This window comes from Streptomyces sp. NPDC052910 (assembly GCF_055585605.1).
The window spans coordinates 285040-341847 of record NZ_JBVJJR010000008.1 but is presented as its reverse complement, the minus strand read 5'-3'; the positions used below and the strand labels follow the sequence as shown (position 1 = coordinate 341847).

The following is a 56808-nucleotide window of genomic DNA, read 5'->3' as shown; positions in this document are numbered from 1 at the left end:
CGTCGTCGTCGCCAACGGCGGCATCACGGCCGACGGCTTCCTCGCCACCATGAGCCTCGACAAGTGGCAGCGGGTCATCGACACCAACCTCACCGGCGCCTTCCTCACCTGCCGCGAGTCGGTCAAGATGATGCACCGCACCGGCGGTTCGATCGTCCTGATGGGCTCCACCAGCGGCGTCACCGGCCAGCCCGGCCAGGCCAACTACAGCGCCAGCAAGGGCGGTCTGATCAGCCTCGGCAAGGGCCTCGCCCGTGAGGTCGCCGAGCGCGGCATCCGCGTCAACATCGTCGCCCCGGGGTTCACGGACACCGACATGGTGCGCGACATGCCCCCCGCGGTGCGCGAGCGGCTGATCGGCACGGTGCCCATGAAGCGCGCCGGCACCCCCGAGGAGGTGGCCTCGGCGGTCACCTTCCTGGCCTCGCCGGCCGCGAGCTACATCACGGGGAAGGTCCTCGTCGTCGACGGCGGACTCGTCCCGTAACCCCGAGGGCCCGTACCCCCGAGGGCCTGTCGCCCTCGAGGCCCGCAAGCCACCCACCACAGACAGGAGTACTGCCATGACCGCCACCTACGAGGAACTGCTGGCCACCGCCGAGGCGCGCACCGCCCTCAACAACCACGTCAAGACGCAGCTCGTGGAGAGCCTCGGCCTGGAGATCCGCCCCGAGCTGATCGGCGACGACCAGCCGCTGTTCGGCCGCGGCCTGGAGCTGGACTCGCTCGACACCCTGGAGATCGTCGTCATGGTCGAGGAGCAGCTCGACGTCACGATCAGCGACGACGACCGCTCCGCGTTCGGTTCGATCAACCGCCTCATCGACTTCGTCGTCGCCGACCGCGGCGAGATCCCCCAGGTGGAGGCGGCGTGACCACCCCGGCCCCCACCACCCCCCTCAGCTTCGACGCCAACGCGATCCGGGCGCTGCTGCCGCACCGCTGGCCGATGCTGCTCGTCGACCGCGCGTACGACGTCATCCCCGGCAAGTCCGGCTACGGCATCAAGAACGTCACCATCTCGGAGCCGTACTTCGCCGGTCACTACCCGGACCAGTCGATCATGCCGGGCGTCCTCATCGTCGAGGCGATGGCCCAGTTGACGGCCGTCGTCTACGCCTCCGCCTGGCTCGCCGAGGGCGGGCAGGGCGGCGAGGCCGGGGTCGCGGCCCGGGTCGGCTACCTCGGGGCGATCCGGCAGATGAAGTTCAGCCGGCTCGTCGTCCCCGGCGACCGGCTCACCATGAAGGTCGAGCTCGGCCGCCCGTTCGACCGGCTGACGCCCGTCACCGTGCAGGCGAGCGTCGACGGCGAGCTCGCCGCCAAGGGCTCGCTGACCGTCAGCGAGCGCACCGCGGGGGACCCGAGTGGACTCCAGTAGTGAGCTGGTGATCCGGCCCTACGAGGAGTCGGACGCGGCGGCGATCGCCGAGCTCTACAACCGGTACGTCGACGTCCCCAACCCGGTGGACCGGAAACTCGACGCGGAGCTCGTCCGCGGCGAGCTGGCCGAGCGCGGTACGCGACTGTTCCTCGTGGTCGAGGCGGACGGCGAGATCCACGGCACCATCGGCTTCTTCCAGGGCAGCGTCCGCCGGGCGTACGCCCCGGGCGAGGTGTTCGGGGACATGTTCTTCCTGAGCCCCGCGCTGCGCGGCGGCTCGGTGGCCGGCCGGATCTTCTCGCAGGCCATCCGCACCCTGCGGCTGTCCGGCGTCGAGGTCATCCGGCTCACCGCCAACCCCGGCAACAAACTGGCCTTCCCGCTCTACCGGCAGGTCGGCTGCAGTGTCACCGGACCGGTGGAGGCCACCGAGGACGGCAACATCGAGCTGGTCAGCTACATGCCGCGGGTCATGGCCCGGCTGCGCCGCGACCACGCCCACCTCATCCCGCAGTCCCTTCAGTTGAACGCCAGTTGGCGGTACATGGTGGGCGGCGGGGACCGGGCACTCGGCGACGACACCGAGGAGCTGGGCGGGCGGACCGTCCTGCGTACGGAACTGGCCATCGACGGCACGGTGTTCACCGTCCTGCTCGATCCGGAGGACGGCGAGGTGCTGCACGTCGGCACGGACGCGGAGGAAGCGCCAGCCCTGGCGCCCAAGCCCGTGCCCGGGCCGCCGGCCGTGAGCACCGTCGAGGCGGACGGCCTCCGCCTCGAACTGCACCACGGCGACGGCCGGATCGAGCTGCACGGCGCGGGCCACCTCGGCCCGTTGCTGCGGGAGACCTGGCCGGTCTTCGGCCCGCCCTTCGTCACGGGCTTCCGCCGCGCGCTGCGGCGGGAGGACGACCTCACGGTCACCCCGCTCGCCGACGGCTGGCTGGTCGCCGAGCGGCACCCGGACGGCGTGCTGTACCGCGAGACCACGCTTGCCGGCGGCGTCCTGGAGAATCGTTTCCGCTGGGAGGGCGGCGAGCCGCCCGCCGGCATCCTGCGGACCATCGTCGAAGGCGGCCTGCGCAAGGGGCTGCTGCTGACGGAGGACGGCCACGTACCGGCCGGCCGCGGGCTGCACCCGGTGGACGCCACCGAGTTCGCCACCGCCGGTGCCGACCTCGGCCCGGACGCGCGGATCGGCTGGTGGGACGAGGCGGCCTCCGTCGGCCTCGACGTCCGGGGCGGCGACGCCCGGGCCCGGCTGGTCACCGACGCGCTGCTGCTGCTGGACTTCGCCCCCGGGCACGGTCACGCGGTCGCCGTGCGCACCGAGTGGCCGGGCGGTGCCCCCATGACCGTCGACGGCCTGGAACCGGTCGCACCGGTCGCACCGGTCGCACCGGCCGCCACGGAGACCGTTCCGGCCCCCGCCCCCACGGGGGGCCGGGCGGAGTGGACGGCCGCCACCGTGGCCCGCCGCCCGGTCCACCGGGCCGCCGTGGGCGAGGACACACTGCTGGTCAGCGCCGAGGCCGGCGGGATCGCCGCCTGGCGCTCGGCGGGAAAGTCCGTGCTGGCCACCCCGTTCCCCAAGGAACGGGTCCTCGGCAGCAACCCGCACTGGCGGGCCGGCCTCTGGGCCGTCCGGCAGGGACCGCGCGAGGATCCCGACCGCGGCCTCGGCTGGGGCGCCGAGCGGCACGAGTGGCGCTTCGACGAGCCGACGGGCCGGCTGTGCGCGGCCGGCCTGGACTGGTCCGTCGCGGCACCCGCGGCCGGCCCGGCCGACCGGCTGGACCTCGACCTGCGGGCCGAGGCGCGCGACGACGACGGCGAGGTCGTCGTCTGGCTGACCCCGGCCGCGCCCCGGCAGCCCGAGGTCCTGGTGCCCGGCAGGCCCGGCGACCTCTGGCGGATCGGCAAGTCCGGCGCCTGGCAGCGCTGGACCGACCGGCTCGCCCTGCGGCTCGCCGACGGCCGCTGGCTCGCCGTCACCCCGCGGGACGGACTCGGCACCGAGATCCTGCACCGCAACACCAAGGCGGGACCGTTGCTCGGCCTGGTCGCCCGGCAGCCGCGCGGCACGGCCCTCGCGGCCGGCTGGTCGCTCGCCGTCCTGCCCGGTCCCGACGCCGCCGACGCGCTGCTCCGCACCCGCGCCGCCGGCCACTGAGACCGCCGCCCCGGGCCGAACCCCCGGGCCCGGGGCGGCCCCCGACTTCGCACCACCCGTCGACCCACACCACCCGACCCACCCCAAGGAGACGACATGACCAGCGCCACCCCGGAAACCGTCGCCGAGCAGTACGCGTACCTGCGCACCACCGTCGGCGTCTACACCCCGGGCGCCGCCCTGGTGACCCTCGGCGGTCTGGAGCGCGGCGAGGTCCTCTCCCGCGCCCTGGCCCGCGACAGCGAGTACGTCGAGCCCGACACCGCCCGCGAGAGCCTGATCCTCGACGAGGACGCCTCCGTCTGGGACGCCGTCACCCACATCGAGCTGGACGACACCAGCCGGCTGCTCGCCCACTCCCGCGACGACCTGGCCGCCCTGCTGGAGAAGGCCGCCGCCGACGCCGGCGTCCAGGACGTCGAGATCACCGACGCCGCCGACCACGTCGCCATCGCCTTCGAGGGCCCCAAGTCCTGGCGGATCGCCGCCGACCTGCTGGACTTCGAGATCTCCAGCCTGGTGCTGCACGGCGCCACCACCGTCACCCTGCCCGGTGACAGCGGCGCCGAGGGCGTCCTCGCCCGCATCGGCACCACCGGCGAGTACGGCTACCTGCTGCTCGCCCCGGCCGACTCCGGCGCCGCCGAGTGGGTCGCCGCCCGCGCCGCCGAGCTGGACGGCGGACCGGCCGGCGCCGAGGCCCTGCTGCGGGCCCGCACCGAGGTCCGCCACCCGCAGATCCCCGCCCAGTCCGAGGGCCTGACCGTCCGCGAGGCCGGCCTGGAGTGGCTGGTGAGCTGGGGCCGCGAGGACGAGTTCCGCGGCGGCGAGGCGCTGGCCGCCGCCGAGGAGGCCGGGCGCGGCCTGATCACCGTCCTCGCCGAGGCCGGCCAGGCGCCCGCCGCCGGCAGCCCCGTCGAGGCCGGCGACCGCGCGGTCGGCACCGTCCACCTGGTCGCCCCGCTCGCCGGCACCGACCAGGAGATCGCCCTGGCCCTGCTGGACAAGCCGTTCGACGTCCCCGGCCTGGAGCTCACCGGCCGCACCGCCGACGGCACCGCCGTCACGCTGCGCACCGCCGCCTCCCCGGTCGTCATCCCGCAGTCCTGGAACGAGCGGCTCGGAGCCTGACCATGCGCATCGTCATCACCGGCCTGGGCATGATCTCGGCCGTCGGCTCCACCGCCGACGAGTGCTGGACCGCCATCCGGGCCGCCCGCAGCGGCATCGGCACGGTCACCGAGGTCGACACCACGGGCCTGATCACCACCCAGGGCGGACAGTCGCCCGTCAAGGAGGTGCCCGGCGTCGACCGCTGTCTGACGCTAGCCCTCACCGCCGCCACCGAGGCCGTCGAGCACGGCCGCCTCGCCGAGGCCGGCTACGACCCCGAGCGGGTCGGCGTCGTCATCGGCAGCAGCCTCGGCACCAGCCGCAGCGTCGGCACGTTCCACCAGCAGTGGATCCGCGACGGCCTGCGCAAGGCCGACGTCCGGCTGCTCAAGGGCTACGCGCTGCACAGCGTCGCCGACGCCGTCGCCGAGAAGCTCGGCCTGGGCGGCCCCCGTTCGCTGCTCTCCAACGCCTGCGCCGCCGGCGCCGTGGCCATCGGCTACGCGCTGGAGCTCATGTGGAGCGGCGAGGCCGACGCCGTGCTCGTGGGCGGCGTCGACCCGCTGGCCGAGCTGTCCTTCAACGGCTTCAACTCGCTGGGCGCGCTCGACTCCGGCGGCTGCTCGCCGTACACCCGCTCCGAGGGCCTCAACCTCGGCGAGGGCGCGGGCTTCCTGCTCCTGGAGAAGGCGGACGCCGCCGCGGCCCGCGGCCTGTCCGCCATCGCCGAGGTGGCCGGCTACGGCCTGTCCGCCGACGCCTACCACCAGACCGCGCCGGACCCCGGCGGCGAGGGCGCCCAGCGCGCCATGGCCGCCGCCCTGCACAGCGCCGGGCACACCGTCGAGGACGTCGACTACATCAACGGCCACGGCACCGGCACCCCGACCAACGACAAGGTCGAGCCCAAGGCGATCAAGACGCTGTTCAAGACGCCGCCGCCGGTCAGCTCCACCAAGTCGATGATCGGCCACACCCTGGGCGCGGCCGGCGCGGTCGAGGCCGTGGTCTGCGCCCTGGCCGTCCGCGACGGCGTGCTCCCGCCCACCGCCAACACCGGCGGCGCCGAGGCCCCCAGCGGCCTCGACATCGTCCCGGAGGCCGCGCGCGAGCAGGACGTGGACGTCGTCGTCTCCAACTCCTTCGCCTTCGGCGGCAACAACGCCGCCCTGGTGATCCGGCACCCCGAGCGCGTCACCACCGAGCCGCCCGCCGCCGCGGCGGCCGCGGCCGGCCGGGACGTCGTCATCACCGGCGTCGCCGGCATCGCGGGCACGGCCACCGGCAACGACGAGCTGTTCGCCGCGCTCACCGACGGCACGCCCGTCTACCAGGGCGAGGTCGAACTCGACGGCTACGGCACCCGCCGGGCCGGCACGGTCGACTTCAAGGCCATCGCCGCCGGCATCAACCCGGCCGTGCTCCGCCGGATGGACCCCACCAGCCGGCTGGCCGCGGCCGTCGTCGCCGAGCTGCACCGGGCGTACGGCAAGCCCAGCCGCCAGGAGGCCGCCCAGACCGGGTTGATCTTCGCCACCGGCCTGGCCCCGATCACCCCGGTCCAGGAGTTCGACAGCGGTGTGGTGCTCGCGGGCGGACCCGCCGGCGCCAACCCGAAGTTCTTCCCGAACACCGTGGTGAACGCCGCCGCCGGGCACGTCGCCATCCTGCACCGGTTCAAGGGCATCACCGCCACCGTCTGCAGCGGCGGCACCAGCGCCCTGAGCGCCCTGCACTACGCCTACCGGCTGATCGCGCGCGGTGCCGCCGAGCGCATCGTCGTGGTCGTCGCGGACGAGTGCCCCGACGCCCTGGTCGCCGGGCACGTCAAGGTCCCGGGTTTCCTGGGGAGTTCGGATGTGCGTCCGTTCGCGGGCGGCGGCACGGTGCTGTCCGCCGGCGCGGTCGCCATCGCGCTGGAGTCCACCGACGCCGCCCAGGCGTCCGGCCGCCCGGTCCTGGGCCGCATCGCCGGCTTCGGGCTCACCGGCGACGACAGCGGCATCGCCGGGCTGCGCCCGGACGGCGCCGCCTGGGCCCGTTCGATGACCGAGGCGGTCCGCGCCGCGGGCCTCACGCCCGAGGACATCGGCCTGGTCGCCTCGGCGGCCATGGGCCGCGAGGCCGTGGACGCCGTCGAGATCGCCGCGCTCCGCGCCGGCGGCCTGGCGGAACGTCCCGTCACCGCCACCAAGTCGGTGTTCGGCGAGACCTACGGCTCCGCCCCGGGCCTGGCCCTCGCCGCCGCGCTGCGCGCGATGGGCGACGGCGTGCTCCCGGGCACCGCGGGTGTCCCGGAGGCGCCGGCCGAGCTGCCCGGGCTCGTCCCGCAGGGCGGACGTCAGGGCAGCGTCGACCACGCCCTGATCTCCAGCTTCGCCTACGGCGGCAGCTATGTGTCGCTGGTCGTCTCGAAGGGGGAGAACCGATGACCGCCACCGTGACGGCCCCGGCGGCCGGCGTCCGTACGGAGGACGTCCTCACCGCCACCGGCCTCGTCAAGAAGTTCGGTGACCGCGCCGTCGTGGACGGTGTCTCGCTGCGCGTCGGCACCGGTGAGATCCTCGGCTTCCTCGGCCCCAACGGCGCCGGCAAGTCGACGACCATCGCCATGCTGACCGGCGCCCTCAAGCCCGACGGCGGCACCATCCAGGTGGACGGCGCGGACTTCGCGTCCGGCCCGATGCGGGCCAAGGCCCTCATCGGCGTCGTCCCGCAGGAGATCGCGCTCTACCCGACGCTCAGCGCCCGGCAGAACCTGACCTTCTTCGCGGGCGCCTACAAGCTCTCCCGCGCCGAGCGCCGCGAGCGGATCGACTGGGCGCTCGACGTGGTCGGGCTCACCGACCGCGCCGGCGACAAGGTCGCGTCCTACTCCGGCGGCATGCAGCGCCGCGTCAACATCGCGGCGGCGCTGCTGCACATGCCGCGGCTGCTCTTCCTGGACGAGCCCACCGTGGGCGTGGACGCGCAGAGCCGCAACCAGATCTTCGAGACGGTGCTGCGGCTGCGCGCCGAGTTCGGCATGTCGGTGGTCTACACGAGCCACTACATGCCCGAGGTCGAGCAGCTCTGCGACCGCATCGTCATCGTCGACCACGGCAAGGTCCTCGCCGAGGGCACCCAGGAGGAGCTGCTCCGCCCGCTCGGCGCGGGTCTCCTCGAATGGGCGCCCACCCGTGAGGAACTCGACCGGCTCCAGGGCGGCATGGTCTGGCTGGAGAAGCGGTTCGCGGGCCACGGGCAGATCTCCGTGGCCGCGGCCGGGGACGGCACACCCGTCCTGCGGATCCGGGTCAAGGACATGCCGGCCACCCTGCGCGAGGTCTCCGACATCGCGGCCGGAACCGGCCTGGGCCTGGGCGGCATCCGTCTCGGCCGCCCCGACCTCGAATCCCTCTTCCTCGACCTGACCGGCCGCCAGATCAGGGACGGTGCCTGATGTTTGCCATGATCCGTAAGGAGCTGCTGGTCCTGCTCCGGGACCGCGCCTCCCTGATCACCCTGTTCGTCTCGCCGATGCTCTTCATCACGGTGATGAGCCTCGCCCTGTCGAACTCCTTCGACACGCTCGGCTCCGCGCCGAAGATGAACATCTCGATCGTCGACCAGGACGGCGGCACCGCCGCCAGGAACGTCGTCAAGGCGCTCGGGAGCAGCGACGAACTGAAGGTCACCACCGGTCTGTCCGGCGACGCCGCGGACAAGCGGGTGCGCTCCGGCAAGGACTCGTTCGCCGTCGTCATCCCGGCCGGCTTCGAGAAGGAGGTGGAGAGCGGCCGGAAGCCGCACTTCTCCTTCGTGGTGGACCCCTCGTCGTCCCGCCAGGCCGTCGACCCGCTCCAGGCCGCCGTCCGCAGCGCGGTGCTGACCGTCACCTCCAGCACCCGCACGGCGGTCTCCCTGGAGAAGCAGCGCGCCGCCGAGCACGACCCGGTGCGCAAGGCGCAACTGAAGAAGCAGATCGACAAGATCGACGAGACGTGGAGCGGGGTGACGTCGACCAGCACCTTCCCCAAGGGCATGGCCGGCGTGAAGTACCCCTCGGTGTACCAGCAGAACGTCCCCGGCTACACCGTGATGTACGTCTTCTTCATCGTCACCGTCATGGCGGGCTCGATCATGGTCGAGCGCCGTGAGGGAACCTTCCGCCGGCTGCTGTCGGCACCCGTGCCGCGCTGGCAGTTGCTGCTCGGCAAGGTGGTGCCCTACCTGCTGGTCGCGATGGTGCAGGTGGGCCTGCTGATGGCGTTCGGCAAGGTCGTCTTCGGCATGGACCTCGGCGTCCACCCGGTCGCCCTGATACCGGTCACCGTGGCGCTGGGCTGCTGCGCGGTGGCGCTCGGCCTGCTGCTGGCCTCGTTCGCCAAGAGCGAGTCCCAGGTCAACGGCATGGGCACGATCGTCATCCTGGTGCTGGCCGCGCTCGGCGGCTGCATGGTGCCCGGCATCTTCATGCCGGAATTCATGCGGAACATCGCCGAGTTCACGCCGCACGGCAAGGCGCTCAACGCCTTCCAGGAGGTCATGGTCAAGGGCGCCGACCTCCAGTCGGTGCTGCCGGCCAGTGGCTTCCTGCTGGGCCTGGCCGCGCTGTTCTTCGTCCTGGCCGTGCCGCGGTTCCGGTTCGTCAAGTGATCCCCGCCGAGGAGCGGACCGGGACGCTGTACGTCCGCCTCACCGCCGCCCCTCGGCTCCCACGCGACACCTTCGGCCGCCGCTCCAGCCCGCCCGGGCGGGTGCTGCTCCGGGCGGCGGCCGCGGAGGTGGCCGAGGCGGTGGCCGAGACGGTGGTCGGCCGCTGCGGGTCCCGCGGGTCGCATGAGGTCCAAGCACCTCAAGCGCACCAAGCACCTCAAGTACACCAAGCACCTCCGGCACCTCTAGGGCCTCAAGGGCCGCCGGAGCAACTGCCGGACGGCCGCTGGCACTGGCCGGACTCCGACTGGCGCGGCTCCGTCTCGCACACCGGGGCGCTCGGCCTCACGGCCCTCGCCCGCGGTGTCTGGATCGGGGCCGACGTCCAGGAACACCGGGAACGGCCGGCCGCCCTGCGCTGGCTCGCCCGGGTCCTGGGCCGGCCCGCCGGGTCGACGGCCACGGTCCGCGAGTGGACCGAGGTCGAGGCCCTGCTCAAGGCCCGGGGAACGGCGGGCACCCGCCCCGGGCGGCTGGACCCGCTGCCCGACTGGCGGCCGGGCTGGCGGGACGCCGGAGACGGGTGGTGGCTGTGGAGCGACACCCTGGCCGGCGCCGGTCCCTCGCGGCCCGAGACGTACGTCGCGCTGGCGGCGCGAGTCCCGCTCGGCATCAGCCCGCTGCCACCGGACGGGCCGGGGGAGCCGTGGCCCCGCGTCGAGCACGCCCCCGAGTACCCCGCCCCGGCCCCCGCCCCCGAAAGCCCCAGCAGAACGAAAGGAACGCAGCGATGACCGCCGTCAGCCGCGCACGCCGCACCGACGCCGGCTACAGCCGGCCGATCTCGCCCACCGAACGGGGGTACCTCGCCGGCGCGCTGGTGACACCCCCGATGGCCATCCAGATCTTCGTCGAGGGCCGGGGCGGCGTCACCGCCGACGCGCTCCGCCGGGCCGTCGCCGTGGCGTCCGAGGCCTGCCCCGGCGCCCGTCTGGTCAAGCGGGGCAACCGCTGGGCGGACAGCGGGATCACCCCGCCCGTCCTCGAGGTGGACGGTTCCACGCTCGACCGCCGGACCTTCGACACGGCCGGCAGCGAGGTGCTGCACCGGCCGTTCAGCCCGGTCAAGGGCCCCAACTGCGAGGTGCTGCTGCTCTCCGGCGACCCCGCCACGATCGTCTTCCGCGCGTTCCACGCCGTCATGGACGGCAAGGGCGTGATGACCTGGGCGCAGGAGGTCTTCCGAGCCCTGCGCGGCGAGGAGCCCGTGGGCGCGCCCTCGACGGAGACCGAGTCGGGCGTCGTCAAGCGCTTCGGCACCGGAGCGCCCGCTCCGGGCCCGGCCCCCGAGTGCCGCAACCCCTTCGACCGGCTGCCGGCCGGCCCGGACGCCGGGACCGGGCCCGCCGTGCCCTGGCTGTGGCGCCGCAGGACCGTCGAGGGCAACCACAACGCCGTGGTGGCCAGGACGGCCGCCGCGCTGTGCGCGCTCCTGCCGGACGAGGACTGCCGCTTCATGGTGCCGGTCAACATCCGCCGCCACGATCCGTCGCTCGCCTCCACGGCCAACCTCAGCCTGCCGCTGTTCGTGGACGTCCCGGCCGGCGCGGACCGGGCGCAGATCCAGGGGCGCCTGCTGCGGGCCATGTTCGAGCGGCAGGAACTGTCCTCGATCGGCGCGTTCCCCGTCACCTCGTCCGGCATGGCGCCCACCCTGGGCGCGGCCCGGGCGACCCGGGAGCACCGCGAGACCTACCCCTGCACGCTGGTCGTCTCCGACCTCGGAAAGGTCGACCCGGACACGCTCTCCGGCGGCGGCTTCACGGCCTCGACCGCGTACTCGCTGCCCATGCACGTGCCGTACGCCCCGGCCTTCCTCACCGTCTACCAGCCGCCGGGCCGCACCGAGATCGGCATGTCCTGCCGCGCCGAACCCGGCATGGCGGCCCGTGCGGACGCGCTGCTCGACCTGATCGCAGATGAACTGACCGGTCTGCCGGCCCGGACCGGCTGACGAAGGAGTGACCACCATGGGGGACAACGGGCACCTGCCCGGGGAACGGCCCGGGGAGCAGTGGGACGCGATCGTCGTCGGCAGCGGCTTCGGCGGCCTGGTCTGCGCCGGCTACCTGGCGGCCTGCGGACGCCGGGTGCTCGTGCTGGAACAGCACGACGTGGCCGGCGGCAACGCCCACGCTTTCCGGCGCCGCCGGGCCTACGAGTTCGACGTCGGCCTGCACTACGTCGGCGACTGCGGGCCCGGCGGCATCCTGCCCGCCATCCTCTCCGGCCTCGGCCTCGCCGGCCGCGTGGCGTTCCGCGCCCTGGACCCGGACGGCTTCGACGTACTCGCCCTGCCCGGCCTCGGCGTCCGCGTCCCGGCGGGCTGGGACCGCTACCGGGACCGGCTGAAGGAGGCCCTGCCCGGGGACGCCGAGGCCATCGACGCGTTCGCGGCGATCTGCGAGGCCATCGGCAAGGAGAAGCACGAGGCGCTCCTCGCCGACATGGACCTCGACGACCCGCGGATGCTCAAGCTGATGCCGCTGACCGGCCGTTGGGGGCGCCGTACGCTGCACGACCTGTTCGAGCACTGCGGCCTGTCGGTCCGCGCCCGTACGGTCCTGGCCGCGCAGTCGGCCAACTACGGCTCGCCGCCCAGCACCACCTCCGTCTTCACCCACGTCTCGGTGCTCGACCACTACCTGCGCGGCGCCTACTACCCGGTGGGCGGCGCCCAGGGGCTGGTGGCGGCGCTCGTCGAGGCGCTGGAGGCGCGCGGCGGCGAACTGCGCACCCGCAGTGGGGTGGAGCGCATCCTGATCGAGCGCGGCACCGCGCGCGGCGTCCGGCTCGCGGACGGTACGGAGATCGAGGCGCCGCTGATCGTCTCCAACGCCGACTACCCGCGGACCATCCTGGAACTGGCCGGCGCCGAGCACTTCCCGCCCGCCCTCGTCAAGCGCACCCGGAACGCGACCATGCGGCTGCCGGTCGCGGTGCTGTACGCGGGCCTCGACCGCGACTTCTCCGACCGCCCCAACGCCAACCTGTGGTGGCACAACGGCTGGGACGTCGAGGCCGCCTACCGCGAGGTGGCCGAGGGCTGCCCGTCCGGCGAACTCCCCTTCGCCTTCCTCTCCTTCGCGTCCCTGAAGGACCCCGAGTCGCCCCACGTCTGCCCGCCCGGACACACCAACCTCCAGGTCATGGCACCCCTGGCGCTGCGCTACGGTGGTCCGGAGCAGGGCGGCTACCGGCGCGACCCCGCCTACGCGGCGGAGAAGGAACGCGTCACCGAGCTGCTGCTCACCGCCGCCGAACGGGCGCTCGGGCCGATCCGCGACAGCGCCGTGCACCTGGAGACGGCCACCGCGCTGACCCACCAGCGGTACATCTCCTCGACCGGCGGCACCCCGTACGGGCTCGCCACCTGGGGGCCGTTCGGCATGCGTCCGGAGGCCCGCACCAGCGTCAAGGGCCTGTACGTGGTCGGCCAGAGCAGCCGCTATGGCAGCGGCATCGCGGGCGTCGCGATCAGCGGCATCCTGTGCGCGGCCCGCGTCACCGGCCGCCGGCTGCTCGCCGAGGCCCACGCGGGCGCGGTGCTCACCGACCCCGCGCTGCTGCCCGACCGCCCGGCCGACTGGGACCCGCTGGCGGTGTCCCGGGGCGCCGCCCGCCGGGACCGCTCCGTGGCGCGCACGGGACGGGCGGCTCGTACCTCCGCCGACTCCCGCGTCTCCGCCGAATCCCGTACCGCTACCGGCTCTCGTACCGCTGCCGACTCCCGCGCCTCCGCCGACTCCCGCGCCTCCGCCGAGTCCCGTCCCGCTACCGACCCCCGTACCGCTACCGATTCCCGTACCTCCGCCGCCTCCCAGACCACCCGACCGGCCACCGTGGGGGACCAGCCGACATGAGCGACACACCCGTCTACGACCTCCTGGCCCGCGCGGCCGGCGAGCACCCCGACCGCCCGGCCGTCCGCGACGCCGCCGGCCGCTGGAGCTACGCCCAGCTCGCCGCGCACAGTCGCAGGACCGCCGCCTGGCTCGCCGCGCGCGGTGTGGGCCACGGCGACCGCGTCATGGTGCGCCTGGCGAGCGGCCGGGAGTACCTGGCGCTGCTGTACGGCACGGTGGCGCTCGGCGCCGTCCTCGTCCCCGTCAACCCGGCGATGAAGGACTTCCAGCTCCGCGGCGTCATCGAGGACTCCGAGCCCGCACTGATCGTCACCGACCCCGCGCACACGGCCGGAGTCCGCGCCCTCACGGGCCGACCCGTGCTCGGCCTCGACGAGGCGTGGGAGGGGATCTCCGCGCGGGAGCCGGCCCCCGTCCGCACCACGGCCATCTCGCGTGACGTGGCGCTCCTGATGTACACCTCCGGCACCACCTCCCGGCCGAAGGCCGTCGTCTCCGAGCACGCCCAGGTGCTGGCCGCGACCCGGGCCGTCGCCGCCCGGCTGCGCTACCGCGCCGACGACGTGGTGTACTGCCGGCTGCCGCTCTCCTTCGACTACGGGCTCTACCAGGTCTTCCTCGCCGCCCTGGCCGGCGCGGAGATCGTGGTGCCGGGCGAGGTCCCGGACGTGATGCTGCTGCGCGGCATCCGGGAGACGGCGGCGACCGTGGTCCCCCTCGTGCCGTCCCTCTCCGAGATGCTCGTGCGGCTGGCCGCCCGGGATCCGGAGCCCACGTCCGTCCGTTTGTTCACCAACACCGGCGCCGCCCTCCCGCCGCCCTCGGTGGCGGCGCTCCGCGCGGCCTTCCCGGGCGCGGCGGTGTCGCTGATGTACGGCATCACCGAGTGCAAGCGGGTCTCCGTCCTGGAGCCCGACGAGGACCTGGCCCGCCCGGGTTCCGTCGGCCGCCCGCTGCCGGACACCCAGGTGCTGGTGGTGGACGACGAGGGGCGCCCGTTGCCGCCCGGCGAGACCGGCGAGTTCGTCGTCCGGGGACCTCATGTGATGTCGGGCTACTGGCGGGCCCCCGAGCAGACGGCCCAGCGCTTCCGGCGCTGCGAACGCACCGGTGAGGTGCGGCTGTTCACCGGCGACTACGGGCACCAGGACGCCGACGGGCACCTCTACTTCTCCGGCCGGCGCGACGACATCTTCAAGCGCCTCGGCATGCGGGTGAGCACGCTGGAGATCGAGGCCGCCGCGCTGGACGTCCCGGGTGTCCGGGAGGCCGTGGCCCTCGCGCCCGACGGCGCACGGGACCTCACCCTCTTCGTCGTCGGGGAGCTTGAACCGGCCGAAGTCCGGCGTGAGTTGCGCGCGCGCCTGGAGGCCGCCAAGGTCCCGGCCGCCGTCCTGGCCGTGCCCGCCATCCCGCTCACGGGGAACGGCAAGCCGGACCGGAAGGCGCTGGCCGCGAGCCTCACCTGACGGTGCCTTGGCACACCACGCAAAAAGCAGTCACCGAATCAGCCACTGAACGACAGGAGCCGTACATGAGCACCCAGTGGGACGACCGTTTCGAGCAGGTCCTGCGCCGCAACCTCCCCGACCTCCCCGCCGCGGAGCCCCTCCGCCCGGAGGCCAACCTGATGGACCTCGGTCTTGACTCCATGGGCATGATCAGCCTGCTGATGGACCTGGAGACCGAGTACGGGGTGCGCATCCCCGAGTCGGAGCTGACCTTCGAGGCGTTCGCCTCGGTCGCCGGCCTGTGGGCCGTCGTCGGCGCCGTCACCTCGGCCGCGTAGGGGAACCCGGATGACGACGACCACCCCGCCGCGGCCCGGCGACCGGCACCTCGCCCGGATGGCCCGCGGCGCCGAGGGCATCAAGCCCTCGGAGATCCCCACCCTCTTCGCCGTGCGCGGCCGCGCCGACGTGGTGTCGCTCGCCGGCGGCATGCCCAACCTGGAGGGCCTCCCGCAGCGGGCCATCGCCGACGAGACCGCCGGTCTGGTCTCCCTCGGCGGCAAGGTCGTGCTCCAGTACGGCTCCGCCCAGGGCCTGCCCAAGCTGCGCGAGCAGATCTGCGAGGTGATGAGCCTGGAGGGCATCACCGCCGACCCGGACGACGTCGTCGTCACGGTCGGCTCGCAGATGGCCCTGGACATGGTCACCCGGATCTTCTGCGACCCCGGCGACCTCGTCCTCACCGAGGCCCCCAGCTACATCGGCGCCCTCGGCGTCTTCGCCTCGTACCGGGCCGACGTCGTCCAGGTGCCGGTCGACGACCAGGGGCTGGTCCCGGACGCGCTGCGCGCCGCGCTGCGGGACGCCGAACGCGCCGGGCGGCGGCCCAAGTTCCTCTACACCGTGCCGAACTTCCACAACCCCGCGGGCGTCACCCTCGCCGTGGAGCGCCGCGCCGAGGTGCTGGCGATCTGCGCCGAGCGCGACGTCCTCGTCGTCGAGGACAACCCGTACGGCATGCTCGCGCTCGACGGACGGACGTTCCCGGCGCTCCGCTCGCTCGACGCCGAGAACGTCGTCTACCTGGGCTCGTTCTCCAAGACCATCGCCCCCGGCCTGCGCATCGGCTGGGTCACCGCCCCGGCCGCCGTCCGGGAGAAGCTGGTGCAGGCTGCGGAGTCCACGACCCTCTGCCCGCCCGCCTTCACCCAGGCCGTGCTCTCGCGCTACCTGGCCCGGCACGACTGGCGGGCGCAGATCGAGACCTACCGGGACAGCTACCGCGTCCGCCGCGACGCCATGCTCGCCGCGCTCGCCGAGCACCTGCCCGAGGGCAGCCGCTGGACCCGGCCCGAAGGCGGCTTCTTCGTCTGGGTCACCGTCCCGGACGGCGTCGACACCGACGCGCTGACGCCCTACGCCGAGCGGCACAAGGTCGCGTACGTCCCCGGCAGCGCCTTCTACGCGGAAGGGAGCGGACGCGGCCGGAACGAACTGCGGCTCTCCTTCAGCTACCCCACACCGGAACGCATCGCCGAAGGGGTCCGCCGGCTGGGCCTCGCGATCACCGAGTACCAGAACCGGTAAACAGCCGGCCCCCGGCCGAACGACCACTTCACAACCCCAGGATTGGGTGAACAACCACCATGTGCGGAATTGCAGGCTGGCTCTCCTACGGCCGCGACCTCGAGCGCGAGCGCCCCACCGTCGAGGCGATGACCGCCACCATGGCGCTGCGCGGCCCCGACGCGTTCGGCGTCTGGACCGACCGCCACATCGCGCTCGGCCACCGCCGGCTGTCCATCATCGACCTCGAGGGCGGCAAGCAGCCCATGGTCGAGGAGACGCCCGCCGGCACCGTCGCCCTCACCTACAGCGGCGAGGCGTACAACTTCACCGAGCTGCGCGACGAACTGGCCCGCCGCGGCCACCGGTTCCGCACCACCAGCGACACCGAGGTCGTGCTCCACGCCTACCTGGAGTGGGGCGAGAAGGTCGCCGAGCACCTCAACGGCATGTATGCCTTCGCGGTGTGGGACGGCCGCACCGAGAAGCTGGTCCTCGTCCGCGACCGCCTCGGCATCAAGCCGCTCTACTTCTACCCGACCGCCGACGGCGTGCTGTTCGGCTCCGAGCCCAAGGCGATCCTCGCCAACCCGCTCGCCGAGCGCGCGGTCGACGTGGCGGGCCTGCGCGAACTGCTGACCTTCACCAAGGACCCGGGCCAGGCCGTGTGGGCCGGCATGTCCGAGGTCAAGCCGGGCACGATCGTCACGGTCGACCGCAACGGCCACCGGGAGCACACGTACTGGCGCCTGGAGGCCAACCGCCACACCGACGACACCGACAAGACCGTCGCCCGCGTCGGCGAGCTGCTGGAGGACGCCGTCGCCCGCCAGTTGGTGGCCGACGTCCCGCGTTGCGTCCTGCTCTCCGGCGGCCTGGACTCCAGCAGCATCACCGCCCTCGCGGCCGGACACCTGAGCGCCAAGGGCGAGCGACTGCGCAGCTTCGCCGTGGACTTCACCAGCCACGACGAGAGCTTCACCCCCGACCAACTGCGCGTCGCCCGTGACACCCCCTTCGCCCACGACGTGGCCGGACACGTGAACTCCGACCACACCGACATCCTCATCGACCACCGCCAGCTCGCCGACCCCGAGCTGCGCCGCGCCGTCGTCGCCGCCCGCGACCTGCCCGCCGGCATGGGCGACATCGACATGTCCCTGCTGCTGCTCTTCCGCGCGGTGCGCGAGCGCTCGACGGTCGCCCTGTCCGGGGAGTCGGCCGACGAACTCTTCGGCGGCTACCGCTGGTTCCACGACCCGGCGGCCCAGCAGGCGGACTTCTTCCCCTGGCTGATCAACCTCGGCGAGAACGGCGACTACAGCCCCCTCGGCGTCGTCCGCCCCGAGGTCCTCGGCGCCATCGACCTGGGCGGCCACCTGCACGAGAGCTTCGCCCGGGTGAGCGCCGAGGTCGGCACCGTCGAGGGCGAGAGCGACTTCGAGTACCGGATGCGCCGCAGCTCGTACGTCCACCTCACCCGCTTCGTCCGCACCATGCTCGACCGCAAGGACCGCATGAGCATGGCGGCCGGCCTGGAGGTCCGGGTGCCGTTCTGCGACCACCGCCTGGTCGAGTACGTCTACAACACCCCCTGGTCGATGAAGACCTTCGACGGCCGCGAGAAGAGCCTCCTGCGCGCCGCCACCCGCGACCGCCTGCCCCGGTCGGTGGTCGAGCGGGCGAAGAACTTCTACCCCTCCACCCAGGACCCGGACTACGTCAAGGCCCTCCAGACGCAGGCCCGCGACCTCCTCGCCGACCCCGGCCACCCGGCCTTCCAGCTCGTCAACGAGGGCTGGCTGCGCCAGGTGCTGACGATCGACGCCACGGAGATGCCGCTGGGCGCCCGCAACGGCATCGAGCGGGCGCTGGACGTCGCGGTCTGGTTCGACCTCTACAACCCCGAACTGCGCCTCGCCTGACGGAACGGGGGCGCGCCGCATCCGCGGCGCGCCCCTCCTGTCAACCCTTCCCCTCCTCCCGGCCCTTCCCTTCCTGTCAACTCTTCCCTCCGTCCGGCCATCCGGATCCCCCCATTCCGCCTGACGATAGGATCAAGCGCGTGACCAAGCTCGACAGAACCCAGCTCCGCATCGGCGACGACGAGCGCGAGGAAGCCCTCGATGCTTTGACCACGCACAGTCGCCAGGGCCGGCTGACCATCGACGAGTACGGCGAGCGCGCCGAAGCCCTCAACGAGGCCCGCACCCAGGCCGACATCCTGGCCCTCTTCAAGGACCTCCCCGAGCCCCGCCCCTCCCTCGCCGCCACCACCCCGGCCCCCACCCGCACCCCGGCCCCCACCCGCCCCACCACCCCGGAACCCCACCGCGGCCCCCTCGGCCTCCCCACCCGCACCGACCGCCCGACCCGCGCCACCGACCGCTTCACCGGCACCCTCCTCGGCGTCCCCGTCGGCGCCGTCGCCGCCGCGGGCATCAGCTACGCCACGGGCAGTTGGCTCTTCATGTTCCTGGCCCCCCCGATCGCCTTCGCGGCGGACCGACTGTCACGACGGGGACGGAAGGGCTGAGGAAGCGCCGGCGGAGCGGGAGCGCGATCTCGCTTCATGCGGCGTCCCGTGTCGAGACGCCGTGGCCCGACCCCGCCCGGGCTCTCCTTTTCGCGCAGCCGAGGGAGTCGTCGGCCGACGGGAAGCGGGCGGGTGCGCGCGTCGCTTTGCCGGCCGTGCACACGGCCGGCCTGGGACAGGTCGGCTGTGGGTACACCGCCCAGGGCCTGAGCGGGACTGGTGCGGGGCCACCATGGGCGACGACATGGTCATCCCGGGACGTGCGTTGGGTGTTCCGAAGGGCACGCAGCGCGAGGACACCGCATCCGGAGTGTTTTGTGTCGCCGTTCCGGCTCACTCGATCCCGAGGCGCGGAAGAAGAACCTGGACGATGACGAACTCGCACGCTGCGTGCGTCATGCCTATCACTGCTGCTGACCCGCGCGAGTTGTGCCAGGGTGATTTACTCGACGGACGCGGAAACGCGGGACCACCTCAAGCGAATGGTCGGCGGGACCCAGGTCCACGAACTGCGCACTACCCGGGACAGTCGCCCGCCGGAGTGGCAAGTGCCCCACCGGATACGCCCCGGACGTGGCAGGGGTCGGCGGGGGCGGGGCCCGCGGCATAAGCCCCGGCCGGCGGAGAACAGCCGCCTGCGGCTCGTCGCCTTTGAAGGACCCGGCTGCGATGCCAGCCGTCGCGATGGTTTTCGGCCGTCGGCCTTCTGCCGCCGACGTGAGCCAAGCGTGGTCACCGTTCCGCAGGCGGACCCGTCGGTGTGGTGAAGGTGATTTCGGAGAAGTCGCGCCCCTGCAGAACCGGCCCGTTCTGTGTGCCCCCGCTGATGTGATTGTGCACATCGGCACTGATCGAGCGGACGCGCTGCCACCAGTCGTCGAGGTCGCGCCGGAACTGCGCGTCCAGGGCCGCGCGCACGCCCAAGGCCGTCACCAGAGCCTGAGCGCGGTCGGGGTCTGCGGGAGCGTTCTGCAAAGCCGTGAGTTCGGGCTGGGCCGTGCTCACTTGGAGGGACGGATCCGGAACGGGGGAGTCGTCGTCGCCGTGCCGGAACGGGCGGCGGACCAGGGAGGCGAGGCCCTGCCACGCCTGGCGGCCGGCCTCCCCGCCGGCGCCTCCGACGAGGGCCACGAGAACGCTCGCAGAGATCGGATCCATGAGTGCGCTCCCGGGGTCGGCTGCGGTGGTTGCACATCCTAGGGCGTTCCGCGCGGCCTGGGCAGGGAGGACTTGCGCCGTTGGCCCGTCAGATCGTCGGCTCGATCGTAGAGTTTGCCGTGTGGCCGACGATACGTACAACAGCGTGGACGGACAGGCTCGGATGGGCGCGGTTTTCCAGGCCCGCGACATCGGAGCGGTGCATCATCATGTGCACACCGCGGCGCCACCCGCGACGATTCCCTTCCAGGTGCCGCCCGCGGTGGCGCACTTCGAGGATCGGCGGGACGAGCAGGAGCGCATCCTGTGTGCGCTGGACGAGTGTTCGGCAAGTGATGGAGCTCCGCTGGTCGTCGCGCTGACCGGTATCGGTGGGATCGGCAAGACCGCCTTGGGGTTCCATGTCGCCCGGCGGATCAGTGACCGGTTCCCGGACGGGGTGCTCTACGTCGACCTGGACGATCTGCGCCGGGACGGGGTCGTCGAGTCCACGGACACGCTCGACGAGTTGCTGTCCGGTCTCGGGGTCGCCGCTGACTGGATGCGGCGGTCGTCGGCCGGGCGGAAGAAGCAGTACTGGTCGTTGACGCGGGACAGGCGTCTCCTCGTGGTGGTGGACAACGCCCGGTTCGGCACCGAGGTGCTGCCGCTGCTCCCGTCGTCCGGCGGAAGTCTGGTGATCGCGACCAGCCAGGGGCGGCTGCCCGACCTGGACGGCATGGCGGTGCTGGAGGTGCCGATGAGGCCGCTGGCGACGGAGGACGCCGTGCGGCTGTTGCGGCACATCGTCGACGACGCGCGGCTCGCGGACGAACCGGATGCCGTGGCCGAGCTCGCCCGGGGTTGCGACGGGCTGCCCGCGGCGCTCCACGTGGCCGGTCGCTGGATCCGCAAACACCGGCGGCGCAGCCTGACGCGGCTGGTCGCCGAGCTCTCGGCGGACCTGCGAGAGAAGGGAATCCCGATGGTCGAGGCGGTGTGGGACGCCGCCTACGCCGGGCTCGGGGCGGAGGCGGCGCGGTTGTACCGGCTGTTGCCGGAGTTCCCGGCACCGGTGGTCTCGGTTCCGGCCGCCGCGGCCCTGCTGGGCGGTGGCTTCTCGCCGGCCGAGGACGCGCTGGAGGAACTGGAGGGCGCGGGTCTGCTGGAGAGCCGGACCGAAGGGCTCCGGTTCCACGCCCTGTTGCGCGGACACGCCGAGCGCAGATCCCGCGAGGCGGATCCCGCTGGGCGCGCGCGGCGGGAAGCCCGGACGCGGCTGATCCGCTGGTACCGGCGCCAGGCGATCCGCGCCGATCTCCTGGCGGCCGGCCCGCGCATGACGTTCGCGACGCCCGGCCCGGCCGTTCCCGGCGTCCCGGACGTCGACTTCGCCGGCAAGCCGGAGGCGCTGCGATGGATGGAAACGCACCGGCTCGCCCTTTACGGCTGCGTCCGGCTCGCCTATGAGTGCGGCCTCGACGAGGACGCGTGGGCCCTCTGCGAGCCGCTCTGGACGCACTTCCTCGACCACCCGCACTACGCGGACGTCACCGACGCCTTCGGCCGGGGACTGGCCGCGGCGCAACGCTTGGAACACCTGCCCGTGGTGATCCGTATGCGCTGCCAGTTGGCCCGTCCGTTGTGGGAGCAGGGACGGTACGAGGAGGCGGCCGAGCAGTTGCGGCACGCGATGAGCGCCGCCGGAACCCTGGGCGACTCGGCCAAGGAACGGAAGCTCAAGGCATCCGTCGTGGAGTTCCGGGGCAAGCTCAAGTCCGTCCGGGGCGATTGGGCTTCCGCCGCCGTCGACTTCGAGAGCGCCAGGCGGACGCACGCGGAGATCGGGAACGCGTACGGCGTGCTGCTCCAGACACATCTCCTCGGGTGCGCCGCCCTCGGCGCGGGCGCGTACGGGCGCGCGGTCGAACTGCTCACGGACGCGCACCGCATGGCCGTCGAGCAGGACCGCGAAAGGATGACCGCCCGCACCGGTTTCGAGCTCGCCCGCGCCCTGCGCCGCGCGGGTCGTCCGGCGGACGCGGTCGCGCCGGCCCGGGCCGCCTTGCACAACGCCAGGGAACGCGGGTCGACCAGCGATGAAGCGCGTGTCCTGGAGGAGCTCGCCCGGCTCGCCGACGAGACGGGGGAAGCGGAGGAGGCCGAAGAGCACCGGGCGGCGGCGCGCCTGCTGGCCGAACGCTGCGGCGGTCTCCCGGGCACCGCTCGCGACGCCTAGTCCACCAGTCGGCGGGGCGTCGTACGAGAGCGCCGCCCGCACGTCACAGCTCCTCGTCGAGGTCCGCTTCTTCGGCGGGCTCCAGGACCGCCCGGACGGCGAACGGGCCGACGTCGCACACCAGCGTGGCCGGAAGCGGCGGTACGGGTCGGGTGCCCAGCCATGAGTGGATCGCCGACACCACCGCCGCCGGATCCGCACGCAGTATCCGGCCGCCCGTCCGGTGCGGCTCGACGTGGACGCGGAACGTTCCGGCGGAGCGGTGTCGCAGCAGGCACCGCTCCGGTGTGACGATCGCGGCCGCGGTACGGCAGTACGGTGCCTCGTTCAGCATCCGGGCCGTCCAGCCGCCCGCCGTCCAGGTACTCGAATGCGGGGCGTCGGAGGCGGGCCGGGCGCGGCGCCACAACACCGCCGCGCTCTGCGTCTCCCGGACTCCGGCGTGCGGGAACTCGGCGGCCAGATGGTGCGTGGGCAGAGTGGTGTCGGCGGGGAAGCGTTCGATGACGACGTGGTGGCCGGTCACCTGGGCGCGCACCGCGCAGGCCGTGGGGCCGGCCGGTACCGCGCGCCCCTTCGGAGCCGGGAGGGCGCGCGGCCGGGCGGGGGCGGACGGCGGTCGCAACCCGAGGAGCCGGTAGAGCTCGTCACGGAGGCGGGGCAGCGACTCGCCCGGCAGGTCGAACGCGGCGTCGGCGCACTTGCGCACGTCCTGTTCCGCGGCCGCCCGCAGAGCCTCCGCCAGGCCGGCGGGGTCCGTCAGCCGGGGCGCTTGGGCGAGCAGCGCGGCCATCGGGGTGCCCGGTATGAGCTCGGTGCCACCGTCGTAGGCGCCGACGACGGGCCGTCCGAGGGCGGCGGCGTAGAGGGCCGTGGAGCCGTGGTCGGTGATCACGGCGTCGCAGGCGACGAGAAGGGCGGCCCATTCCTCGTACGGTTCCGCCAGGACGACGCCCGCGCGCAGGGCGGGCGCCAGGTGCCGGGAGAGGTCGTACGCGCCCAGCCTGCTGTGCTCGTTGGGGTGCAGGACGAGCGCGAGCTGGTACGCGTCGTGGGGCAGGACGCGCGCGAGCGCGGCGGGCAGCTCGGGCCGCCGGGCCAGCAGCGACTCGTCACCCCAGGTGGAGGTGAGGGCGATGAGGCGGCGTTCTCCGGTGCCGAGGGCGGCGCGGTAGTCGTCCCGGTGGGGGAGTGAAGCGAGGAGGCGGTCCAGGGTCGGGTCGCCCACGACCGTGGCCCGGGCGGCGGCCGGTGGACAGTGCTCGGCGAGGCGGTCGAGCTGGTCGCCGTGTGCGAGTGCGTGCAGGGCGGCCCAGGGCCTGCCGTCGGCGAGCAGGAAGTGCGGGTCGAGGCCGGACGGCAGCCGCGGTGAACCCTCCGACGCTATCGCCTTGTTGAACCCGGCGCCGTGCGGGAGCAGCACGCGCGGGCCGGACAGGACGCGGATCGGGCCCTTGGGGCTCGCGGTCAGGACCAGGCCGTGGGCGCGGGAGCGGGCGTCATCCCAGGTGACGAGACGGGCGTCGGAACGATCCAGGGCGGCGAGGGCATCCACGTCGAAGTCCGAACCGGGGACGAGGGTGCAACGGACGGTGATGCGCCTGTCACCGTCGAAGACCGGCAGGACGTCCAGAAGCCGGTGCAACGCGCCGGCCGAGCGGACGGCGAACAGCACACACGCCTCCGACCCCGGACCTCCGGCCTCCCGCTGCCCGCTGCCCGCTGCCCGCTGCCCGCTGCCCGCTGCCCGCTGCCCGCTGCCCGCTGCCCGCTGCCCGCTGCCCGCTGCCCGCTGCCCGCTGCCTAAAGCTTGTCATCGTACTGCGCGCCCCCAAAGGGGGCAAATCGCCTGTATCGATGCCGAAAAGCCAGTCAGTGGTCCGGTGTGCATGACCGCGATCGTACTGGCGGGTGGGCTCCTCCTTCCGGTTTCCCCGTCGCGGCGGTCGTCGCGACGGGGAAACCGGGGGAGGCGAGCCACGGGTTGCCCAGGTGGCCACGGGTTGCCCAGGTGAAGGAACGGTTCTTCTATCGGGCGTACCGCGACGGCTCCCGCTGCGGCGGTCCGCAGGGTGGTGAACCGGAAGCGGTGGCGGGGATGACCGGTGCGGAGTCCGAAGCGGTGCGCAGCCGGCGCAGGAAGGCGAGGGCGCGGGCGAACGGCCGGGCCGGGAGTCGATCCGGACGCCCTGTTGTCAACTCGGCGAACGAAAGCGCCGGTTCCGGGTGGGGAGCGCGTGTCTCCGCGGCGAGCTCCGGCGCGTGCCGCGCGGTGACCGGATGCCGGGACGGAACCTGAGGCCCGGAACCCGCACGCGGAGCCTCGGCATCCGCGCGGGAAGCGGAACGGGAGGGAGGGCAGGGAGCCGTGGAACTGTCGGACACGGAAGGGGAGTCGGCGGAATGTGGGCGGATCTGATCGCGGTACGCCTGGGCGCGCATGTAGGCGCTCACGGCCCGCGCGGGGTCGAGCGGCATGACGTCTCTGCTCTCTTGCCGATGGTGGAGGGACGCGGCGGCGCCGCCCTACGGCGGGCGGGGCGGCGCGGGTCACCTCAGCAGCGCAGGACGGCGTTCCGCGCGGGCCGGGCCGGGAGCGAGGACGGGGGGTGGGGCCGGGCGGCCGGACCGTCGGGCGTGGTGGTGGCAGGCGCGGTGAGGGCGGGCCGCCCGGCGCGGTGCCGGTGTTGCACGCTGGTCACTGCGTCCTCCGGGGCGACCGCGTCCGCCGTGCGGTCGTCGGACAGGTCGAACTCCGTGGAGGCGGAGCTCTCCTCCCGTCCCCGGTCGCCCGCCGCGAGGGCGGGATCCCCGCCGGACAGCACCAGCAGCAGCGAGACCAGCACGGCGGTCACGGCCTGCAGGACAGGCCGTGTGCGTGCGGGACCCCACCGAGACATGAACGCATCGTAATCGCTCAACTACTCTATGCGCATTCCCTCCTTAGGGTGAGGCGGCCTCTCTGTCCCGCGATGGCGCCGCGCCGGCAGCTCTGTACCGACGTGCCCGCCCTCGCCGGAAGGTGCCAGGAGGCGGGCGCCTCGCGCGGGGCGGGTCGCGCCTCAGACGTGTTCCATGGCCACGACGATGGTCGTGCCGGCTTCCAGCGCCTGGCAGATGTGCGGGACGTCCCCCGGATAGCTGATGTAGTCGCCGGGGCCGAGTTCCAGCGGCTCGTCGCTGAGTCCGATCAGGGCCCTCCCCGACGCGACCACGGCGTGCTCCATCGTCCCGGGCGAGTGGGGGTCGGACGCCTTGGGGGCGCCCGGCTCCACTTGGAGGAGGTAGAGGTCCCGGCGGGCGTGGGGCGGGCAGGAGGCCAGGAGGGTCACGGTGTAGTCGGCGTGCTCCGACGGGACGGCGGCACCCTCGCCGAGGCGGAGCACGGTCACGCGGGGCCGGGGCGGGTCGACGAGTCTGCTGAACGGAACGTCCAGGGCCACGCTGAGCGCCCACAGCGTCTCGACGCTCGGATTGCCCGTGCCCGACTCCAGTTGCGACAGCGTGGACTTGGCGATCCCGGCACGCTTGGCCAGTTCCGACAGCGACATGTCGAGATGCTCGCGTTCGGTCCGGATCGAAGCGGCGATGCGGGCCAGCGGCGGACGGGCGGTGCGATCCGATCGGCTCCCCGAGGGGCGTTCGCTGTAACGGTCCACTTGTTCTCCTTGACGAACGCTGCTTCCGCGTTCACTCTAGCGACCATGCGTTCGCTCTGGAGAACACTTGATCGCTCCGTGGTGCGGAACACAGGGGCGGTAGGTGCGGCGTTGGGTGTGGTGGGCGCCTCGTTCGGTGCCATCGCCGTCGCGGCCGGACAGCCTGCCTGGGTGCCGGTGCTCATGTCCCTGACGGTGTTCGCCGGCGGGGCGCAGTTCGCCACCCTCGACATTGTGCTGGGCGGGGGAGGGGCCGTCGCCGCGGTGACCGCCGGACTCGTGCTCAACGCGCGCCTGCTGGTGTACGGCCTGACGATCGCCGACGTGCTGGCGCTGCGCCGGCCGGCCCGACTGCTGGGCAGTCACCTGATGGTCGACCAGACGGTCGCGTTCGCCCGGGCCGAACGGGACCCCGCACGGCGCCGGGCCGCCTACTTCGCCGGCGGGTGCGTCCTGTTCGTCACCTGGAACGCGGGTACCCTCCTCGGCGCTCTGGCCGGCCGGGCGGTGGGTGACGCGCGTGCTCTGGGGCTCGACGCTGCCGAACCCATGGTCCTGCTGGCCCTGGTGCTGCCCGCGTTGCGCCAACCGGGTCCGCGGCGTGCCGCGGTGGCCGGGGTGGCGGTGGCGCTGGTCGCCGCCCCCTTCCTGCCGAGCGGGGTGCCGGTCCTGCTTGCTCTTCTCGGGCTGCCGGCGGCATGGTGGAAAGCCCCCGCGCCGGCCCGGAGCGCCGTAGCGTCCCCCTTTGAGCGAGACCCTGGTGCCACCTCCGACCGCCCGGCAGGCGGCGGCCCGGTGAGAGGCACCGAGCCGAACGCCTCCGACTCGGCGTCGGGTGAGCGGCGATGACGATCCTCTGGACCATTTTGGCCCTCGCCGTCGGCACGTACCTCCTCCGCGTCGCCGGTCCCCTCCTGCACAGCCGGTTCGAGCCGTCGGGGCGCGTTCGCGCCGCGCTGTCGGCCTCGGCGACGGTTCTGCTGTGTGCCATGGCGGCTGTGTCGGCCCTGACGGCCGGTCACGGTTTCGCGGGCTGGGCGCGTCCCGCGGGCGTCCTCGTGGGCGCCGCGCTGGCGCTTCGGAAGGTTTCGTTCCTGATCGTGGTGGTGGCAGCAGCGGCCACGACCGCGTCACTCCGGTTGCTCGGGGTGAGTTGAGGGACGGAAGATGCCTGCCTGGGCACGGGGGAGGGGGCTCCAGGGGGCCTCTCGCGACGTCGGACGACGTGCCGCGCGTGTCATTGGGCCGAATGGAGGCGCCCTTTTCCCTAGAATCGCCGGATGTACATAACCAGCGCGTTCCCCGGAGGGGTGATCCGGTGAACAGGTCAGAGGCCACCGACGAGCAGTGGGAGGGGCTGGCCGAGGTCGTGCCCTTGCGCGGTCATCACACCTGGCCGTCCTGGTCCAACCACCGGTCGCTCCCCGAGGAGGAGCCGGAGACGGAACCGAACCAGCGGAAACTCGTGGTCCTCCGGGTGCAGATCTTCGCGGACGCCCGTGACGTGGCGGAGCACCTGATCAACGGAACGCCCGTGCTCCTCGACCTCACCAGCGCCGACACCGACGTCGCCAAGCGCATCCTCGACTTCTCGAGCGGCGTCGTGTTCGGGCTGAGCAGTGGCATGCACCGCGTCGACACCAATGTGTTCCTGCTGGCACCCGAGGGGACGGAGGTCGCCTCGACGTACTCCGATCGTAGGAAGAACGACAGGCTGAAACGGTTTGGCTGATCATCGCACCATACGGTCCGGGCATGTCCGTCACATCCCACGGCCCGGTCGCACAGGCGCGTGACGCACCCGCCGTCCGGCCCGTCGCCACACCTCCGCCCCGGCGTCCCGCCGTCACCGAACTGAGACTTTCCGCTTTCAAGTCGCACCGCAACGCCACCTTCACGCTGGCCCCGCTGACCCTTTTCCGGGGTGCCAGCGGCAGCGGAAAGTCGAGTGTGCTCCAGGCGTACGAGGTGCTGGCCCGGCTCGCGGGCGGTGACGGGCTCACCGAGGCGCTCGCGCCGGTGGCGGGCGGCGCCCCGGCGTGCGTCCCGGACCGGGCGCGCCCGGACACGCAGGGGCGCCGCGGCTTCCGCATCGGCTGCACGGTCGACGGGCCCGTCGGGCCGGTGCGGCTGGACCTGGCCGTCCAGGCGGAACCGGAGGTGCGGGTGGTCGGCGAACGGCTGACCGGCGCCGGACGGACGCTGCTGTCCACGGCGCTGCGCGATCCGGGACTGCCTTCGGTGGAGGCGGCCTGGCACACCGCCGGGGCGGTCCCGGTCACCCGGGCGCCCCTGCCGGACGACCGGCTGGGCACCGCGCTGCTGCCGCTGCGGGTGGCGGGGAAGACGGCCGGCCAGCGGCTGGTCCTCGACGCGGCGGAGCAGGTGGTCGTCGCCCTGCGGTCGGTTTTTCCCTGTGATCCCCGGCCGGAGCTGATGCGGATGCCCGTGGCGGCCCGGGACGGCCGGCTGCGCGGTGCGTGTGACAACGTTGCCGCCGTGCTCGGCCGCACGGCGAGCGAATGCTCGATCCGGCACGCGGTCCTGGTGAAGGCGGCGGACGCGGGGTGCCGCGGCCCGGTCGAAGGGGTGGAGGCGCGGGGGCTGGACGGCGGGTTCGTGCGGGCGGTCCTGGCGCGGGGCGCGGGAGCCGCGACGCCGCTGGAACGGCTCGGGGACGGCGAACTGCGCTACCTGGCCCTGTGCTTGGTACTGCTGACAGGACCGGACGTGCTCGCGGTGGAGCCCGCCGCCGAGGTGCTGCCCGCCCTGCAGACGCTCACGGTGCTGGCGGACGGCTTCGACCGGTGTCTCGACCCGTGCCAGGCAAGGGAGTTGCTGGAGCTCGCGGCTCGCATGTGCGAGCGGGGGCACATCAGGCTGGTGGGCACGGTGCGACGAGAGGTAGCGGAGGTGGCATCGGAGGTGCCTGGGGTCTCGATGGTAGACCTGGAGGCATGACCACCGAGCACCACGCGTCCTCCCCTGACCTCGACACCCTGCGGCGCCGACTGGCGGACTTCGCCGCCGCGCGCGACTGGCAGCCCTTCCACACGCCCAAGAACCTCGCCGCGGCGCTCAGCGTCGAGGCGTCCGAACTGCTGGAGATCTTCCAGTGGCTGACGCCCGAGGAGTCCGTGCGCGTGATGACGGACGCCGGGACGGCGGAGCGGGTGAAGGACGAGGTCGCGGACGTGCTCGCCTATCTCCTCCAGTTCTGCGACGTGTTGGGGGTGGACGCGGCGGCCGCGTTGGCCGCCAAGATCGAGAGGAACGAGCGACGGTTTCCGGTAGCGGGGGAGGGGTCGAACACGCGTCAGGGTTCGCCGAATCGTCACTCTCCGGAGTGATTGAGTTGTCCACAGCCGATTTGGTATCCACAGATTTCTGAATTCCCCTGGCTTTTCCGGCGGTTAGTCATCACTCTGGGTAGTGAGAGCGCACAGGCGGAAACTGGGGGACCGGCAATGGACGCACTGCGGTTGATCGAGGCCACCCGGCTCGCCCTGGCCGAAGCCAGGTCGATGCAGGACATCGTCGCCGAGGCATGGCAGACCCAAGCCTTGGCCCAGGCTGTGGGTGGTCATCTGGCCGCACACGGTCCCTTCGAGGCGCGGGCCGCGGCGTGCGGGCTGAGCGAGGCCGGCGGCCGGGCCTCCGGGGCGCTGCGGCAGGTCGCGCTGCGCTCCGGAGGCTTACGCGCGGCGCGTCTCTCGGCCGTCCGCGACCCCTGGGGGGTGCTGACGGAGCTCGCCGCGCTCCTCGGTGACGTGGGGATCGCCTTGGTAGGCGTGGCCTGTGCCTGCGAAGAGGACGGCCTCTACTGGCAGTGCATCGAGGCCATCGACGCGGCCGACGAGACCGGGGACCGGGTGGGCGGGCTGCTGAGACGGCTCGCCCTCCGGGAGAGAGGGGGCGCCGCGTGAAGTACGGCGCGGGATACGGCGAAGGGTGTGACAAGGGGTACGGCAAGAGGCGCGGCCGACGATCCGGCCCGGGGGCCGGTCGGGGATTCGGTCCGGGCCTCGTCACGGTGTCCGGTCCGGTTGCCGCTCCGGTGGTCGTTTCGGTGCCCGGAGGCTCAGCCGCCGGCGGCTTCCTCGTCGGAGTGCCGGGAGTCGTGGGACTCCAGCGAATCCCGGGAGCCCTGGCAGCCATGCGAAGACGCGGGCTTCTCGGCCGAGGACTGCAGGTCGGCGTCGAGCCGCGACAGGTCGGCGTCCAGCGCCGCCATCAGCTCCTCCATCTGTTGCAGCAGGCCCTTGGGTGGGTCCTGGCGTGGGGAATCGGCCTGGGGGTGGGGCACCGCCTCGGCGGGCACGGCTTCCTGGTGCATATGGCCTCCTCGGCCCTGGGCTCCTCCCGGGCGGAGGAGCGGTATCGCGGTCGTCGTCTCCGGCGGGTGAAACCGGTGCGCGAGCCGGGTGGTCCGGCTCCGCCGAAGCCAACGATCACCGTGCGGGACGGACACTGGCCGGTGCCCGGACGGTCGGCGCGAGCCGGGGAGATTCACCCGACAGGGGCCGGTGCGGCGGTGCGGGGGCCGTGCGTTGACCTGTGTTCGAAGGTGCAGGATGGGGCGTATGGACCTGCGCATCTTCACCGAGCCCCAGCAAGGGGCGAGCTACGACACCCTCCTCACCGTCGCCAAGGCCACCGAAGACCTCGGCTTCGACGCCTTCTTCCGCTCCGACCACTACCTGGCCATGGGCTCCTCCGACGGACTCCCCGGGCCCACCGACGCCTGGATCACCCTGGCCGGGCTGGCCCGGGAGACCCGGCGGATCCGGCTCGGGACGCTGATGACCGCGGGCACTTTCCGGCTTCCGGGCGTGCTGGCCATCCAGGTGGCGCAGGTCGACGCGATGTCGGGCGGTCGCGTCGAGCTGGGGCTGGGCGCCGGCTGGTACGAGGCGGAGCACACGGCGTACGGCATCCCCTTTCCCAAGGAGAAGTTCGCACGCCTGGAGGAACAGCTCGCGATCGTCACGGGACTGTGGGAAACGGAGGTGGGCGCGACGTTCGACTTCGAGGGGAAGCACTACCGGCTGACCGATTCCCCGGCGCTGCCCAAGCCGGCGCAGGCCAGGGTCCCGGTGCTGATCGGTGGTCTGGGGGCGTCCCGGACGCCGCGGCTCGCGGCCCGCTACGCGGACGAGTTCAACGTCCCCTTCGCGTCCGTGGCGGACAGCGAGCGGCAGTTCGGCCGGGTGCGGGCGGCGGCGGAGGAAGCGGGCCGGAAGCCGGACGACCTGGTGTACTCCAACGCCCTGGTGGTGTGCGTGGGCAAGAACGACGCCGAGGTGGCGCGGCGCGCCGCGGCCATCGGACGGGAGGTCGACGAGCTGAAGGCCAACGGCCTGGCGGGGTCCCCCGCCGAGGTGATCGACAAGATCGGGCGGTACGCGGAGATCGGCGCTTCCCGGGTCTACCTCCAGATCCTGGACCTGGACGACCTCGACCATCTGGAGCTCATCTCCGCCGAGGTACAGGCACAGTTGGGCTGAGGACCATCCGCCATGACCCCACCCCGCACATCGTTCACCGCCGCGCTCGCGCGCGGACCGCTCGTCCTTGACGGCGGCCTGTCCAACCAGTTGGAGGCGCAGGGCTGCGACCTGTCCGACGCGCTCTGGTCGGCCCGGTTGCTGGCGGACGATCCGGCACAGATCGAGCGGGCACACGCGGCGTATGTGCGGGCGGGGGCCCAGGTGCTGATCACCGCCGGCTACCAGGCCACCTTCGAGGGGTTCGCCCGGCGGGGTGTCGGCCGGGAGGAGACGGCCGGGCTGTTGCGGCGCGGCGTCGAACTGGCGCGGCGGGCGGCGGCCGAGGGGGAGCGGGAAGTGTGGGTCGCCGCCTCCGTCGGCCCGTACGGGGCGATGCTCGCTGACGGCAGCGAGTACCGGGGTCGGTACGGGCTGGGGGTGGCGGAGCTGGAGCGCTTCCACCGGCCGCGGATCGAGGTGCTGGCCGCGGCCGGGCCGGACGTCCTGGCACTGGAGACGGTGCCGGACGCCGACGAGGGGCGGGCCCTGCTGCGGGCCGTGCGTGGATGCGGGGTGCCGGTCTGGCTGTCGTACGGCTGCGCCGGCGGGCGGACCCGGGCCGGGCAGCCGCTGGCGGAGGCGTTCGCGCTCGCCGCCGGGAGCGACCAGGTCGTCGCCGTGGGCGTCAACTGCTGCGAGCCGGGCGAGGTGGAGGACGCCGTGCGGGTCGCGGCGCGGGTGACCGGGAAGCCGGTCGTGGTGTATCCGAACAGTGGGGAGGGGTGGGACGACGAGGCGCGGCGGTGGCGGGGGCGGTCCGCCTTCGATCCCGGCCTGGCGGAGGCCTGGGTGGCCGCGGGGGCGCGGCTGGTCGGCGGCTGCTGCCGCGTCGGGCCGGACCGCATCGCGGAGCTGGCCGCCCGGATGGAAGGGCGGGGGAGGGAAGAAGGGGGTGGGGCCCCCGCCGTTCGGTAAGAACGCCGCCACGGTATGCACCCCGCCGTTCGGTACGGACCCCGTTGTTCGGTACGGACCCCGCCACAGCACGGACCCCGCCGCAGCACGGAACCCGGCGCGGCGTGGCCTCCGCCGCGATACCGGTCCCGCCGCGGGAGCGGTACGGGCTACTGCGTTTCCGTCGGCGCGATCAGGCTGCGTACGACCGGGGTGGCGATGCGCAGCACGTCCTCCAGGTCGGCCTCGGCGACGTCCGGCAGGCAGAGGACGTAGCGCTGGGTGGCGATGCCCATCATGATCGCCGCGAAGAGGCCCGCCCGCAGCCGCGCGTCGGGCGCGTCCATGTTCGCGGCCACCTGGTCCACGGCCTCGGCGGTGACGTGGCGGCGCAGGAGATCGGCCGCCTCGTCGCTGGTCATGCTGGCGCGCATGAGGACCGCCATGGGGCTGTCGGGGTCGGCCGCCCAGGTGCCCAGCATGCCCCGCAGGTAGTTCTCCACGGTGCGGCTGGGGTCGTCCGTGGTCAGTTCGTCGATGGGGATGGAGAAGTGGACGGCCTCGCGGAACAGCGCCTGCTTGGTGCCGAAGTAGTTGATGACCGACGACTTGTCCACGTCGGCGGCGGCCGCGATGCCGCGGATGGTGGCGCGCTCGTAGCCGAACCGGGCGAACTGGCCGCGGGCGGCCTGGAGGATGCGCCGACGGGTGCGTTCACCCTTGCGTTCGGGCCGGCCGGTGCCCTCGGGGCCGTCGTCCGGCCGCTCTTCCCCGGACGTCGTGAACGCCGTATCGGCGCTGGTCATCTCGGTCTCCTTCCGCTTTCCGCTCTGCATCGTACTGGCGTGCCGCACCGCCCCGGGGCGGTGCGGCGGCGCACGGCAGGCGGCGGCCCCGGCCGGCGGGGTGTCCGTCAGACCACGGGCGGGTGGATCTCGCCGGGCTCCGGCTTCTTGGCGTTGACCGCCAGGACCACGATCAGCGCGGCGCCGACGAGCACCATGGCGCCCGCCGTGAAGGACGCCGTGTAGCCGTCGGTCAGGGCCTCCTTGGCGCGCTCGACGAGTCCGAAGTCGTGACTGGCGACGCCCCGGAAGAACGCGGCGCCGGCGTGCGGCAGCTTGTCGTCGGAGACCGTGGTCGCGACGGTGGACAGCGCCGCGAGGCCGAGGGCGCCGCCGACCTGCTGGGAGGCGTCCAGGAGTCCGGAGGCGATGCCCGCGTCGTGTTCGCCGACGCCGCGGACCGCGCCCAGCGTCAGCGGCACCAGGCACAGTCCGAGTCCCAGCGAGGTGACGAACATGGCCGGCATCAGGTGGGTGGTGTACGAGGACGACGCGTCCAGGGTGCTGAACCAGAGCAGCCCGCCCGCCCCGATCAGGGCGCCGGGCGCCACGACGGCCCGCGGCGGGACGAAGGCGACGAGCTTGGCGCCGAGGAAGCCGGCGGAGACGCCCATGCCGAAGGTGAAGGGCAGGTACGCGAACCCGGTCTTGACCGGGCTGTAGTCGAGGATCTGCTGCATGTACAGCGTGAGGAAGTAGAAGGTGGAGAACATGCCGACGCCGACGAGCAGCATGGTGGCGTACGAGCCCGCGCGGTTGCGGTCCCGCAGCAGGCGCAGCGGCATCATCGGCTGGGCGACCCGCGCCTGGGTGAAGAGGAACACGCTGAGCAGGACGGCGGCGGCGACGAAGAACGCGATGGTGACGCCGTCGGTCCAGCCGTCCTCGCCACCGCGGGTGATGGCGTAGACGAGGGAGACCATGCCGGCGGTGGCGGTGATCGCGCCGGGGACGTCCAGGCGGCCGTTGTCCCGGTTGGCCTCGCCCAGGAACCTGGTGCCGAGGACGACGAGGAGCCCGATCGGGACGTTGACGAAGAGGACCCACCGCCAGTTGAGGTAGTCGGTGAGCACACCGCCGAGCATGAGCCCGAGGGCGGAGCCGACGCCTGCCATGGCGGCATAGACGCCCAACGCCCGGTTGCGTTCCTTGCCTTCGGGGAAGGTCGTCGCGATCAGGGACAGGGCCGTCGGCGAGGCGATGGCGGCGCCCACGCCCTGCAGCACGCGCGCGCCCAGCAGCGTGGCCTCGTTGGGGGCGAGGCCGCCGAGCAGCGAGGCGAGGGTGAAGACGACGAGACCGAACCGGAAGACCCGGCGGCGGCCGTAGAGGTCGCCGGCCCGCCCGCCGAGCAGCATCAGGCCGCCGAAGGCCAGGGCGTAGGCGTTGACGACCCAGGCGAGGTTCGAGGACGAGATGTCGAGGTCGGTCTGGATGCTGGGCAGCGCGATGTTCATGATCGTGTTGTCGAGCACGAGTATGAGCTGCGCGGAGGCGATGACGGCCAGGGCAAGTCCCGGGTGGCTCACCGCGGTTGAGGGCTCGGCGGATCGGGGGGCCGTGGTGGTGGGGCTGTCGCTAGACATGGGTTCTCCAGCACGTGACGGAAGGGCCGCGAGGGCGGCCCCAAGAAAGTGTACAAGCGTTGTTTTTTCTGCGGAGGTCATCTAGCGTGGTGTCATGAACACCAAATACACCGCTGTGATCGCCGGTGCTCTGCTGGCGCTCGCCGCATCCACCGGCGTGGCCAGTGCCGAAACCGAGTGCTCCACCAGCCCGGTGGGCGTGTGGTCCGGCACGGTGAGGTTCAACGACCAGTCCAGCCCGATGGACGTCTCCTTCGGCAAGGACGGCGCCGTCTGCCTGGAGACGCCGGTGAGCGTCGGGCGTGGCGAGTGGGTGAAGACCGGTCCGCGGAAGTTCACGTACACCATCAAGGAAACGTTCAAGGACGGTTCCGGGATGAGCGGTTGGGTCGCCATCGACCAGGACGCGATCCAGAACGGTCCCAAGTACACCAGCTCCGGCGTGTCGAAGATCTACGACGCGTCCGGCAACCAGGTCGGCACGACCGCCGCCACCACCGAGGCCACCCGCAAGAGCGTTTCGGCGCCCGACTGCCACAAGTAGTGGCCGCGGCCCACGCTCGCGCCTGAGAACGGGGACGGCGCCACCCACCCCCGAGGGTGGCGCCGTCCCATCCGCACCGAGGGGAACACCATCGATACCGCACTCCTGGCCCTCCACGTGACGCTCGCGCTGGGCCTGACCGTCCTGCTGGGCGTCCAGAGCGCCGAACTCGCCCGTCTGCGCAGGCTGGTGAACGATCCCCGGGAGGCCCGGCCTCATGTCTCGACGGCGGTCGTCGCCGCCATCCCGGTGGTCACGGTCGTCGTGGCCGTGACGGGCGGGGCGCTCCTGGGCCGCGGTTTCCGCGGCGGGCCGTGGGTCGGCGCCGGGGTGTTCTCCTGCGTGATCATCATCGCGGCGGCGCTCTGGACCCTGCGCGCGCTGCGCGGCACCGCCCCGGAGCGGTCGCGGACGGCCGCCGGCCTCGCCGCCGTCCAGTGGGGGACGCCCGCCTTCACGCTGGGCGCCACCTTCCTGATGGCCGCCCGCCCGGACAACGCGGGGATCGCCGTGCTGCCCGTCGTCCTGGCGGCGCTGGTGACCGGCGCGGCGTTCCGGCGCGGGGGCGTCACCGCTCCGGCGGCCGTCTGAGCTCGCGGCCCTGCGGCGCCGCCCGTTCCGGTCCGTTCACGCGTCGGCCGGCCAGCCCCGCCCCGGAAAGGGGGCGGGGCTGGCCGACGGAACCGGACCCCCTCAGGCCCGCCTCCCACCCGCCCCGGCGGACTTCGGCGTCTGTTCCACGGGATGCGGGCGGGTCGCCCGGACGTCCCGGCGGGCGGGGCCGTGCCGGGGCGGGAACGCCGGGCGGCCCGCCACGGCGAACGCCCGGGCGACCAGCCCCGCCAGCGTGGTGTCGGCCAGGTCGTCGGACCGGTCGGCCTCCGCCCGCGACGGAAGATGTTCGGTGTACCTCTTCATGATGCTTCCTTCCCCCGTTTTCTCATGGTGCGTGTGGTTGCTCCGAGTTGGGGTGGGCGCGGGAACGGTGGGCCGACCGGCCCGTCAGTCCCGCTCCGGCGGGCCGAACCAGCGGTCCAGCGCCGTCGCCGGCCCGTCGGGCCCCCGGTCCGTCCACACGACGTAGCCGTCCGGCCGGATCAGGGCAGCGGTGAAGTCCGGTGCCGGCGCACCCGGCCGGGGCCGGGCCGTGACGATGTCCACCCGGTCCGCCCGGCTCGCGGCCTCGGCCCGGGGCCCGGCGTCGTCGGACAGGTCCAGCAGCAGTCCCCGGCCGCTCCGGAGCAGCGCGGCGGACGTGGTCGGCCCGTCCTCGGTGAGCAGCCGCAGGTGCGGCAGCCGTGCCCCGAGCGTCGGATCCGCGGCGTCGTCGGCGGCGCCGGCGTTCACGTCGTACCGCACGTCAAGACCGCTGATCATGCCGCCGAGGTGCCGGCGGACCTCCGCGTACGCCAACTGCTCGCCGAGAATTGTCCGCAGGGCCTCCACCTCCTGGCCGCCCAGCAGGAGCAGCGCCTGGGCCCGGATGTTGGTCAGGACGCGGGCACCCACGGCGCGCCGTTCGGCGTCGTAGGTGTCGAGCAGCCCCTTCGGCGCGTGGCCGCGCAGCTCGGCGGCGAGTTTCCAGCCGAGGTTCGCCGCGTCCTGCAGACCGAGGTTGAGGGCCTGCCCGCCCACCGGCATCTGCGCGTGGGCGGCGTCGCCGGCCAGCAGGACCCGGCCCGCGCGGTAGGCGCTCGCCTGCCGGCACGTGTCACCGAAGGCGTTCACCCACGTGGGGGTGCCACCGCCGATGTCCTCGCCGGTGACCCGCTGCCAGGCCGCCGCCACCTCCGCGAACTCCGGGGCGCCGGACCGGCGGACGGCGGGGCGGCCGAACTCGTGCACCATGACGCGGGTGACGCCGTTCCGCGTCGCCGCGATGGCCAGCCCGCCCGGGAGCCGTTCGAAGCGCCGGTCGCGCACGTCGACACCGAGGACGTCCGCCCGCAGGAGCTCCCTCGTCGCGTCCGTGCCGGGGAAACCGATCCCGGCCAGCCGCCGCACCGTACTGTCCTCGCCGTCGCACCCGACGAGGTAGGACGCCCTGACCCGGACCGGGCCGGCGGGACCGGTGGCCTCCGCTTCGACGTACCCCTCCGTCTCGGTGACGCCCCGCACCTCGTGGCCCCGGCGCACCTCGGCCCCCAGCCCCACGGCCCACTCCCGCAGGAGCTCCTCGGTACGGGCCTGGGGGACCTTCCACTGGCCCGGGTAGGCGGTGTCGAGGCCGCCCAGGTCGAGGGGGATGCCGCCGAAGTGACTCATGGCGTCGTTCGGCGGCATCCCCAGCGGCTCCAGGAATCCGCGCTGGTCGAGGAGTTCCATGGTGCGGGCATGCAGCGTGGAGGCCCGGGACTCGGTGGTCGGCGCGGTCAGCCGCTCCAGTACCACCACGTCAGCGCCGCCGAGCCGCAGTTCACCGGCGAGCAGCAGCCCCACCGGGCCCGCGCCGACCACGACGACCTGGGTTTCCACGAACTCGCCTGCCATGCTTCCCTCTTCCGGTGTTGTCGCGGTACGACGCGTTCCGCGCCGCTCCGGCGCGCCGCCTCAGCTCCGCGCCTCGGCATACGCCTTGGCGTGTCCGAGGGTGGCGGTGCTGTTGGTGCTCAGCGCCGTGCGGACGAACCGGCGCGCGTCCTCCAGGCCGGCCTCGGCGCCCAGGACCTTGGTGATGTTCTCGGTGTTGATCACCACCGTGTGCTGGGAGGTCGCGGCGACGCCGCCGTCCCGCTCCTCCAGCCGCCAGTACCCGGTGTGTAGGGTCATGAGGGCCGGAAGGACGATCTGCTTGTAGACGATCCGTTCGTGCGGGAAGCACACCCGCACCGACCGGGTGGTGTGCGTGGAGCCGTCCTTGGTACGGGTGTCCATCTCCAGCAGTTGCAGGCCGGGCGTGTCCTCGGTCAGCCCGACCCGGGCGACGTGCGGCAGGCGCTCCGACCAGTGGTCGGCCTCGTTGAGGAAGTCGTAGACGTCCTTGACCGAGCCCTCGATCCGCACGGTGTCCTCGAAGGAGAGCAGCAGGTCCTCGCCGCCGCCCACGGCCGCCTCGACGTTGGCCTTGAGCGAGGCCAGTTCGGAGCGGCTGTTGCGGTCGACGGCCTGGTCGATCCACTCCAGCTTCGCGGGGTCGTCGTCCTCGGCCCGGTAGTCGTGCAGCAGCCGCACCCGCGACTCGTTCTCCCCCAGCGGCTCGATGACCCAGGCCCCGCCCATCGCGCCCACCGGCGGCGTGGAGACCTCCTGGCGGAAGTCGACGCGCAGCGCGGACGGGTCCAGGGTGCGGCGGGACGTCCAGCTCTTCGCCTCGCCCTGGGCGGTGGCCCAGATCCGGATGCGTTCCTCCCGCTCGCCGCGCTCGAGATGCTCGACGTGCACCGTGGGCGGGAAGATCCGCGGCCAGTTCTCCACCTCGGCGATCAGACGGTAGACGGCAGCGGCCGGCGCGAGCACCGTGATCTCGTGCTCGACCTCGCGGGACTCCGGCTGCGTCATGCTCTTCTCCTTGCTCGGTCGGGTTCCTCCGTGTCCCGGCACCCGCCGGTCACGGTGTGCTCGGAAGGTGCCTCAGAAGTTGCCGAGGCCACCGCAGACGTTGATCGCCTGCGCGGTGATGGAAGCGGCCGTGTCGGAGGCCAGGTAGGCGACCATGCCGGCGACCTCCTCCGGGGTGGAGTAGCGGCCCAGCGGGATCTTGGCCTGGAACTTCTCCAGGATGGCCGCCTCGCTGGTGTCGTAGGCCGCGGCGTAACCCTGGCGGACGCGCTGGGCCATCGGGGTCTCGACGTAGCCGGGGCAGACGGCGTTGACGGTGATGCCGGTGGGCGCGAGTTCGTTGCCGAGGGCCTTGGTGAAGCCCACGACCCCGTGCTTGGAGGCCGAGTACGGGGCGCCGAGGACCACGCCCTGCTTGCCCGCCGTCGAGGCGATGTTGATGATGCGGCCGCGGTCCTTGTGGCGCATGCCACCGGTGTTGAGCACCTCGCGCGTCATCCGGAAGACGCTGTTGAGGTTGGTGTCGATGACGTCGAACCAGAGGTCGTCGGCGATGTCGGCGGTGACACCGCCGCCGCTGCGGCCGGCGTTGTTCACCAGGACGTCCACCGTGCCGAAGCGGTCGACCGCGGCCCGGACGAACGCCTTGACGTCCTCCGCAGAGCGGACGTCGCAGGTGGTGCCGTCGACCTCGAGGCCCTCCGCCCGGAGCTCCTTGACGGTCGAGGCCACGCTCTCGGCGCCGCGGGCGCAGAGGAACACCCGGTGCCCCCGCTCGGCCAGGGCCCGGGTGACGGCGAGGCCGATTCCGCTGGTGGCGCCGGTGACAAGGGCGACCCGCTGCTGTTCGTGCTGGGACATGTCTTCTCCGTGAAATTCCGTGGCCGCGGGGGCTGGTGGGGTCACTTGAGGTGCCGGTCGTGCCGGTGGTGCCGGTGGCGTCAGGCCGTGGCGGCGGCGAGTTGGGCGTTCACCAAGTCGACGAGCTCGCGCGGCGTCTTGGCCGTGATCAGCGCGTCGTCGTCACCGGCGAGACCGAACTCGCGCTCGATGCGGGTGCTCGTCTCCAGCAGGGCGAGCGAGTCGTAGCCGAGGTCCTCGAAGGTGGCGTCGGTGATGTCGCCGTCGAGCGCGTTGCCGCTGTCGGCCCCGGCGCCCTCCCGCAGGATGCGCTTGAGGTCGTCGACGGTGAAGGTGGTCTGGGTCATGGCCGGCCTTTCTCGGTTCGGGTGTGTCGCCGGGGCGGCCGACGCGGTCGGCGCCCCGGCACCGCCGCGTCGGCCGTCCGGCGGGTTGTCCGGCGGTCGTCGCGGCGGGTCGGGCAGGTCGAACGGGTCTGCTGGGGCTGACGGGTCAGCCGTTGTTCATCGGGCAGGTCAAGCGGTGGCCGGCGGGCGGGCCCCGCCGGTCGGGTGGCGCGGACGACGCCCTGCCGTGCGTCCGGCCGCGGGCGTCCGCGGACGGGCGGACGTCAGGCCGCGCGCACGACGACGGCGGAGTTGAAGCCGCCGACGCCACGGGCGAGCACCAGCGCGGAGGCGACCGGCGTCTCCCGCGCCTCCCCGGTCACCAGGTCGAGGCCGTAACCGGGCGCGGCCGTCACATTGACGGTCGGCGGGATCACGCCGTCCCGGATGGACAGCAGTGCCGCCGCCAGGTCGAGCGGCGCGCCGCCGGAGTGCAGCCGGCCCGTCATGGTCTTCGGCGCGGTGACCGGTACGCCGCGGGGCCCGAAGACCGCGTTGATCGCGTCGGCCTCGACACGGTCGAGCTCGGCCGTGCCGGCGGCGTCGGCGAACACGACGTCGATGTCCGAGGCGGTCATGCCGGCGTCGGCCAGCGCCACGTCGATCGCGCGGCGCAGCCCGGGTTCGCGGTCGCTGCCCGGCCGGGGGTCGAAGGTGGCGCCGTAGCCGGCGATCTCGCCGTAGACCTGTGCCGCGCCGCGCCGCCGTGCCGCCTCGGCGTCCTCCAGGATGAGGATCGCGCCGCCCTCGCCCGGGACATGGCCGGCGGCGGCCTCGTCGAAGGGCAGGTAGGCCCGGTCCGGGGCGTCGGCCGTGCTGAGCCGGCCCGTCGCGAGCTGCGGCACCCAGCCCCAGGGGCAGACGGAGCCGTCCACGCCGCCGGAGACGATCAGGCCGACGCCCTTGCGGATCTGCCGGCGCGCCTGCGCCACGGCGTCGAGCCCGCCCGCCTGGTCGCTGACCACGACGCCGCTCGGACCGCGCATGCCGTTGCGGATGGAGATCTGGCCGCTGTTGACGGCGTAGAACCAGGCGAAGGACTGGTAGGCGCTGACGTACTGGCCGCCCTTGCTCCACAGGTTCTGCAGTTCCCGCTGGCCGAACTCGAAGCCGCCGGAAGAGCTGGCGGTCACCACGCCCATGTCGAACTCGGGCAGGTCGGAGGGCACCACTCCGGCGTCCTCCAGGGCCCAGTCGGTGGCGACGAGGGCCAGCCGCGTCATGTGGTCGGTCTGCGGCAGCAGCCGGCCGGGCAGGTGGTGCTCGGCCTCGAAGCCCGGCACCTCGCCGGCCAGGCGGGCCGGGTATCCGCCGGCGTCGAAGCGGGTGACGGGCCCGATGCCGGAGCGCCCTTCGAGGGTGGCGGACCAGTAGTCCGCCGTTCCCAGGCCGTTGGGCGCCGTGACGCCGAGGCCGGTCACCACCACCGGGGCGGTCATGCGGTCCTCCTCTCCGGGGCGGTGAGCACCATCGCGCTCTGGAAACCGCCGAAACCGCTGCCCACCGTGAGCACCGTGTCGGTGCGGTGGTCGCGGGCGGTCAGGGGCACGTAGTCCAGGTCGCACTCGGGGTCCGGGTCGTGCAGGTTGGCGGTGGGCGGGACCACGTCGTGCTCCATGGCCAGCACGGACGCGGCGATTTCGATGGAGCCGATGGCTCCGAGCGAGTGCCCGATCATGGACTTGATGGAGCTGACCGGAGTCCGGTAGGCGTGGTCGCCGAGGCTGCTCTTGAACGCGGCGGTCTCGTGCCGGTCGTTCTGCCGGGTCCCCGAGCCGTGCGCGTTGATGTAGTCGATGTCCTCGGCGTTCATCCGCGCCTCGCGGACGGCCGTGCGGATGGCCTCGGCCATCTCGTGGCCGTCCGGCCGCAGCCCGGTCATGTGGAAGGCGTTGCACCGCGAGGCGAAGCCCGCGATCTCGGCGTGGATGTGGGCACCCCGCCGGCGCGCCGACTCCAGCTCCTCCAGCACGAAGACGGCGGAGCCCTCGCCGAGGACGAAGCCGTTGCGGCTGTTGTCGAACGGCCGCGAGGCGTGCTCGGGGTCGTCGTTGCGCGGTGTCGTCGCCTTGATGGCGTCGAAGCAGGCGACCGTGATCGGCGAGATCGGCGCGTCGGTGGCGCCGGCCACCATCACGTCGGCCGATCCCTCCGCGATCAGGTCGCGGGCGTACCCCACGGAGTCAAGGCCGGAGGTGCAGCCGGTGGACACCACCGTGGTGGGGCCCTCGCCGCCGACCTGCCAGGCCACCTCGGCGGCGATCGAACTGGGAACCATGTGGTTGTAGAGGTGCGGCACCGCGTACTCGTGGTCGACCAGCCACTTGCGGCCGTTGTCGCTGACGACGCGGTACTCCTCCTCCAGGCCCATGGTGCAGCCGACCGCGCTGCCGATGGTCACACCCGTGCGGGTCGGGTCGAGGTCCGGCAGGTTCAGACCGCTGCCCTCGACCGCCTCACGGGCGGCCACCATGGCGAACTGCGTCGCCCGGTCGGCGCGGCGGATCTGCTGCGGCGACAGGCCGTGCAGCTCCGGGTCGAAGTCGACCTGCGCGGCCACCCGGGAGCGGAAGGGCGACGCGTCGAACGACGAGAGCTTCCCCGTCGCCGTCCTGCCCTCGCTCAGCAGGCTCCAGAAACTCTTGACGCCGACCCCACCCGGCGCCACGACGCCTATCCCGGTGATCACCACCCGGCGTGCCACTGGCCCAGCCTCCGTTCGGGAAACTCGTAGATCAGATGTTCTTCCGGTCGCCGACGCACGGGACCGGTCATGCGTTCTGCGCCCAGTGGTAGAAGCGCCGCGCCATGGCGTCGGCGGGGGACCGCCAGGTGTCCGGGTCGTAGGCGCCGATGTGGGCCTTCAGGTCCTCGCTGATGTTCACGAACAGCGGGTGCGTGCGGGCCTGTTCGATGCTCTCGCCACCGTTGTCGGAGTCGAAGTCCTGGAGGTGGAAGTAGAGGCCCTGGTAGGAGAAGAGCTGCCGGCGGCGCGTGCCCATCAGGCCGGGCATCTCGGTCTTGTCGAACTCGCCGAAGAGGCGCGCCACATCATCGGCCGACTCCGGCGCCATGCGCGCCACGATCAGGGTGCTGTGCATCCCGCTTCCTTCCTGGTTCCTTGCGTGGGGGTGGGTGGAGTGGACCGCCGCGGTGGTGGGCCGCCCGGGGGTGGTCAGCCGGCCGGGCGCGTTCCGCGGTGCCCGGCTCCGGCCGGTGGTACGGGGGCGCCGAACCAGCGCCGCAGGGCTTCGGGCAGGCCGTCGGGGCCGGAGCCCCGGCCCGGTTCGGGGGCGGCGGCCCAGGCCACGTGGCCGTCGGGGCGCAGCAGTACGGCGCCGAGGCCGGTGAGCGGCCCGTCCGGGCCGGACGGGTCGGCCTTGGCGGTGACGACGTCCACCCGGTCAGCCCACCCGGCGGCCGCGGCCCGGAGCCCGGCGTCGTCGGACAGGTCCAGCAGGACGCCCCTGGCCGCGCGGAGCAGCCGCGCGGTGCGGCAGGCTCCCCCGGCGGTGACGAGCCCCGTGTCCGGCATCCGCCGGCCCACCAGGGGGTGGTCGTCGGGCCCGGCCGGGTACCGCACGTCCAGGCCGCTGACCATGCCGGCCAGATGCCGGGCGACGTCCTCGAACCGGACGAGCTCGCCGAGGACGTCCCGCAACGGCCGGACCGCGTCCCCGCCGAGCATGAGCAGCCCCTGCGCCCTGGTGTTCGTCAGCAGCCGGGCGCCCACCGGGTGCCGCTCGGAGTGGTAGGTGTCCAACAGCCCTTCCGGCGCCCGGCCCAGCACCTGCGCGGCGAGCTTCCAGCCCAGGTTGACGGCGTCCTGGACGCTGACGTTGAGCCCTTGGCCGCCGGCGGGCAGATGGATGTGGGCGGCGTCGCCGGCGAGCAGCACCCGGCCCCTGCGGTACTCGGCGGCCTGCCGCGTCGCGTCACCGAACGCGCTCACCCACCGGGGCGTGCCGTGGCCGATGTCCTCGCCGGTGAGACGCTGCCACGTCGCGGCCACTTCGTCGAAGCCCGGGGGCTCGGTGCGGCGGCGCGGGGGCGCGGCGCGCTCGCACATGATGACGCGGACGACGCCCCCGCCCAGGGGAGCCCACATGGCCATGCCGCCGGGGACGGACGGGCCGGCGGGCCCCGGCCGGACGTCGACGCCGGTGACGTCGGCCAGGAGCAGTTCCATGGTCGCCGGTGTGCCGGGGAAGTCGAAGCCGGCCAGCCGCCGTACGGTGCTCCGGCCGCCGTCGCAGCCGACCACGTAGGAGGCCCGCAGCCGGCGTTCGCCGTCCGGGGTGCGCAACAGGACGTCGACGCCTGTGCCGTCGTCGGTCAGGTCCACGAGCTCCCAGCCGCGGCGGACGTCGACGCCCAGCCCGGAAAGCCAGGTGGTGAGCACTTCCTCGGTGCGCGCCTGGGATATCCCCTGTGCGCCGAAATGGGCGCCGTCGAGGATTCCGAAATCCAGCGGGAGCCCGCCGAAATGACCGGCGCGAGTGGTCGTGAGATCGCCGAACAGCGGGAGGATCCCGCGCTGGTCGAATATCTCCATGGTACGTGCATTGAATCCCAGGCCACGGGATTCACCGCTCGGCTCCGGAAGACGGTCCACCAGCACGCAGTCCACTCCGGCCAGCCGGAGTTCACCGGCCAGCACGAGCCCCGCGGGACCGGCCCCCGCAATAAGGACCGCGGTGTCCGTGGGCCTTTTCTCGGCTGCCACGAACCCTCCCCCCTCGACTTTGTGCGGCGACGTTTTGGCGGATTCCAGCTTCGCTTTCCGAGGGGAGGTGCGTCAACGCGTCCTCTGTAAGACCTCTGTGAACTTACTTCAGGGGAACGTCAATTCTTCAGGGGAATGCAAGGGCCATGTCAGAGGAGTTCAAAGTCGCTCGTGGGAGTGAGGTGCGCGGCGATGTGCCGGAACGTCCGGGCGGGCCCGCGCACGGCCGGACCGGGGTTGATCCCGGAAAAGCGTCATGGGCCCCCGGATGTCCGGGGTCCCATGACGGCGGGTGCGGTCCGATGACCTATGCGGCCCTACGGCCGGTAAGTGTTCGTGGGGGTGTCCCGGGCGTGTTTCCCGGGGCGTGCGTTCTCAGGGCCGGCCGATCCGGAAGCCGACGCCGCGCACGGTGACGATCCAGGAAGCGGAGCCCAGTTTGTTCCGCAGGCTGCTGACGTGGGTGTCGATCGTGCGGCCGGACCGGCTCCAGTTGTCGTCCCAGACCTTCGACATGATTTCCCGCCGGGACACCACGGTGTCCGGCTTGGAGACCAGGAGCAGAAGCAGGTCGAATTCTTTTCTGGTGACGTTGACGACTTCGTCGTGCAACCGGATTTCACGGGCTCCCGGGTCGATGTGAAGAGGCCCATAGGAAACGGATTTCCCGGTCGGCTGAGCCGGACGTGCGCGCCGCATGACCGCTTCGATACGGGCGGCGAGTTCCTGGAATCCGTACGGCCTTACCACGTAATCGTCCGCACCGGCCCGGAGCCCCAGTACGCAGTCCAGTTCGGTTCCCCTGGAGGAAACGGCGATGATGGGCGTCTCGCTGGCGGCCCGAATGCTCCGGCAGACCTCGAGACCGTCGAGATCGGGCAGTTCCAGGTCGGTGAGCACCAGATCGGCCGCGGGATAGGTGGCCAGCGCTTCCTGTGCTGTGCCCACATTGCGGGTTTCGTATCCCTGTCGACGCAGGTTGTGGGCGAGAGATTCGCCCACACTTGTATCTCCTGCCACCACGAGCACATGCATTGGCGCCCCCCGAGCGCTGTTCCAACAGGTAGTTGAATGGTAACAGCGCAACGGGCCCGGCCAGGTGCATTGTGTACCGAATCACAATGAACGCGCGAGTAAGCTTTCGTACGCCGGGCACGGCCGTCCGGCATCGCAATGGGGCATGAAAGCGGCCGGAATCCAGACGTTCCGCCGCAGGGGGTGACGTCCGATATCCGGAGTAATGGCGGGTGCTAATCAGAGAAACCGGACGGAGTGCCGGTTTCCGTGCCGACCGCCGCCGTCACGGAACGCGCGGAAGGGAAATGCGCGGTATGCGCTCCGGGTCGGAGAGGTGAATTCACGGGCGCGGAACGGGCGCCGCCGCCCCTGCGCCGCGCCGGCGCCGGGAGGCGGGTGGCTCCCGCCCCGGACAGGCTTCGGCGAACTCCGGCGCAACGGGTGCGCAGACGCTGCGATCGCCGCCGGGCCGCCGCGTAGGTGAGGGGGCGGCACGCCGGACAGCGCGAAGGCGTACGGCACTTGTGGCCCGTCGCCGGTGACTGCCGGTGGGGTGTGTGAGGCGCTGGTGGGGAGTCGCGTTCCGGCGGGCGCGTGGCTCGGCGGCCGGAAGTCTCCGGACGACGCCGGGCACGCCGGGCCCTCCGAAGCGGGCCCGTAGGGATGGGGCTCGCCGTGGCCCGACCCGCTGGGGTCCGGCCTTCAGCCGCCCGTCACTCCGTGAGCCGGTCCTGCGAAAACCGGCTTCGCGTGAGCCGGCCGCGTGTAAGCCGGCTCTCTGTAAGCCGGAAACGCGGCGCCGTCGTCTTCCCTGAAATCGGCGAACCCGCACCGAGGACTCCCCCTGCCGACCTGCTGTGGAACGGAATCGGAGATCGCTAGGCCCGTGCTCCATCGGCGGACCCAGCCGTACCACATTGCGATCTTGGGGGCCGCGCGGCGAGCGTTATCGGCGCCGCGCATCCCGAGAACTCGTACCCAGCCATGCCTCTTACCCCCGTGCCTGACGAGTAGGGGGTCATAGTAACCAGGCGACTCCCGGCGGGCAAGAACAATCGTTCTATCATCTCCGGCTTTACTGGAAGTGCCATCCTTTATCCGCCTGTTCTCCGGTATCGGCTCACAAAGCCTCTTACCTCGCCCCGAAAGCGAAAAGCGGGCAATGGGCCCAACCCGCCCACGGTCACCGGGAAACCGGTGGGGGAGGAGGCGACCCCACGGCGATACCCGGCCTCTCGCTCCTCACCATCGGCACCACGGCCATGACGACGAACCTGCGGCTGGCCGGGGTGCTTGTGCAGGTGGATCCCGTGGCGCTGATGCGGCGTGGCGGCGGCAAGGGGTGCGGGGGTGCGGCGGATGCGGCGCCGGCCCGGTACGTCAACGGCCGGCCTTACGCCGCTTGCTTCCTGCCGGCCGTCGCTTTGAGTGGCGTCTTCTCCAGCGCGATGAAGGGGAAGTGCGCCGCACGTCCCGAACTCCTCGTTGGACGGCTGCCGTTGCCGACCGAGCGGTCTGTGATGCCCGGGCGCGGCGGCACCGGGCTGCCGGAGTGCCTCTTCGCGCCGCGGACGCACGAGAAGTCCCACGGCCGGAACGGTGATCTCGTCCGGCCGGCCGTCAAGTGCCGCGGCTGTGAGTACCTGCGGATCGCCTACGGTCCCGAGTGCGCCCGCCCCGAGAGCCTCGCTCGCCTTCGCGACCGCCACGTCGAGCACAACCGGTCGTCGCCCCTCCGTGCGTACGGGCTCGGCCTGGGGGTTCCGGACCGGCCGGCCGGCGGGGAGCCGCTGTGGCGGGTGCATGGGGCGGTGTTCGCGGTACTGGCCATGGGGCCGGAGCCGGTCGACTCCCGGTTGTGAGGCGGGACGCCGGCGGCCGGGGGTGGGCGGCTCGCGTCGCTCCGGCCCCCGGCGTCCCCGCACCCCTACGCCACGTGCCGCGCCCGGAACGTCCTCCGGTAGTCGTTCGGCGGTACGCCGACCGCCTTGGTGAAGCGGCGGCGGAGGTTGGCCGCCGTGCCCAGGCCGCAAAGTTCGGCCACGCGGTCCACGGAGGCGTCGCTCGCCTCCAGCAATTCCCGGGCCCGGGCGATGCGCTGGGCCTGGAGCCACTGCATGGGCGTCGTGCCGGTCGCCGCGTGGAAGCGGCGCATGAGCGTACGCGGGCTGGTGTGCGCGTGGCGGGCGAGGTCGGCGACGGTCAGGGGTTCGGCGAGCCGCTGTGTGGCCCAGTGCAGGAGGGGGGCCAGTGACTCGTCGGTCCGCCCGGGCAGCGGCGCCTCGATGAACTGGGCCTGGCCGCCGGGGCGGTGGGCTGGCGCGACGAGTTGTCTGGCCACCGCGTTCGCGGCCTCGACGCCGAAGTCCTGGCGGATCAGGTGCAGGCAGACGTCGATGCTCGCGGTCGAGCCCGCGCCGGTGACGACGTCACCGTGGTCGACGTAGAGGACCGACGGGTCCACCCGCACCGCCGGGTAGCGCTCGCTGAGCAGCCGCGCGTACCCCCAGTGCGTCGTGGCCGTCCGGCCGTCCAGCAGTCCGGTGGCCGCGAGGGTGAACGCGCCCGAACACAGCGACACCACGCGCGCCCCCCGCCGGTGCGCCTCGCGCACGGCGTCCACCAGCTCCGGCGGCGGGTCGCCGTGGACGTCGGCGGAGGCGGGGACGAGGACCGTGTCGGCGGTGACCAGGTCGTCGACGCCGTGCGGCGTCCGCGTGTGGAACCACGAGCGGGCGCGTGCGCCGCCCTCCGCCGTGCCGATGGCGCAGACGCGCAGGTCGTACCAGCCTTCGGGAGCGGCTCGGTGGTCCCGCTCGGTCCGGTCCGAGCCAAAATCGTCCGGTCCGCGCGAGCCGCTCGACCGGCCGGCGTGGGTCGGGGCGTGGGTCGGGCCGGCGGCACCGCCAGGCCCCCCGGTGCCACGGCGCCCACCGGCACCCGTTCCGGTGCCGGAGCCCGCGATGACGGCGTCATCCGGCCCGAAGCCGCTACCCGGAGGCCCCAAGCCGTCGCTCGTCCCGAAGCCGCCTCCCGGCCCGGACGCTCTGCTCGACTGCCAGCCGTTGCCCGAGCCGAAGTGGTCACCCGGCCCGAGTGCCTCACCCGGCCCGAGTGTCCCGCCCGGCCCGGACGTTGTCCCCGGCCCCGAGCCACCGCCCGAGCCGAAGCGGCCGCCCGGCCCGGACACTCCGCCCGGCCCGGAACCACCGCCCGAGCCGACGTCGCTTCCCCACCGCAGCACACCGCCCCTGCCGAAGATGTCGGTCCCGAACACATGGCACGGGATGGCCAATTCGAAGAACGGCATGCCATCAGTGGCTGCCACGGCGATCGAAGGCATGGCAGCAATGTACCGGGCGTTGTCATTACTGCCACTCGTGGCCGGACGCCACCCTCCCGATGCTGGGGTGCATGAAGTCCCTGCCGGAGCGCGTGAAGCCGCTGAACTCCCCGCCCACACCCCGTCCCACACCCCGTCCGACCCCCGGTCCCGGGCCCCGCCCGGAGCCCCCTTCCGCCCCCGTCGCCGACCCGCGCCGCTGGCTGGTGCTCGCCGTCGCGTCGGTCGCGCAGTTCCTCGCCGTACTCGACGTGTCCGCCGTCAACGTGGCCTTCCCCGTGATCGGGGAGGACTTCCCCTCCGCCTCGGCGGCCGGGCTCTCCTGGGTGCTCAACGCGTACACCATCGTGCTCGCGGCCCTGCTCATCCCGGCCGGACGGCTGGCCGACGTGCTGGGGCGGAGGCGGTCGTTCCTGATCGGCCTCGCCCTGTTCGGTCTGGCCTCCGTCGGCTGTGGCCTCGCCCCCGGGCTCGGGTGGCTGGTGGCCGCGCGGGTGGCGCAGGGCGTCAGCGCGGCCCTGCTCGTCCCCACCTCCCTCTCCCTCGCGCTGCCCGCGTTCTCCGCCGCGGAACGCGCCACGGCCGTGGGCATCTGGACGGCCATCAGCGCCCTGGCGGCCAGCGCGGGCCCGGTGCTCGGCGGTCTTCTCGCGGCGTCCGACTGGCGGTGGGTCTTCCTCGTCAACGTCCCGGTCGTGCTGGCCGCCCTCGTGGCGGGCGTCCGCCTGCTGCCCCGGCCGGCGCCGTCCGGCCGCCAGGGCTGGGACCCGCCGGGAACGGCGCTGGTGTTCGTCGCGATCGGCGCTCTGACGACCGTCGTCGTCGAGGCCGAGGACTGGGGCGGCACCTCGCCGGCCACGCTCGGCGTGCTCGCCGCCGGCCTCGCGGCGACCGCGCTCGGCGTCCGCCACGTGCGCCGCGCCCCCGAACCGGTCGTCGACCCCGCCCTCTTCAGGACCCGGGGCTTCACGGCCGCCACCGTCGGCCTGTTCGCCTACTTCCTCGCCTACTCGGCCATGCTGCTCGCCGCGTCCGTGCTCTGCACCGACGTCTGGGGCTGGTCGGTACAGCGCTCCGGCCTCGCCCTGACCCCCTGGCCGGCCACGGTGCTGCTGGTGTCGTCCCTGTCCGGACGGCTCGTCGGCGCGCTCGGCGAACGGGCCGTCGCCGCCGTGGGCGCGGCGAGCTTCACGGCCGCCCCGCTGTGGTGGCTGGCCGTCGCGGACGGCGCCCCGCACTACGCCACCGCGCTCGTCCCCGGCCTCGTCCTGGCGGGCGTCGGCACGGCACTCTGCCAGTCGGTGATGTTCGCGGCGGCCGGCCGGCTGCCGGAGCACCGGATGTCCCAGGGCTCCGGAGTCCTGATGATGTCCCGACAGGTCGCCACGGCCCTCGGCGTGGCCGTGCTCGTCGCCCTGGGCGGCGGCGCCCACCGGCTCGGCCTGGACGCGCTCCGCTCCGGCTGGGTGTTCGCCGCGGTGGCCGCGGCCCTCGCGCTGCTCGCGTGCCTGACGTTCCGCAGTGCCACCACCCGGCGCGCCTGACGTTCCGCAGTGCCACCGGCGCGCCTGACGTTCCGCCGCGTCGCCGGTGTGCCTGACACTCGCCGTGTTCGACGTCCCGCCGTACCGCCCGACGCGTCCGAGGTTCCGCCGCGCCGCCCGGGGTGATCTCACCTGAATCAGGTGAGGATGGAGGGATGGGATTTCATGTCGATTCCGAGGCCGGGCGGCTGCGGCGGGTCATCCTGCACCGCCCGGACCTGGAACTGAAGCGGCTCACCCCGTCCAACAAGGACGCCCTCCTCTTCGACGACGTGCTCTGGGTCCGCCGCGCACGCGCCGAGCACGACGGGTTCGCCGACGTGCTGCGCGAGCGCGGCGTCGAGGTGCACCTCTTCCAGGATCTGCTGGAGGAGAGCCTGCGGGTGCCCGCCGCGCGCACGCTCGTCCTGGACCGCGTCTTCGACGAGAAGGAGTACGGCCCGCTGGCGACCGATCCGCTGCGCGCGGCCTTCGAGGGGATGCCCGCCCCCGAGCTGACGTCCTGGCTGGTCGGCGGGATGACGAAGCGCGAGTTCCTGGAGCGGCACGCGGAGCCGGTCTCCGTCCGCTTCCATGTGATGGACCTCGACGACTTCCTGATCAATCCGCTGCCCAACCACCTCTTCACCCGTGACACCTCGGCCTGGATCTACGACGGGGTGTGCATCAACGCCATGCGCTGGCCCGCCCGTTGGCACGAGACGGTGCATTACGAGGCGGTCTACCGGCACCACCCGATGTTCGCGGCCGACGACTTCCACGTCTGGTCCGAGGGCCAGGCCGCCTACCCGTCGACCATCGAGGGCGGGGACGTGCTGGTGATCGGGCGGGGCGCGGTGCTGATCGGGATGAGCGAACGGACGACGCCGCAGGCCGTGGAGATGCTGGCCCACCGGCTGTTCGCCACCGGCTCCGCCCGGACCATCGTGGCGCTGGACATGCCCAAGCGCCGCGCGGTGATGCACCTGGACACGGTGATGACCATGGTGGACGGCGACACCTTCACCCAGTACGCCGGGCTGGGCATGCTGCGCTCGTACACCATCGAGCCGGGGGTCGGCGAGCGGGAGCTGAAGGTCACGGACCACCCGCCGGCCCATATGCACCGGGCCATCGCCGCCGCCCTGGGGCTTGACTCGATCCGGGTGCTCACCGCGACGCAGGACGTGCACGCGGCGGAACGCGAGCAGTGGGACGACGGCTGCAACGTGCTGGCGATAGAGCCGGGCGTGGTCGTGGCGTACGAACGCAACGCGACGACCAACACCTTCCTGCGCAAGCATGGGATCGAGGTCATCACCATCCCCGGCAGCGAGCTGGGCCGGGGGAGGGGCGGGCCGCGTTGTATGAGCTGCCCGGTGGAACGGGATCCTGTGCCGTAGGAGGTGGGTAGGGCGGCGGAGAGGCGCGTAGGTGAGCCGCAGGTGAATGCGGGGAAGTCGGTGGTCTCAGGGATGTGAGGATCCGAGGAGTCGTGTGAGACGGCAGGGGCCGATGGAAGCCCGTGAGAGGATGCGTGCATAATATTGCGACCAAGCGCATAGAATTCCAGCGCGGCGGCGTATGGCGCGCACTGTGTGACACGACCGCGTGGCACCACCGCGTGACACGCACCGCGTCACAGGCGTCGCGCCCGGCGCCCACGGCATCCAGGGAGTCCTCATGGCCACAGACCTCGCGGGCCGCGGCCTGCTCAAGGAGACGGATCTCAGCCCCGAGGAGTTCCACGGCCTCGTCGAGCTGGCCGCCGAGCTGAAGGCCGCCAAGCGGGCCGGCACCGAGACGCCCCGGCTGACCGGGCGCAACATCGCGCTGGTCTTCGAGAAGACCTCCACCCGCACCCGCTGTGCCTTCGAGGTCGCCGCCGCCGACCAGGGCGCCCGTACCACCTACCTGGATCCCTCCGGCTCCCAGCTCGGCCACAAGGAGTCGGCCCGGGACACCGCCCGGGTCCTCGGCCGGATGTACGACGCCATCCAGTACCGGGGTCACGCCCAGGAGACGCTGGAGGAGCTCGCCGCCTACGCCGGAGTGCCCGTCTACAACGGGCTCACCGACATGTGGCACCCCACCCAGATGCTCGCCGACGTCCTCACCGTCTCCGAGCACACCGCCAAGCCCCTGGAGCACGTGGCCCTCGCCTATCTCGGCGATGCCCGCTACAACATGGGCAACTCCTACCTCGTCACCGGCGCCCTCCTCGGCATGGACGTCCGCATCGTCGCCCCCGAGGAGCTCTGGCCGGCCCCCGGGATCGTCGAGGAGGCGCGGCGGCTCGCCCGCTGGAGCGGCGCCCGCATCACGCTCACCCAGGACGTCGCGGAGGGCGTCGCGGGTGCCGACTTCGTCGCCACCGACGTCTGGGTCTCGATGGGCGAGCCCCGCGAGGTGTGGGACGCCCGGATCGCCCTGCTCGCCCCCTACGCCGTCACCATGGACGTCCTCCGGGCCACCGGCAACGCGGCCGTGAAGTTCCTGCACTGCCTGCCCGCCTTCCACGACCTCGGCACCTCCGTCGCCCGCGAGATCCACGAACGGCACGGCCTCACGTCCCTCGAAGTCACCGACGAGGTCTTCGAGTCCGTGCACTCCGTCGTCTGGGACCAGGCGGAGAACCGGATGCACACCATCAAGGCGCTGCTCGTGTCCAGCCTGGCCCGCCCCGAGGAGTCCGTCCTGCCCATCGCGCACTCGTGACGACAGTCACACATCGGTGATAGCTTCGCCGGGCAGGCACCAGCCCACCCGGCTGAAGGAGGCCGTGCCCGATGAGCCCGTTCACCGGATCAGCGTCCACGACCGAGCAATGGCGGCACCTGCGCCTGACCGTGGACTCCGGCGTCGCCACCGTCACCCTCGCCCGACCGGACAAACTCAACGCCCTCACCTTCGGCGCCTACGCCGACCTGCGCGACCTGCTGCCCGAGCTCGCCCGGGACGGCTCCGTGCGGGCCCTGGTGCTGGGCGGCGCGGGGCGCGGCTTCTGCTCCGGCGGGGACGTGGACGCCATCATCGGCGCCACCCTCGCCATGGACACCCGCCGGCTCCTCGACTTCAACCGGATGACCGGCCAGGTCGTCCGGGCCCTGCGCGAGTGCCCGTTCCCCGTCGTCGCGGCCCTGCACGGCATCGCCGCCGGCGCCGGGGCGGTGCTCGCGCTCGCCGCCGACTTCCGCGTCGCCGACCCCACCTGCCGCTTCGCCTTCCTCTTCACCAGGGTCGGCCTCTCCGGCGGCGACATGGGCGCGGCCTACCTGCTGCCGCGCGTCGTCGGCCTCGGTCACGCCACCCGGCTGCTGATGCTGGGCGACACCGTGCGCGCGGCCGAGGCCGAACGCATCGGGCTGATCAGTCAGTTGGTGCCGGAGGGCGAGGCGGCCGACGCGGCCCTCGTCCTGGCCCGCCGGCTGGCCGAGGGGCCCGCCCTCGCCCTCGCCCAGACCAAGGCCCTGCTCGCCGCCGAGCTCGACATGCCGTTCTCCGCCGCGATCGAACTCGACGCCGCCACCCAGGCGCTCCTGATGAACAGCGCCGACTACGCCGAGTTCCACGCGGCGTTCACCGCCAAGCGCGCCCCCGAGTGGCGGGGCGAGTGAGGTGCGCGTCGCGGTCATCGGCGGCGGGCCCGGCGGGCTCTACACCGCCGCCCTGCTGAAGCGGCGGGACCCCGGCCACCGGGTCACCCTCTGGGAGCGCAACGCCCCCGACGACACCTTCGGTTTCGGTGTCGTCCTCTCCGACGAGACGCTCGGCGGCATCGAGAGCGCCGACCCCGACGTCTACGCCGCGCTCCGCCGGTCGTTCGTCCGCTGGGACGACATCGACGTCGTGCACCGGGGGCACACCCTGCGCTCCGGCGGCCACGGCTTCGCCGCGCTCGGCCGCCACCGGCTGCTGCGGATCCTGCACGAACGCTGCCGCACCCTCGGCGTCGACCTGCGGTTCCGTACGGAGGCGCCGCCCGCCGCCGAACTCGCCCGCACCCACGACCTCGTCGTCGCCGCCGACGGCGTCCACAGCGCCACGCGGGCCGCCCACGCCGACCACTTCCGTCCCACGCTCACCACCCACCGCTGCCGCTACATCTGGCTCTCCACCGGTTTCGCCTTCGACGCCTTCCGCTTCGAGATCATCGAGACCGAGCACGGCGTGATGCAGTTGCACGGCTACCCCTACGCCCCCGACGCGAGCACGGTGATCGTCGAGATGTGCGAGGAGGTCTGGCGCCGGGCCGGCTTCGACCGCCGCACCGAGGCCGAGACCCTGCGCGCCTGCGCCGGACTGTTCGCGGAGGCGCTGGGCGGGCGCCCGTTGCGCGCCAACCGCTCCGCCTGGACGGCCTTCCGTACGGTCGTCAACGCCCACTGGTCGTACGGGAACATCGTGCTTCTCGGCGACGCCGCCCACACCGCCCACTTCTCCGTTGGCTCCGGCACCAAGCTGGCCGTCGAGGACGCCCTGGCCCTCGTGGGGCGGGTCGCCGGATCCGGAGCCGACGTTCCGGGCTTTCGGCCCGGCGGCCCCCACCCCCACGCTCCCGCCTCCGCCCCCGCCTCCGACCCCGACGTCCCTGCGGCCTTGGCGGCGTACGAGGCCGAGCGGCGCCCGCTCGTCGAGTCCACCCAGCGGGCCGCCCGGGCCAGCCTGGAGTGGTTCGAGGATCTGGCCTGGCGGCGACGGAACCGCACGCCCCGCCGGTTCGCCTTCGACCTCCTCACCCGCAGCCGCCGCGTCACCCACGACAACCTCCGGCTCCGCGACCCGGCGTTCGTCGCCGCCGTCGAGGAGGAAGCCGGCGTACCGCCCGGCACGCCACCCATGTTCACCCCGTTCACCCTGCGGGGACTGACCCTGCGCAACCGGGTGGTGGTCTCGGCGATGGACATGTACTCCGCCATCGACGGCACGCCCGGCGACTTCCACCTCGTCCACCTCGGAGCGCGCGCCCTGGGCGGCGCGGGGCTGGTGATGACGGAGATGGTCTGCGTGAGCCCCCGGGGACGCATCACCCCCGGCTGCACGGGCCTGTACGCGCCCGCGCACGAGGCGGCGTGGCGCCGCATCACCGACTTCGCGCACGAGGCCGCCCCCGGTACGGCCATCGGCGTCCAGCTCGGCCACTCCGGCCGCAAGGGGTCCACCCGGCTGATGTGGGAGGGCATCGACGACCCGCTGCCGGAGGGCGGCTGGCCGGTGGCCGGCCCGTCACCGCTGCCCTACCGGCCGGGCGTCAGCCAGGTGCCGAAGCGGCTCGACACCGACGAACTGCGGCGGATCAAGGACGACTTCACGGCATCCGCCGCCTCCGCCGCCCGCGCCGGCTTCGACCTCCTCGAACTGCACTGCGCCCACGGCTACCTGCTCTCCTCCTTCCTCTCCCCGCTCACCAACCACCGTGACGACGCCTACGGCGGCGACCTCACGCGCCGGCTGGCCTACCCCCTGGAGGTCTTCGACGCGGTACGCGCCGTCTGGCCCGCCGACCGGCCGATGACCGTCCGGATCTCGGCCACCGACTGGGCCCCCGGCGGCACGACCGCCGACGACGCGGTGACCGTCGCCCGCGCGTTCGCCGCGCACGGCGCGGACGCGGTGGACGTCTCGACGGGCCAGGTCGTCCCGGACGAACGGCCCGCGTTCGGCCGGTCGTACCAGACGCCGTTCGCGGACCGGATACGGAGCGAGGCCGAGGTCCCGGTGATCGCCGTCGGCGCGATCTCCTCCTGGGACGACGTCAATTCGCTGATCCTCGCCGGCCGTGCCGACCTGTGCGCCCTCGGCCGCCCCCACCTCTACGATCCGCACTGGACGCTGCACGCGGCGGCGGAACAGGAGTACAGCGGGCCGGGGGTGGTCTGGCCGGTCCAGTACCGGGCGGGGAGCCGCAGGCCGCCGGTGGGGCGAAGGACGTGACGGGCCCCGCCCGTCTCCCGCCCCGAGTGCCCCCGCCCGTCTGCCACCCCAGCACCCTCGTCCGTCACAGCCCCCAGCACGTCCCGCCCGTCACCCGCTCCCCAGCACCCCCGCCACGAACCCCCCGCCCTGGTCCCGCAGCCTCCGGTGCAACGCCGCGAACACCCGCGCCGAGCGGGCGCCGGGCCACCCCGCCGGCAGCACGGCCGCCGGCAGGCCCGGATCGGCGTACGGCAGGCGGCGCCAGGAGTCGAGGGCGAGGAGGTAGTCCCGGTACGCC

General features: G+C 73.0%; 50 protein-coding genes and 1 pseudogene (2 of these 51 cut by a window edge). 32 read left to right on the top strand and 19 right to left on the bottom strand.

Translation table 11 applies throughout. The features are described from left to right. From fabG to ACZ6X9_RS27100, 15 genes are all read left to right on the top strand, one after another. A protein-coding gene (gene fabG / locus ACZ6X9_RS27170) for a 3-oxoacyl-ACP reductase FabG (RefSeq protein WP_469780632.1) crosses the window boundary here: on the top strand, positions 1 to 487 show its 3' portion. It extends 257 nt beyond the left edge of the window; 487 of the gene's 744 nt are visible here — the last part of the coding sequence; its start codon lies beyond the left edge, outside the window; the stop codon is at positions 485 to 487. 76 nt (positions 488 to 563) lie between these two features. After that, the gene (locus ACZ6X9_RS27165; protein WP_223767867.1) at positions 564 to 875 is read left to right on the top strand and encodes a phosphopantetheine-binding protein; all 312 of its coding nucleotides are present in this window, start codon (positions 564 to 566) and stop codon (positions 873 to 875) included. Continuing rightward, positions 872 to 1381 (top strand): 3-hydroxyacyl-ACP dehydratase FabZ, encoded by a 510-nt coding sequence (fabZ, locus tag ACZ6X9_RS27160; protein WP_469780631.1) that lies wholly within the window; start codon positions 872 to 874, stop codon positions 1379 to 1381. The genes ACZ6X9_RS27165 and fabZ overlap by 4 nt, the downstream gene beginning before the upstream one ends. After that, entirely contained in the window at positions 1368 to 3557 is a 2190-nt protein-coding gene (locus ACZ6X9_RS27155; RefSeq protein ID WP_469780630.1) for a GNAT family N-acetyltransferase, read from the top strand. Before fabZ ends, ACZ6X9_RS27155 begins: the two co-directional genes overlap by 14 nt. A gap of 96 nt (positions 3558 to 3653) precedes the next feature. Beyond that, positions 3654 to 4688, top strand: coding sequence for an aminomethyl transferase family protein (locus tag ACZ6X9_RS27150; protein WP_469780629.1), 1035 nt, complete (start codon positions 3654 to 3656; stop codon positions 4686 to 4688). A gap of 2 nt (positions 4689 to 4690) precedes the next feature. After that, a complete protein-coding gene (locus ACZ6X9_RS27145) occupies positions 4691 to 7102 on the top strand; it encodes a beta-ketoacyl synthase N-terminal-like domain-containing protein (protein ID WP_469780628.1) in 2412 nt (803 codons plus the stop codon). Then, positions 7099 to 8112: an ABC transporter ATP-binding protein gene (locus ACZ6X9_RS27140; protein ID WP_469780627.1), complete on the top strand. Its 1014-nt coding sequence runs from the start codon at positions 7099 to 7101 to the stop codon at positions 8110 to 8112. Before ACZ6X9_RS27145 ends, ACZ6X9_RS27140 begins: the two co-directional genes overlap by 4 nt. After that, complete coding sequence (locus tag ACZ6X9_RS27135; protein WP_469780626.1) at positions 8112 to 9308, top strand: ABC transporter permease; 1197 nt, start codon at positions 8112 to 8114, stop codon at positions 9306 to 9308. The genes ACZ6X9_RS27140 and ACZ6X9_RS27135 overlap by 1 nt, the downstream gene beginning before the upstream one ends. Before the next feature lie 790 nt (positions 9309 to 10098). After that, positions 10099 to 11322, top strand: a complete 1224-nt coding sequence (locus ACZ6X9_RS27130; protein WP_469780625.1) for a hypothetical protein — start codon at positions 10099 to 10101, stop codon at positions 11320 to 11322. Between the two features lie 16 nt (positions 11323 to 11338). Continuing rightward, a complete protein-coding gene (locus ACZ6X9_RS27125) occupies positions 11339 to 13231 on the top strand; it encodes a phytoene desaturase family protein (protein ID WP_469780624.1) in 1893 nt (630 codons plus the stop codon). Beyond that, positions 13228 to 14703 (top strand): class I adenylate-forming enzyme family protein, encoded by a 1476-nt coding sequence (locus tag ACZ6X9_RS27120; protein ID WP_469780623.1) that lies wholly within the window; start codon positions 13228 to 13230, stop codon positions 14701 to 14703. The genes ACZ6X9_RS27125 and ACZ6X9_RS27120 overlap by 4 nt, the downstream gene beginning before the upstream one ends. Before the next feature lie 65 nt (positions 14704 to 14768). Next, positions 14769 to 15023, top strand: a complete 255-nt coding sequence (locus ACZ6X9_RS27115) for an acyl carrier protein (protein ID WP_469780622.1) — start codon at positions 14769 to 14771, stop codon at positions 15021 to 15023. Positions 15024 to 15033: 10 nt separating this feature from the next. After that, positions 15034 to 16272, top strand: a complete 1239-nt coding sequence (locus tag ACZ6X9_RS27110; RefSeq protein ID WP_469780621.1) for an aminotransferase-like domain-containing protein — start codon at positions 15034 to 15036, stop codon at positions 16270 to 16272. Between the two features lie 59 nt (positions 16273 to 16331). After that, positions 16332 to 18176 (top strand): asparagine synthase (glutamine-hydrolyzing), encoded by a 1845-nt coding sequence (asnB, locus tag ACZ6X9_RS27105; RefSeq protein ID WP_469780620.1) that lies wholly within the window; start codon positions 16332 to 16334, stop codon positions 18174 to 18176. 140 nt (positions 18177 to 18316) lie between these two features. Beyond that, positions 18317 to 18787: a DUF1707 domain-containing protein gene (locus tag ACZ6X9_RS27100; protein WP_469780619.1), complete on the top strand. Its 471-nt coding sequence runs from the start codon at positions 18317 to 18319 to the stop codon at positions 18785 to 18787. 732 nt (positions 18788 to 19519) lie between these two features. Here ACZ6X9_RS27100 and ACZ6X9_RS27095 read toward each other — a convergent pair. Next, a complete protein-coding gene (locus tag ACZ6X9_RS27095) occupies positions 19520 to 19945 on the bottom strand; it encodes a hypothetical protein (protein ID WP_469780618.1) in 426 nt (141 codons plus the stop codon). Positions 19946 to 20066: 121 nt separating this feature from the next. On the opposite strand from ACZ6X9_RS27095, the gene ACZ6X9_RS27090 reads away from it, so the two are divergent. Further along, entirely contained in the window at positions 20067 to 22163 is a 2097-nt protein-coding gene (locus ACZ6X9_RS27090) for a hypothetical protein (RefSeq protein ID WP_469780617.1), read from the top strand. Between the two features lie 43 nt (positions 22164 to 22206). On the opposite strand, the gene ACZ6X9_RS27085 is transcribed toward ACZ6X9_RS27090, so the two are convergent. The 3 genes from ACZ6X9_RS27085 to ACZ6X9_RS27075 all read right to left on the bottom strand — a co-directional run bounded on the left by ACZ6X9_RS27085 (position 22207) and on the right by ACZ6X9_RS27075 (position 25822). Beyond that, entirely contained in the window at positions 22207 to 23838 is a 1632-nt protein-coding gene (locus ACZ6X9_RS27085) for a translation initiation factor 2 (protein ID WP_469780616.1), read from the bottom strand. Between the two features lie 880 nt (positions 23839 to 24718). Then, positions 24719 to 25018: a hypothetical protein gene (locus ACZ6X9_RS27080; protein ID WP_469780615.1), complete on the bottom strand. Its 300-nt coding sequence runs from the start codon at positions 25016 to 25018 to the stop codon at positions 24719 to 24721. 207 nt (positions 25019 to 25225) lie between these two features. Then, the gene (locus ACZ6X9_RS27075) at positions 25226 to 25822 is read right to left on the bottom strand and encodes a helix-turn-helix domain-containing protein (protein ID WP_469780614.1); all 597 of its coding nucleotides are present in this window, start codon (positions 25820 to 25822) and stop codon (positions 25226 to 25228) included. 78 nt (positions 25823 to 25900) lie between these two features. Here ACZ6X9_RS27075 and ACZ6X9_RS27070 point away from each other — a divergent pair, with 78 nt between their 5' ends. The 6 genes from ACZ6X9_RS27070 (at position 25901) to ACZ6X9_RS27045 (ending at position 29748) form a co-directional block, all read left to right on the top strand. After that, on the top strand, positions 25901 to 26671 hold the full coding sequence (locus tag ACZ6X9_RS27070; RefSeq protein ID WP_469780613.1) for an AzlC family ABC transporter permease: 771 nt from the start codon (positions 25901 to 25903) through the stop codon (positions 26669 to 26671). After that, positions 26668 to 26979 (top strand): AzlD domain-containing protein, encoded by a 312-nt coding sequence (locus ACZ6X9_RS27065; RefSeq protein ID WP_469780612.1) that lies wholly within the window; start codon positions 26668 to 26670, stop codon positions 26977 to 26979. Before ACZ6X9_RS27070 ends, ACZ6X9_RS27065 begins: the two co-directional genes overlap by 4 nt. Positions 26980 to 27140: 161 nt before the next feature. Then, positions 27141 to 27554 (top strand): cell division protein SepF, encoded by a 414-nt coding sequence (locus ACZ6X9_RS27060; RefSeq protein WP_469780611.1) that lies wholly within the window; start codon positions 27141 to 27143, stop codon positions 27552 to 27554. Between the two features lie 23 nt (positions 27555 to 27577). Next, a complete protein-coding gene (locus ACZ6X9_RS27055; RefSeq protein WP_469780610.1) occupies positions 27578 to 28783 on the top strand; it encodes an AAA family ATPase in 1206 nt (401 codons plus the stop codon). Then, the gene (locus ACZ6X9_RS27050) at positions 28780 to 29172 is read left to right on the top strand and encodes a nucleotide pyrophosphohydrolase (RefSeq protein ID WP_469780609.1); all 393 of its coding nucleotides are present in this window, start codon (positions 28780 to 28782) and stop codon (positions 29170 to 29172) included. The genes ACZ6X9_RS27055 and ACZ6X9_RS27050 overlap by 4 nt, the downstream gene beginning before the upstream one ends. A 117-nt stretch (positions 29173 to 29289) precedes the next feature. Then, positions 29290 to 29748 carry a DUF6099 family protein gene (locus ACZ6X9_RS27045; RefSeq protein ID WP_469780608.1) on the top strand — a complete coding sequence of 153 codons (459 nt, stop codon included), beginning with the start codon at positions 29290 to 29292 and terminating at the stop codon, positions 29746 to 29748. Between the two features lie 155 nt (positions 29749 to 29903). On the opposite strand, the gene ACZ6X9_RS27040 is transcribed toward ACZ6X9_RS27045, so the two are convergent. Then, positions 29904 to 30158 carry a hypothetical protein gene (locus tag ACZ6X9_RS27040; RefSeq protein ID WP_469780607.1) on the bottom strand — a complete coding sequence of 85 codons (255 nt, stop codon included), beginning with the start codon at positions 30156 to 30158 and terminating at the stop codon, positions 29904 to 29906. 247 nt (positions 30159 to 30405) lie between these two features. Here ACZ6X9_RS27040 and ACZ6X9_RS27035 point away from each other — a divergent pair, with 247 nt between their 5' ends. Both ACZ6X9_RS27035 and mmuM read left to right on the top strand, forming a co-directional pair. After that, on the top strand, positions 30406 to 31329 hold the full coding sequence (locus tag ACZ6X9_RS27035; RefSeq protein ID WP_469780606.1) for an LLM class F420-dependent oxidoreductase: 924 nt from the start codon (positions 30406 to 30408) through the stop codon (positions 31327 to 31329). 12 nt (positions 31330 to 31341) lie between these two features. Beyond that, on the top strand, positions 31342 to 32286 hold the full coding sequence (gene mmuM, locus ACZ6X9_RS27030; protein ID WP_469780605.1) for a homocysteine S-methyltransferase: 945 nt from the start codon (positions 31342 to 31344) through the stop codon (positions 32284 to 32286). Between the two features lie 149 nt (positions 32287 to 32435). Here the strand turns inward: mmuM and ACZ6X9_RS27025 are convergent, their stop codons facing one another. Next, complete coding sequence (locus tag ACZ6X9_RS27025) at positions 32436 to 33071, bottom strand: TetR/AcrR family transcriptional regulator (RefSeq protein ID WP_469780604.1); 636 nt, start codon at positions 33069 to 33071, stop codon at positions 32436 to 32438. 107 nt (positions 33072 to 33178) lie between these two features. After that, the gene (locus tag ACZ6X9_RS27020; protein ID WP_469780603.1) at positions 33179 to 34696 is read right to left on the bottom strand and encodes an MFS transporter; all 1518 of its coding nucleotides are present in this window, start codon (positions 34694 to 34696) and stop codon (positions 33179 to 33181) included. Positions 34697 to 34790: 94 nt separating this feature from the next. On the opposite strand from ACZ6X9_RS27020, the gene ACZ6X9_RS27015 reads away from it, so the two are divergent. Then, positions 34791 to 35240 (top strand): hypothetical protein, encoded by a 450-nt coding sequence (locus tag ACZ6X9_RS27015; RefSeq protein ID WP_469780602.1) that lies wholly within the window; start codon positions 34791 to 34793, stop codon positions 35238 to 35240. 117 nt (positions 35241 to 35357) lie between these two features. Continuing rightward, positions 35358 to 35831: a hypothetical protein gene (locus tag ACZ6X9_RS27010; RefSeq protein ID WP_469780601.1), complete on the top strand. Its 474-nt coding sequence runs from the start codon at positions 35358 to 35360 to the stop codon at positions 35829 to 35831. 102 nt (positions 35832 to 35933) lie between these two features. Here the strand turns inward: ACZ6X9_RS27010 and ACZ6X9_RS27005 are convergent, their stop codons facing one another. The 10 genes from ACZ6X9_RS27005 to ACZ6X9_RS26960 form a co-directional block, all read right to left on the bottom strand. After that, on the bottom strand, positions 35934 to 36158 hold the full coding sequence (locus ACZ6X9_RS27005) for a hypothetical protein (RefSeq protein WP_469780600.1): 225 nt from the start codon (positions 36156 to 36158) through the stop codon (positions 35934 to 35936). An 84-nt stretch (positions 36159 to 36242) separates the two neighbouring features. Beyond that, positions 36243 to 37730: an FAD-dependent monooxygenase gene (locus ACZ6X9_RS27000; protein WP_469780599.1), complete on the bottom strand. Its 1488-nt coding sequence runs from the start codon at positions 37728 to 37730 to the stop codon at positions 36243 to 36245. Between the two features lie 60 nt (positions 37731 to 37790). After that, the gene (locus ACZ6X9_RS26995) at positions 37791 to 38738 is read right to left on the bottom strand and encodes an aromatase/cyclase (protein WP_469780598.1); all 948 of its coding nucleotides are present in this window, start codon (positions 38736 to 38738) and stop codon (positions 37791 to 37793) included. A gap of 72 nt (positions 38739 to 38810) precedes the next feature. After that, positions 38811 to 39599, bottom strand: coding sequence for a 3-oxoacyl-ACP reductase (locus ACZ6X9_RS26990; RefSeq protein WP_469780597.1), 789 nt, complete (start codon positions 39597 to 39599; stop codon positions 38811 to 38813). 80 nt (positions 39600 to 39679) lie between these two features. Continuing rightward, positions 39680 to 39946 carry an acyl carrier protein gene (locus tag ACZ6X9_RS26985; RefSeq protein ID WP_469780596.1) on the bottom strand — a complete coding sequence of 89 codons (267 nt, stop codon included), beginning with the start codon at positions 39944 to 39946 and terminating at the stop codon, positions 39680 to 39682. Positions 39947 to 40209: 263 nt separating this feature from the next. Then, positions 40210 to 41424, bottom strand: coding sequence for a ketosynthase chain-length factor (locus ACZ6X9_RS26980; protein WP_469780595.1), 1215 nt, complete (start codon positions 41422 to 41424; stop codon positions 40210 to 40212). Next, positions 41421 to 42689 (bottom strand): beta-ketoacyl-[acyl-carrier-protein] synthase family protein, encoded by a 1269-nt coding sequence (locus ACZ6X9_RS26975; protein WP_469780594.1) that lies wholly within the window; start codon positions 42687 to 42689, stop codon positions 41421 to 41423. The genes ACZ6X9_RS26980 and ACZ6X9_RS26975 overlap by 4 nt, the downstream gene beginning before the upstream one ends. A gap of 67 nt (positions 42690 to 42756) precedes the next feature. Continuing rightward, entirely contained in the window at positions 42757 to 43086 is a 330-nt protein-coding gene (locus tag ACZ6X9_RS26970) for a TcmI family type II polyketide cyclase (RefSeq protein WP_469780593.1), read from the bottom strand. A gap of 74 nt (positions 43087 to 43160) precedes the next feature. Then, the gene (locus ACZ6X9_RS26965; RefSeq protein WP_469780592.1) at positions 43161 to 44711 is read right to left on the bottom strand and encodes an FAD-dependent monooxygenase; all 1551 of its coding nucleotides are present in this window, start codon (positions 44709 to 44711) and stop codon (positions 43161 to 43163) included. Positions 44712 to 45086: 375 nt separating this feature from the next. Continuing rightward, entirely contained in the window at positions 45087 to 45746 is a 660-nt protein-coding gene (locus tag ACZ6X9_RS26960) for a response regulator transcription factor (protein ID WP_469780591.1), read from the bottom strand. Positions 45747 to 47011: 1265 nt separating this feature from the next. On the opposite strand from ACZ6X9_RS26960, the pseudogene ACZ6X9_RS26955 reads away from it, so the two are divergent. Further along, positions 47012 to 47590, top strand: a pseudogene (locus ACZ6X9_RS26955) (hypothetical protein); the annotation flags it as partial. Positions 47591 to 47655: 65 nt separating this feature from the next. On the opposite strand, the gene ACZ6X9_RS26950 reads toward ACZ6X9_RS26955, so the two are convergent. Then, entirely contained in the window at positions 47656 to 49071 is a 1416-nt protein-coding gene (locus ACZ6X9_RS26950; protein WP_469780590.1) for a GlxA family transcriptional regulator, read from the bottom strand. A gap of 71 nt (positions 49072 to 49142) precedes the next feature. On the opposite strand from ACZ6X9_RS26950, the gene ACZ6X9_RS26945 reads away from it, so the two are divergent. From ACZ6X9_RS26945 to ACZ6X9_RS26925, 5 genes are all read left to right on the top strand, one after another. Further along, positions 49143 to 50615, top strand: a complete 1473-nt coding sequence (locus ACZ6X9_RS26945; protein WP_469780589.1) for an MFS transporter — start codon at positions 49143 to 49145, stop codon at positions 50613 to 50615. A gap of 155 nt (positions 50616 to 50770) precedes the next feature. After that, positions 50771 to 51997: an arginine deiminase gene (locus ACZ6X9_RS26940; RefSeq protein ID WP_469780588.1), complete on the top strand. Its 1227-nt coding sequence runs from the start codon at positions 50771 to 50773 to the stop codon at positions 51995 to 51997. Between the two features lie 280 nt (positions 51998 to 52277). Further along, on the top strand, positions 52278 to 53312 hold the full coding sequence (gene argF / locus ACZ6X9_RS26935) for an ornithine carbamoyltransferase (RefSeq protein WP_469780587.1): 1035 nt from the start codon (positions 52278 to 52280) through the stop codon (positions 53310 to 53312). A gap of 71 nt (positions 53313 to 53383) precedes the next feature. Next, positions 53384 to 54211 carry an enoyl-CoA hydratase family protein gene (locus ACZ6X9_RS26930; protein ID WP_469780586.1) on the top strand — a complete coding sequence of 276 codons (828 nt, stop codon included), beginning with the start codon at positions 53384 to 53386 and terminating at the stop codon, positions 54209 to 54211. Position 54212: 1 nt separating this feature from the next. Beyond that, the gene (locus ACZ6X9_RS26925; protein ID WP_469780585.1) at positions 54213 to 56528 is read left to right on the top strand and encodes a bifunctional salicylyl-CoA 5-hydroxylase/oxidoreductase; all 2316 of its coding nucleotides are present in this window, start codon (positions 54213 to 54215) and stop codon (positions 56526 to 56528) included. 90 nt (positions 56529 to 56618) lie between these two features. Here ACZ6X9_RS26925 and ACZ6X9_RS26920 read toward each other — a convergent pair whose 3' ends face one another. Next, positions 56619 to 56808, bottom strand: partial view of a PaaX family transcriptional regulator gene (locus ACZ6X9_RS26920; protein ID WP_469780584.1) — the final stretch only. Its footprint extends 653 nt past the window's final position; 190 of the gene's 843 nt are visible here — the last part of the coding sequence; its start codon lies beyond the right edge, outside the window — the gene reads right to left on this strand; its stop codon occupies positions 56619 to 56621.

Bases quoted from the DNA above. Each gene is read 5' to 3' on its own strand.
- ACZ6X9_RS27020 (WP_469780603.1), bottom strand. From the start codon at position 34,696: ATGTCTAGCGACAGCCCCACCACCACGGCCCCCCGATCCGCCGAGCCC.
- ACZ6X9_RS26950 (WP_469780590.1), bottom strand. From the start codon at position 49,071: ATGCCTTCGATCGCCGTGGCAGCCACTGATGGCATGCCGTTCTTCGAA.
- ACZ6X9_RS26995 (WP_469780598.1), bottom strand. From the start codon at position 38,738: ATGACGCAGCCGGAGTCCCGCGAGGTCGAGCACGAGATCACGGTGCTC.
- ACZ6X9_RS27135 (WP_469780626.1), top strand. From the start codon at position 8,112: ATGTTTGCCATGATCCGTAAGGAGCTGCTGGTCCTGCTCCGGGACCGC.
- ACZ6X9_RS27115 (WP_469780622.1), top strand. From the start codon at position 14,769: ATGAGCACCCAGTGGGACGACCGTTTCGAGCAGGTCCTGCGCCGCAAC.
- ACZ6X9_RS27000 (WP_469780599.1), bottom strand. From the start codon at position 37,730: ATGGCAGGCGAGTTCGTGGAAACCCAGGTCGTCGTGGTCGGCGCGGGC.
- ACZ6X9_RS27050 (WP_469780609.1), top strand. From the start codon at position 28,780: ATGACCACCGAGCACCACGCGTCCTCCCCTGACCTCGACACCCTGCGG.
- asnB (WP_469780620.1), top strand. From the start codon at position 16,332: ATGTGCGGAATTGCAGGCTGGCTCTCCTACGGCCGCGACCTCGAGCGC.
- ACZ6X9_RS27095 (WP_469780618.1), bottom strand. From the start codon at position 19,945: ATGGATCCGATCTCTGCGAGCGTTCTCGTGGCCCTCGTCGGAGGCGCC.
- ACZ6X9_RS27150 (WP_469780629.1), top strand. From the start codon at position 3,654: ATGACCAGCGCCACCCCGGAAACCGTCGCCGAGCAGTACGCGTACCTG.
- ACZ6X9_RS26980 (WP_469780595.1), bottom strand. From the start codon at position 41,424: ATGACCGCCCCGGTGGTGGTGACCGGCCTCGGCGTCACGGCGCCCAAC.
- ACZ6X9_RS27055 (WP_469780610.1), top strand. From the start codon at position 27,578: ATGTCCGTCACATCCCACGGCCCGGTCGCACAGGCGCGTGACGCACCC.
- ACZ6X9_RS27005 (WP_469780600.1), bottom strand. From the start codon at position 36,158: ATGAAGAGGTACACCGAACATCTTCCGTCGCGGGCGGAGGCCGACCGG.
- ACZ6X9_RS27165 (WP_223767867.1), top strand. From the start codon at position 564: ATGACCGCCACCTACGAGGAACTGCTGGCCACCGCCGAGGCGCGCACC.
- argF (WP_469780587.1), top strand. From the start codon at position 52,278: ATGGCCACAGACCTCGCGGGCCGCGGCCTGCTCAAGGAGACGGATCTC.
- ACZ6X9_RS27110 (WP_469780621.1), top strand. From the start codon at position 15,034: ATGACGACGACCACCCCGCCGCGGCCCGGCGACCGGCACCTCGCCCGG.
- mmuM (WP_469780605.1), top strand. From the start codon at position 31,342: ATGACCCCACCCCGCACATCGTTCACCGCCGCGCTCGCGCGCGGACCG.
- ACZ6X9_RS26985 (WP_469780596.1), bottom strand. From the start codon at position 39,946: ATGACCCAGACCACCTTCACCGTCGACGACCTCAAGCGCATCCTGCGG.
- ACZ6X9_RS26940 (WP_469780588.1), top strand. From the start codon at position 50,771: ATGGGATTTCATGTCGATTCCGAGGCCGGGCGGCTGCGGCGGGTCATC.
- ACZ6X9_RS27040 (WP_469780607.1), bottom strand. From the start codon at position 30,158: ATGCACCAGGAAGCCGTGCCCGCCGAGGCGGTGCCCCACCCCCAGGCC.
- ACZ6X9_RS27120 (WP_469780623.1), top strand. From the start codon at position 13,228: ATGAGCGACACACCCGTCTACGACCTCCTGGCCCGCGCGGCCGGCGAG.
- ACZ6X9_RS26990 (WP_469780597.1), bottom strand. From the start codon at position 39,599: ATGTCCCAGCACGAACAGCAGCGGGTCGCCCTTGTCACCGGCGCCACC.
- ACZ6X9_RS26960 (WP_469780591.1), bottom strand. From the start codon at position 45,746: ATGCATGTGCTCGTGGTGGCAGGAGATACAAGTGTGGGCGAATCTCTC.
- ACZ6X9_RS27025 (WP_469780604.1), bottom strand. From the start codon at position 33,071: ATGACCAGCGCCGATACGGCGTTCACGACGTCCGGGGAAGAGCGGCCG.
- ACZ6X9_RS27015 (WP_469780602.1), top strand. From the start codon at position 34,791: ATGAACACCAAATACACCGCTGTGATCGCCGGTGCTCTGCTGGCGCTC.
- ACZ6X9_RS27125 (WP_469780624.1), top strand. From the start codon at position 11,339: ATGGGGGACAACGGGCACCTGCCCGGGGAACGGCCCGGGGAGCAGTGG.
- ACZ6X9_RS26945 (WP_469780589.1), top strand. From the start codon at position 49,143: ATGAAGTCCCTGCCGGAGCGCGTGAAGCCGCTGAACTCCCCGCCCACA.
- ACZ6X9_RS27045 (WP_469780608.1), top strand. From the start codon at position 29,290: ATGGACGCACTGCGGTTGATCGAGGCCACCCGGCTCGCCCTGGCCGAA.
- ACZ6X9_RS26930 (WP_469780586.1), top strand. From the start codon at position 53,384: ATGAGCCCGTTCACCGGATCAGCGTCCACGACCGAGCAATGGCGGCAC.
- ACZ6X9_RS26970 (WP_469780593.1), bottom strand. From the start codon at position 43,086: ATGCACAGCACCCTGATCGTGGCGCGCATGGCGCCGGAGTCGGCCGAT.
- ACZ6X9_RS27065 (WP_469780612.1), top strand. From the start codon at position 26,668: ATGACGATCCTCTGGACCATTTTGGCCCTCGCCGTCGGCACGTACCTC.
- ACZ6X9_RS27145 (WP_469780628.1), top strand. From the start codon at position 4,691: ATGCGCATCGTCATCACCGGCCTGGGCATGATCTCGGCCGTCGGCTCC.
- ACZ6X9_RS27140 (WP_469780627.1), top strand. From the start codon at position 7,099: ATGACCGCCACCGTGACGGCCCCGGCGGCCGGCGTCCGTACGGAGGAC.
- ACZ6X9_RS27130 (WP_469780625.1), top strand. From the start codon at position 10,099: ATGACCGCCGTCAGCCGCGCACGCCGCACCGACGCCGGCTACAGCCGG.
- ACZ6X9_RS27035 (WP_469780606.1), top strand. From the start codon at position 30,406: ATGGACCTGCGCATCTTCACCGAGCCCCAGCAAGGGGCGAGCTACGAC.